The 48801-nt window shown below is 65.6% G+C and carries 40 protein-coding genes (1 of these 40 cut by a window edge); 23 read left to right on the top strand and 17 right to left on the bottom strand.

Annotation, left to right across the window (positions count from 1 at the left end):
- The first annotated feature begins 479 nt into the window (after window positions 1–479).
- Both RAD10_RS36780 and RAD10_RS36775 read left to right on the top strand, forming a co-directional pair.
- The gene (locus RAD10_RS36780; RefSeq protein WP_461621277.1) at window positions 480–1634 is read left to right on the top strand and encodes an MFS transporter; all 1155 of its coding nucleotides are present in this window, start codon (window positions 480–482) and stop codon (window positions 1632–1634) included.
- A gap of 152 nt (window positions 1635–1786) precedes the next feature.
- Window positions 1787–4633, top strand: coding sequence for an ATP-binding protein (locus RAD10_RS36775; protein ID WP_461621276.1), 2847 nt, complete (start codon window positions 1787–1789; stop codon window positions 4631–4633).
- A 17-nt stretch (window positions 4634–4650) separates the two neighbouring features.
- Here RAD10_RS36775 and msrA read toward each other — a convergent pair whose 3' ends face one another.
- The 7 genes from msrA to RAD10_RS36740 all read right to left on the bottom strand — a co-directional run bounded on the left by msrA (window position 4651) and on the right by RAD10_RS36740 (window position 10131).
- The gene (gene msrA / locus RAD10_RS36770) at window positions 4651–5166 is read right to left on the bottom strand and encodes a peptide-methionine (S)-S-oxide reductase MsrA (protein ID WP_461621275.1); all 516 of its coding nucleotides are present in this window, start codon (window positions 5164–5166) and stop codon (window positions 4651–4653) included.
- A gap of 28 nt (window positions 5167–5194) precedes the next feature.
- On the bottom strand, window positions 5195–5650 hold the full coding sequence (locus RAD10_RS36765) for a cupin domain-containing protein (protein WP_461621274.1): 456 nt from the start codon (window positions 5648–5650) through the stop codon (window positions 5195–5197).
- A gap of 21 nt (window positions 5651–5671) precedes the next feature.
- On the bottom strand, window positions 5672–6094 hold the full coding sequence (locus tag RAD10_RS36760; protein ID WP_461621273.1) for an OsmC family protein: 423 nt from the start codon (window positions 6092–6094) through the stop codon (window positions 5672–5674).
- Window positions 6095–6204: 110 nt separating this feature from the next.
- Window positions 6205–7053 carry an enoyl-CoA hydratase/isomerase family protein gene (locus tag RAD10_RS36755; RefSeq protein ID WP_461621272.1) on the bottom strand — a complete coding sequence of 283 codons (849 nt, stop codon included), beginning with the start codon at window positions 7051–7053 and terminating at the stop codon, window positions 6205–6207.
- 31 nt (window positions 7054–7084) lie between these two features.
- On the bottom strand, window positions 7085–8398 hold the full coding sequence (locus RAD10_RS36750) for an epoxide hydrolase family protein (RefSeq protein ID WP_461621271.1): 1314 nt from the start codon (window positions 8396–8398) through the stop codon (window positions 7085–7087).
- A 243-nt stretch (window positions 8399–8641) separates the two neighbouring features.
- Window positions 8642–9331, bottom strand: a complete 690-nt coding sequence (locus RAD10_RS36745) for a VOC family protein (RefSeq protein ID WP_461621270.1) — start codon at window positions 9329–9331, stop codon at window positions 8642–8644.
- Between the two features lie 128 nt (window positions 9332–9459).
- Window positions 9460–10131: a sensor histidine kinase gene (locus tag RAD10_RS36740; protein ID WP_461621269.1), complete on the bottom strand. Its 672-nt coding sequence runs from the start codon at window positions 10129–10131 to the stop codon at window positions 9460–9462.
- Window positions 10132–10457: 326 nt separating this feature from the next.
- On the opposite strand from RAD10_RS36740, the gene RAD10_RS36735 reads away from it, so the two are divergent.
- The 4 genes from RAD10_RS36735 (at window position 10458) to RAD10_RS36720 (ending at window position 16087) form a co-directional block, all read left to right on the top strand.
- Complete coding sequence (locus RAD10_RS36735; protein WP_461621268.1) at window positions 10458–13331, top strand: ATP-binding protein; 2874 nt, start codon at window positions 10458–10460, stop codon at window positions 13329–13331.
- Window positions 13332–13446: 115 nt separating this feature from the next.
- Entirely contained in the window at window positions 13447–14154 is a 708-nt protein-coding gene (locus RAD10_RS36730) for a hypothetical protein (RefSeq protein WP_461621267.1), read from the top strand.
- Window positions 14155–14331: 177 nt separating this feature from the next.
- Window positions 14332–15033 (top strand): type 1 glutamine amidotransferase domain-containing protein, encoded by a 702-nt coding sequence (locus RAD10_RS36725; protein WP_461621266.1) that lies wholly within the window; start codon window positions 14332–14334, stop codon window positions 15031–15033.
- Between the two features lie 97 nt (window positions 15034–15130).
- A complete protein-coding gene (locus tag RAD10_RS36720) occupies window positions 15131–16087 on the top strand; it encodes an alpha/beta fold hydrolase (RefSeq protein WP_461621265.1) in 957 nt (318 codons plus the stop codon).
- Window positions 16088–16138: 51 nt separating this feature from the next.
- Here RAD10_RS36720 and RAD10_RS36715 read toward each other — a convergent pair whose 3' ends face one another.
- Window positions 16139–19015, bottom strand: coding sequence for an ATP-binding protein (locus tag RAD10_RS36715; RefSeq protein ID WP_461621264.1), 2877 nt, complete (start codon window positions 19013–19015; stop codon window positions 16139–16141).
- A gap of 355 nt (window positions 19016–19370) precedes the next feature.
- Between RAD10_RS36715 and RAD10_RS36710 the strand changes: the two genes are divergently transcribed.
- A complete protein-coding gene (locus tag RAD10_RS36710; RefSeq protein ID WP_461621263.1) occupies window positions 19371–20357 on the top strand; it encodes a helix-turn-helix domain-containing protein in 987 nt (328 codons plus the stop codon).
- Window positions 20358–20380: 23 nt separating this feature from the next.
- On the opposite strand, the gene RAD10_RS36705 is transcribed toward RAD10_RS36710, so the two are convergent.
- The 6 genes from RAD10_RS36705 to RAD10_RS36680 all read right to left on the bottom strand — a co-directional run bounded on the left by RAD10_RS36705 (window position 20381) and on the right by RAD10_RS36680 (window position 29182).
- Window positions 20381–22702 carry a molybdopterin guanine dinucleotide-containing S/N-oxide reductase gene (locus RAD10_RS36705; protein WP_461621262.1) on the bottom strand — a complete coding sequence of 774 codons (2322 nt, stop codon included), beginning with the start codon at window positions 22700–22702 and terminating at the stop codon, window positions 20381–20383.
- A gap of 158 nt (window positions 22703–22860) precedes the next feature.
- On the bottom strand, window positions 22861–25740 hold the full coding sequence (locus RAD10_RS36700; RefSeq protein WP_461621261.1) for an ATP-binding protein: 2880 nt from the start codon (window positions 25738–25740) through the stop codon (window positions 22861–22863).
- Between the two features lie 146 nt (window positions 25741–25886).
- Window positions 25887–26309, bottom strand: a complete 423-nt coding sequence (locus tag RAD10_RS36695; protein ID WP_461621260.1) for a putative quinol monooxygenase — start codon at window positions 26307–26309, stop codon at window positions 25887–25889.
- A 93-nt stretch (window positions 26310–26402) separates the two neighbouring features.
- Window positions 26403–27257, bottom strand: a complete 855-nt coding sequence (locus RAD10_RS36690) for a VOC family protein (protein WP_461621259.1) — start codon at window positions 27255–27257, stop codon at window positions 26403–26405.
- A gap of 93 nt (window positions 27258–27350) precedes the next feature.
- The gene (locus RAD10_RS36685) at window positions 27351–28364 is read right to left on the bottom strand and encodes an aldo/keto reductase (RefSeq protein WP_461621258.1); all 1014 of its coding nucleotides are present in this window, start codon (window positions 28362–28364) and stop codon (window positions 27351–27353) included.
- Window positions 28365–28420: 56 nt separating this feature from the next.
- Window positions 28421–29182 (bottom strand): alpha/beta fold hydrolase, encoded by a 762-nt coding sequence (locus RAD10_RS36680; RefSeq protein WP_461621257.1) that lies wholly within the window; start codon window positions 29180–29182, stop codon window positions 28421–28423.
- A 337-nt stretch (window positions 29183–29519) separates the two neighbouring features.
- Between RAD10_RS36680 and RAD10_RS36675 the strand changes: the two genes are divergently transcribed.
- From RAD10_RS36675 to RAD10_RS36660, 4 genes are all read left to right on the top strand, one after another.
- On the top strand, window positions 29520–30452 hold the full coding sequence (locus tag RAD10_RS36675) for a helix-turn-helix domain-containing protein (RefSeq protein WP_461621281.1): 933 nt from the start codon (window positions 29520–29522) through the stop codon (window positions 30450–30452).
- An 81-nt stretch (window positions 30453–30533) separates the two neighbouring features.
- Window positions 30534–30998, top strand: a complete 465-nt coding sequence (locus tag RAD10_RS36670) for a (2Fe-2S)-binding protein (protein ID WP_461621256.1) — start codon at window positions 30534–30536, stop codon at window positions 30996–30998.
- Window position 30999: 1 nt separating this feature from the next.
- Window positions 31000–33255, top strand: coding sequence for a xanthine dehydrogenase family protein molybdopterin-binding subunit (locus RAD10_RS36665; RefSeq protein WP_461621255.1), 2256 nt, complete (start codon window positions 31000–31002; stop codon window positions 33253–33255).
- A gap of 8 nt (window positions 33256–33263) precedes the next feature.
- Window positions 33264–33896: a hypothetical protein gene (locus RAD10_RS36660; protein ID WP_461621254.1), complete on the top strand. Its 633-nt coding sequence runs from the start codon at window positions 33264–33266 to the stop codon at window positions 33894–33896.
- 98 nt (window positions 33897–33994) lie between these two features.
- Here the strand turns inward: RAD10_RS36660 and RAD10_RS36655 are convergent, their stop codons facing one another.
- Together RAD10_RS36655 and RAD10_RS36650 are read right to left on the bottom strand one after the other, a co-directional pair.
- The gene (locus RAD10_RS36655; protein ID WP_461621253.1) at window positions 33995–34306 is read right to left on the bottom strand and encodes a hypothetical protein; all 312 of its coding nucleotides are present in this window, start codon (window positions 34304–34306) and stop codon (window positions 33995–33997) included.
- On the bottom strand, window positions 34303–34497 hold the full coding sequence (locus RAD10_RS36650) for a hypothetical protein (protein WP_038949649.1): 195 nt from the start codon (window positions 34495–34497) through the stop codon (window positions 34303–34305). Before RAD10_RS36650 ends, RAD10_RS36655 begins: the two co-directional genes overlap by 4 nt.
- Before the next feature lie 87 nt (window positions 34498–34584).
- On the opposite strand from RAD10_RS36650, the gene RAD10_RS36645 reads away from it, so the two are divergent.
- The gene (locus tag RAD10_RS36645) at window positions 34585–35100 is read left to right on the top strand and encodes a YciE/YciF ferroxidase family protein (RefSeq protein WP_128916127.1); all 516 of its coding nucleotides are present in this window, start codon (window positions 34585–34587) and stop codon (window positions 35098–35100) included.
- Window positions 35101–35182: 82 nt separating this feature from the next.
- Here the strand turns inward: RAD10_RS36645 and RAD10_RS36640 are convergent, their stop codons facing one another.
- Complete coding sequence (locus tag RAD10_RS36640; RefSeq protein ID WP_461621252.1) at window positions 35183–36040, bottom strand: SDR family oxidoreductase; 858 nt, start codon at window positions 36038–36040, stop codon at window positions 35183–35185.
- 232 nt (window positions 36041–36272) lie between these two features.
- Here RAD10_RS36640 and RAD10_RS36635 point away from each other — a divergent pair, with 232 nt between their 5' ends.
- The 11 genes from RAD10_RS36635 to RAD10_RS36585 form a co-directional block, all read left to right on the top strand.
- Window positions 36273–37523 (top strand): ABC transporter substrate-binding protein, encoded by a 1251-nt coding sequence (locus RAD10_RS36635; RefSeq protein ID WP_461621251.1) that lies wholly within the window; start codon window positions 36273–36275, stop codon window positions 37521–37523.
- Window positions 37524–37647: 124 nt separating this feature from the next.
- Window positions 37648–38475, top strand: a complete 828-nt coding sequence (locus RAD10_RS36630; RefSeq protein WP_018318060.1) for a helix-turn-helix transcriptional regulator — start codon at window positions 37648–37650, stop codon at window positions 38473–38475.
- Between the two features lie 195 nt (window positions 38476–38670).
- Window positions 38671–39681, top strand: coding sequence for a branched-chain amino acid ABC transporter permease (locus tag RAD10_RS36625; RefSeq protein ID WP_461621250.1), 1011 nt, complete (start codon window positions 38671–38673; stop codon window positions 39679–39681).
- Window position 39682: 1 nt separating this feature from the next.
- Window positions 39683–40765: a branched-chain amino acid ABC transporter permease gene (locus RAD10_RS36620; RefSeq protein WP_461621249.1), complete on the top strand. Its 1083-nt coding sequence runs from the start codon at window positions 39683–39685 to the stop codon at window positions 40763–40765.
- Complete coding sequence (locus RAD10_RS36615; RefSeq protein ID WP_461621248.1) at window positions 40758–41540, top strand: ABC transporter ATP-binding protein; 783 nt, start codon at window positions 40758–40760, stop codon at window positions 41538–41540. The genes RAD10_RS36620 and RAD10_RS36615 overlap by 8 nt, the downstream gene beginning before the upstream one ends.
- A complete protein-coding gene (locus RAD10_RS36610; protein ID WP_461621247.1) occupies window positions 41533–43743 on the top strand; it encodes a Tm-1-like ATP-binding domain-containing protein in 2211 nt (736 codons plus the stop codon). Before RAD10_RS36615 ends, RAD10_RS36610 begins: the two co-directional genes overlap by 8 nt.
- 3 nt (window positions 43744–43746) lie before the next feature.
- Complete coding sequence (locus RAD10_RS36605; RefSeq protein ID WP_028143764.1) at window positions 43747–44580, top strand: phosphoenolpyruvate hydrolase family protein; 834 nt, start codon at window positions 43747–43749, stop codon at window positions 44578–44580.
- 26 nt (window positions 44581–44606) lie between these two features.
- A complete protein-coding gene (locus RAD10_RS36600; RefSeq protein ID WP_461621246.1) occupies window positions 44607–47522 on the top strand; it encodes a flotillin family protein in 2916 nt (971 codons plus the stop codon).
- A 9-nt stretch (window positions 47523–47531) separates the two neighbouring features.
- Window positions 47532–47969: an SRPBCC family protein gene (locus RAD10_RS36595; protein ID WP_011086163.1), complete on the top strand. Its 438-nt coding sequence runs from the start codon at window positions 47532–47534 to the stop codon at window positions 47967–47969.
- A gap of 3 nt (window positions 47970–47972) precedes the next feature.
- Window positions 47973–48416 carry an SRPBCC family protein gene (locus RAD10_RS36590; protein WP_461621245.1) on the top strand — a complete coding sequence of 148 codons (444 nt, stop codon included), beginning with the start codon at window positions 47973–47975 and terminating at the stop codon, window positions 48414–48416.
- Window positions 48417–48418: 2 nt separating this feature from the next.
- Window positions 48419–48801: the start of an FAD binding domain-containing protein gene (locus tag RAD10_RS36585; RefSeq protein ID WP_461621244.1), read on the top strand. 436 nt of this gene lie beyond the right edge of the window; 383 of the gene's 819 nt are visible here — the first part of the coding sequence; the start codon lies at window positions 48419–48421; its stop codon lies beyond the right edge, outside the window.

The following is a 48801-nucleotide window of genomic DNA, read 5'->3' as shown; positions in this document are numbered from 1 at the left end:
AGCCGGAAACTTACAGACGAGACGAAGCCTGGCAGCGCCGTCGTCCGCACGCGGTTACGGGCTCACAGGGACTACCCGCCCTGCCCGCGCCTCTCGTGCCGACGCTGCCGCGTCCACCGCAAGCCCGGCTCGCGACAGTGACGACCACATAGTCGCCCCTCTTGGGTGAGCCGGGATGCGCGACACATACGCCGAAACCGAATTTCGGTAAAGTGGAATATTTTTGGCGAAGCGGATTGACAGAGGGCGACACAGCCCTCCCCCGCTCCGTCGCCCTTCGAGGCTCGCCGTAGAGGCGAGCGTCCTCAGGGTGACGGAGATGGAAGCTGCCCGGTTGGTTGCGAATCTGCACCGGTTCCAACGATCGAACGCAACGACCGAAGCCCCCTGCGGCCGCGGCACCTCATGCACGCCACAGACATAAAGTCGCGACAATCGTCGGGCTTGTCGATCGCCCTGCCTGCTTTCCCGGAGTTCCCATGTCTTCCGCCGACCGGCCTGCGACGCGCCTTGCGACCCGGCTTGCCTTTCTCGTCGCGGGTTTCGGCATCTCGTGCTGGGCGCCGCTGGTGCCGTTCGCGAAGACGCGGCTTGGCGTCGATGACGGCGTGCTCGGACTGCTCCTGCTCAGCCTCGGCATCGGCTCGGTCATCGCGATGCTGGTGACCGGAATCGTGAGCGCGCGCTACGGCAGCAGGCCGATCATCATTGCCGGCGGGTTCGGTCTGGCGCTGGTCCTGCCCCTGCTCGCCATTGCGGCTTCGCCCGCAACGCTGGCGCTGGCGCTGTTCGCATTCGGCGCCGCGCTCGGCTCGATCGACGTCGCCATGAACATCCACGCCGTGGAGGTGGAGCGCGCCGCGCACCGCCCGCTGATGTCAGGTTTCCACGCCCTGTTCAGCATCGGCGGCTTTGCCGGATCCGCGCTGATGACGGCGCTGCTCTCGCTGCAATTCGGAACGCTCGCCTGCACGCTGATCTGCTCCGTCCTGATGCTGATCGCGATGGTTGCGACCTCGCCGCGCCTGCTCCGCTCCGTGCAGGTGCAGGAGGGCCCGCTGTTCGTGCTGCCGCACGGATCGGTGCTGCTGCTCGCGCTGCTCGGCGCCATCACCTTCCTGGTCGAAGGTGCGATGCTGGATTGGGGCGCGCTGCTCGTCATCGGAGCGGGCCTCGTCACCGAGGCGCAAGGCGGCGCCGGCTATATCGTGTTCTCGATCGCGATGACTGCGGGCCGGCTCGGCGGCGACGCCGTCGTTGCGCGGATCGGCGACCGCGCGACATTGCTCTGGGGCAGCCTCATCGCGATCGCCGGTTTCGTGGTCCTGCTGACGGCGCCCATTGCAGCGGTCGCCATCGGCGGCTTCCTGCTGATCGGGCTCGGCGCGTCGAATCTCGTGCCGGTGCTGTTCCGCCGGGCGGCGCGGCAGACGGTGATGCCCACAGGGCTTGCGGTCGCGGCGATCACGACCGCGGGCTACGCAGGAATCCTGATCGGCCCCGCCGGCGTCGGCTTCGTCGCACGGTTTGGCGGATTGCCCATGGCGTTCTGGCTGCTGGCTGCGCTGATGGGTCTGGTGACGCTGTCGGCACACATCGTCACAAAGGCCCCGGTTAAGACCACGGCGACCTAACCCCTTCCATTTCCAGCATGATTCAGGCGGGGCGGAAGCCGACCCAGCGCAGGTCTGCCAGCCATGCTGCTTTCGGCCAGTTTACTGGACGCCTCGTTCTGCTAGACCAGAACAAAATACCTTTTGACTCCCGTTGCGGGGGGCAATGGCACGTGCCAGCTCACAATAACAACCAAGACTCGGCCATTTCATTCGGGCCATTTCGGCTGTTTCCCAAGTCCCGACTCCTGGAAAAGGAAGGGGAGCCGCTTCACGTCGGCGGCCGCGCGCTCGATATTCTCATCCTGCTTGCCGAGCGCCCCGGAGAAGTCGTCGACAAGAGAGAACTGGTCAAGCGCATCTGGGCCGAGGTGAATGTCGACGAGGGCAGTCTGCGCTTCCATGTCGCAGCGTTGCGCAAGGTGCTCGGCGATACCGGCAAATCGGCCCGTTATGTCCTCAATGTACCCGGCCGTGGCTATTGCTTTGTCGCCCCGTTCGCTCAAGCGCCCTCGCAGGTCGCGCCAGCCGCCGCCGAAATCATTCCTCCCCGCTCCCTGCCCGCCCAGCTTGCGAAGCTGGTCGGACGCGAGGAGGTCATCGAGAAGATTTCGAACGGCCTGACGCTCTATCGCTTCATGACCCTGGTCGGCCCGGGCGGCATCGGCAAGACCGCCGTCGCCGTCACGGTCGGGCATCGGCGCTCGGCGGATTTCGACGGCCGCGTCTTCTTCGTCGATTTCGGTCCGCTGCGGGATGCCAGCCATGTCCCAACCAGCATCGCCGCCGTCCTCGGACTGACCGTCAGCGCGGAGGATCCGACGCCGGCCATTCTGACATTTCTGAAGACCGGACCGGCCCTGCTGATCTTCGACAGCTGCGAGCATGTGCTGGATACCCTGGCGCCTCTCGTTGAGCGCATCGTTCGCGAAGCGCCGCAGCTTCGGGTCCTCGCCACCAGCCGCGAGTCGTTCCGGAGCGAAGGCGAGCGGATCTTCCGGCTGTTTCCGCTGGATTGTCCGCCCGAGCGCGAGGGCCTCGACGTCGCCGAGGTTCTCGCCTATCCCGCGGCCCAGCTCTTCGTCGAGCGCATCGCGCAGAGCTCCGGGCCGTTCCAGCTCAGCGCGGAGGAGGCGCCGCTTGTCGCCAGCATCTGCCGGCGGCTCGACGGCATTGCGCTGGCGATCGAACTCGCTGCGGGCCGTGTCAATGCGTATGGCATCGCCGGCACCGCCTCCCTGCTCGACAGCCGCTTCTCGCTGCAATGGCGGGGACGGCGCACGGCTGTCCCGCGGCACCAGACGCTCGCCGCCGCCCTCGACTGGAGCTACGACCTGCTGCCTCCGGCGGAGAGCGCCACCTTGCGACGATTGTCGGTGTTCGCAGGTCCGTTCGCGCCGGAGGCGGCCGCCGCGGTCGCGGCCGGCGACGGCCTCAGCACCTCGGAGACGCTGGAGGCGATCGACAGCCTGGTCACCAAATCGCTGATCTCGCCATCCGGCTCGCGGGCGCTGCGCTATCGCCTGCTCGACACCACGCGCACCTACGCGCTCGGGAAACTGAACGAGCTCGGCGAAGCCAGGCAGTTCGCGCGGCGTCATGCGGAGCACTTTCGCGATTTCTTCGAGCGCGCGGGGGCGGACACGTCGACGCCGCTGCCCGAATGGCTCAGCACCTATGGTGGGGAGCTCGACAATGTGCGCGCGGCGCTGGACTGGGCCTTCGCGCCCGACGGCGACACCAGGCTCGGCATTGCACTGACGGCGGCAGCGGTCACCCTGTGGGTGCGTCTGTCGCTGTTCGCCGAATGCCGCGAGCGCAGCAGAACGGCACTGGCGGCGCTTGGAGACGACGGCGACAACGACCGCATCCGCATGCAGCTCCTGTCGGCACTCGGCTGGTCGCTGATGTACGGCGAGGGCCGCGCGCGCGAGGCGCGCCCGATCCTCGAGACGACGCTCGAGCTGGCTGAGAGCCTCGACGACAAGGATTTTCGGCTGCGCGCGCTCTGGGGCCTGTGCATCGACCAGTTCAACAACGGGCAGTTCGGCAAGGCCCGCGCGCTCGCCGAGCGCTTTGCGAACGCGGCTGCGAATTCGCCCGACAGCACCGATCTCATGCTGGGCGACCGCCTGATGGCTGTCGCGTTGCATTATCTCGGGGACCAGGACGACGCGCGGCAGCGTATCGACCGCGTGAACGCCTCGCTGCATGTGCTGGTGGAGAAGCCGAAAATCTTTCCGCTCGATCTCAGGATATCGACGCAATATTTCCGGGCCCGCATCCTGTGGCTTCAGGGCCTCGCCGATCAGGCCCGGGCGCTCGCCGCCAAGAACATCGAGGAAGGCCGCGCCAACGGCCATGCGCTGACCTTCTGCAGCGTGCTGGGACAGGCCGCCTGCCCGATCGCGTTCTGGTCCGGCGATTTCGATGCCGCCGAGCACCACGGCGCCGAACTGCTCGAACACACCGAGCGCCACGGAATCCGGCTGTGGGGCCTATGGGCACGCGCCTTCAACGCCGCGGTCGTGGCCAGGCGCGGCGACATCGCCACCGGCCTGCCGCTTTTGCGCGAGGAGCTCAACCGCGCCGGCGATGCGCGCTTTCTGCCGCGCTTTCTCCCGCTGCTCGGCGAGCTCGCCGCGTGCTTCCTCCAAGCCGACCAGGTCGACCGTGGCCTCGACGTGATCGAAGACGTCCTGACCCGTTGCAACGACCGGCAGGAGCGCTGGTATCTGCCGGAGCTGCTCCGCATCAAGGGAGAATTGATGCTCAGAAGCGCGCGGCATTCGGAGCAGGCCGAGGCGTACTTTCGCGAGGCCATCGACATTGCCGTCGAGCAGGGCGCGCGCTTCTGGGAGCTCCGCTGCGCGACCAGCCTCGCGCGGGCCATGATCGGAGCCGGCCGGGGCGCGGAAGCTCGGGCGCTTCTCGACAATGTCTGCGGGACGTTTGCCGAAGGCTCCGACATCGCCGACATGCGCATGGCCCGCGATCTGATCGCGCGATCGCGGACCTGACGGCGCGGCGTCTTGATCTAGCCTCCGACGGCAGCAGCGCGGCGCGGCAGCTTCCAGCCGGGCCGGATGAAGTGGCAGGTGTAGCCGTCAGGATAACGTTCGAGATAGTCCTGATGCTCGGGCTCGGCCTCCCAGAACTCTCCTGCGGGCGCGAGCTCGGTCACCACCTTGCCGGGCCACAGGCCGGACGCCTCGACGTCGGCAATGGTGTCTTCGGCGATCTTCTTCTGCTCGTCGCTCGCATAGAAGATCGCGGAGCGATAGCTGGTGCCCCGATCATTGCCCTGGCGATCGAGCGTGGTGGGATCGTGGATCTGGAAGAAGAACTCGAGCATGGTCCGGTAGCTGGTCTTGGCGGGATCGAACATGATCTCGATCGCCTCGGCGTGGCCTTCGTGGTTGCGGTAGGTCGCGTTTTTCACCTTGCCGCCGGTGTAGCCGACGCGTGTGGAGATCACGCCTGGTTGCTTGCGGATCAGATCCTGCATGCCCCAGAAGCAGCCTCCGGCCAAAACTGCGCGTTCCGTCGTCATTTGATGCTCCTTGGTTTCGTCGAGATGCTTACCTTTGCTCTGCAACTGCACGCAAGCGCGGGTCATCCTTGTCGTCGTGATATTCGAGGCCCAGCGGCCCGATCGCGCTCACCTGCGTGACGTACTCGCCGGACTTCGCCCAATGGAAATGCCAGGTCTCGCCGGGCAGCACGATAACACTCCCCGGCGGATAGGCGCTGACTTTATCGCCGTCAAAACTCTCGCCGAGCCCGATGTAGAACACACCCGACATGACCGTGTAGATGCGATCCTCCGGATGCTTGTGCGGCATCAGCCTGGTGCCGCCGGGCACCTTGACCCGGACCACGTAAGGTCCGGGCTCGGCGGGATGTCCGACCATGACAGCCAACCGCGCGCCCGGCGGGAATGCCGGAAAGGGCTGCCATGCGATATCCTCGGGCAGGATCGCCCGGAACCTGTCCTCATCCGGCTGATGTTGGCGAGACGGATTTTGGCGAGACATGGCAGCACTCCCTGCGTTCAGTCAGCCCAGCTTGGCGTCGAGCGTGATCGCGGCGTTGAGCACCTTCGACACCGGGCAGTTCTTCTCGGCCTCGCCGGCGATCTTGGCAAAACCTGCGTCGTCGAGGTTCGGCACCTTGGCACGCAAGGTCAGCGCGGACTTGCTGATCTTGAAGCCCTTGCCTTCGGGCTCGAGGGTCACGGCGGCTTCGGTCGAGAGCTCGTCCGGCGTGAAACCTGCCATCTGAAGCCCGAAGGCCAGCGCCATCGTAAAACAGCCGGCATGGGCCGCAGCGATCAACTCCTCGGGATTGGTGCCCTTCTCGTTCTCGAAGCGGGTCTTGAACGAATAGGGCGTCTCGGCCAGCACGCCGGACTCGCTCGTCAGATGGCCGGTGCCGTCGCGGCCGGTGCCCTTCCATACTGCCTTCGCTTTGCGGATCATCTCAATTCTCCTCGCTTGTTTTTGCGCACCGGCGCTCTGTACCGGTGGAAGGCGGCATCGGCGTGACCGCCTGCCGCCGCTCCAACCGGCCGCGCGTCGCAACGGTTCCGTTAGCTGCCGATTTGACCAACGTGGAAGCCGAGCCGGTTCTCGACGTCCCCGGAGCGGTGGAAACCGCGCGTCATCAGCGCCTTGATCCTGGTCTGGCTCGCGGGGCGACCGAGCGAGGCCAGGAAGGCGTCCCACTCCGGCTTGATTTCGGCGTCCGGCGGCAGGCTTGCGACATCGACAAGACGCTTGGTCTCGGCGATCGCCTCCTTGTCGAACGAGGCGATGCGCATCGCGAGTGCCTCGACGAAACCATCGAGCTCGTCATCCGGCAACGACCGGTTGACGTAACCGTAGCGTTCGGCGAGATCGCCATGGATGTCGTCGGCGCCGAGCAGCACTTCGAGCGCACGGCCGCGGCCCATCAGGCGCGGCAGCCGCGCCATCGGCCCGCCACCGGGCACGAGGCCCGCGCCGACCTCCCATTGCGACAGGATCGCTTTCTCGCGGCTGGCAAAACGCATGTCGCTCGCGAGCGCGAGCTCGCTGCCGACGCCGGTCGCGCGGCCCCGGATCGCGGCAATGGAGACGACCGGCGCGCGGCTGAGGCGCACCAGCATGTCTGGCAGCGCCTCGAGCCCGGTCGGCCCGCGCGGGACACGAAGCGACTCTTCCAGCGGCGCGAGGAAGTCGTAATGGGTGATGAAGAAGCCTTCGACGGCACTGTCGAACACCACGACCTTCACGTCCGGATCGGTCTCGATCCTGGTGACGATGTCGCCCAGCACCGGCAGCTGCTTCGGGCCGAAAATATTCACCGGCGGCATGTCGAAAGTGACACGCCAGTAGGACGGCAGGCGGCGCTCGAGGTGGATCTGTTCGGTCGTGAAGGCGGGTTCGGGACGGTTCATTGCTTGCACTCCTGATGTATGGGTTCGCATCTCAGATCGATTGCCGCAGCGGACGGAACGCGGTGCGCACTTCCGCGGAGAACAGCGCCGGCTGCTCCCAGGCCGCGAAGTGTCCGCCCTTGTCGAGGCGGTTGTAGTGCATCAGCTTCGGGTAGGCCCTCTCGGCCCAGCTGCGCGGCGCAGCGTAGATCTCGTCGGGAAAGACGCTGACGGCGACCGGGATCTTGACGTGCTTGGGCGCGAAGAACACCAGCTTGTTCTCCCAGTACAGCCGCGCCGAGGAGACCGCGGTGTTGGTGAGCCAATAGAGCGTGATGTTGTCGACCACATCGTCGCGCGACAGCCCTTCCGTCCGGCCATCGAACACGCGCGCGATCATCGCGGCGCTGCGCGCATCGTGATCGAGCATCCAGGACGCGAGGCCCGCGGGCGAATCCACGAGGCCATTGAGCGTCTGCGGCCGATTCGACATCTCGATCGCGTAGCCGAGACCGTGCTTGTAGAAATCATCGAGCTGGTCGTAGGCAAGGCGCTCCTCAGCCGAAAGGTTCTCCGGGCGCGTTCCGCCGGGTTGAAGTGCCTTGGCGATGTCGTCGGGAACGGTCGCGGGCATGTTGGTGTGGATGCCGAGCAATTCCGGCGGCGCGATCAGCGCCATCTGCTCCGTCACGGCATTGCCCCAATCGCCGCCTTGCGCGACATAGCGGCTGTAGCCGAGCCGGTTCATCAGCACGATCCAGGCCCGCGCGATGCGCTGGGGATCCCAGCCGAGCACCGTCGGCTTGCCCGAGAAACCGTGGCCGGGGAGCGAGGGAATCACAAGGTCGAACGCGTCCGCGGCGCTGGCGCCGTGCGCGGTCGGATCGGTGAGCGGACCGACGATCTTCATCTGCTCGATGATCGAACCGGGCCAGCCATGCGTGACGATCATCGGCAGTGCATTCTCGTGCCGCGAGCGGACGTGAATGAAGTGAATGTCGACGCCGTCGATTTCGGTGACGAACTGCGGCAAGGCGTTCAACCGCGCTTCCGACTTGCGCCAGTCGTAGTCGCTCTGCCAGTAGCGCACGAGCTGTTGCACCGTCGTCAGCTGCACGCCCTGCGACTGATCAGTGACGATCTCGCGATCCGGCCAGCGCGTTGCAGCCAGGCGCCGGCGCAGGTCGAGCAGATCCCGCTCGGGCACACTGATCTGGAAGGGCCGGATGGCACCGCCTGCGGCAGCCTTGACCGGATGCAGCGGCAACAGGCTCGATACACTGGCGGCAACCGCGGTCATCGCGGCCTGGCTCAGCAATTGACGGCGGTCGGGATTGAGACTTTCAGCTCGTGCTTGCGCGGTCATGTTGGATCTCCCTTGCTTTGGTCGGCGACGCTGACCGAGTTCGAAATCAACGCGTTGGTTGGCGTGCAGAGAGATTGGCGCAAGCGCCGGCAATTTGCTCGTTATGGAGTGTTAGCCTGCGTTAGCCGTTGCGAGTCCGCGCACTGCAAGAGCGCGATGACATCCGCGCAATGCGACACGGCGCGCGACGACCAGGTCATCGCGCGCCGTGTCGGAAGATCGGGAGATACTTTTCGTTGCAGCTCAAGTCGGCAGCGGCTGGCCGGCCTGCTCGCGGACGATGTAGTCGGCGTACCAGTCCGGCCAGTTGTCGTCGTGTCCGCCGGTCCGCGTCTCATGCTCGCCATGGGCCAGCGCCGCGCGACGCAGCGCAGCGGCCAGATCGGTCGCTGAGGCGAATGTCGTGCCGTCGCCTGCGATGCGTCCGGGCAATCGTGTCGTGACTTCCTGGAACAGCCAGCCATTGCCGTCGGGATCGCTGAACGCGGCGAATGAAGCATAACTGCCGCGCTTCGGGTCAGCACCACTGACTCGAACGCTGCCGAACAGATAGGGCTCGTCAGGCCCGGCATGAACGTCACCGGCACCGTGGAATGCCTCGCTGACTTCGACACCGCGGTCGAGCAGGTCCTGTCGTGCCGCCTCGAGATCGGAGACGACCAGATACAGGCCTCGCGCCGAGCCCGGCGCTGCCGCCGTGACGTTCGTGCCGAAGATCACCGAACAGGCCGAGCCCGGCGGCGTGAACTGGATCACGCGCCAGTCGTCGCCTGACGTGAAATCGGCGTCCAGTCGCCAGCCGAGGCGCGTGTAGAACGCCTTGGCGCGGTCGACATCGGACACCGGGATCACGAGGACCTCGAGCTTCAGATCAACTCCACGAGAGTTCGAGGGCTTGGTTTCAGCTTCGCGATTGATCTCGATCACAGCCATGTCCAACTCCTGTTTCAAGCCGCGGGTCCGGGATCGACACCCGCTCTCAACGTCAGGACTATCGCGCAAACAACAGACCTTTGCCCGTTATGGAGTGTTAGGGTCCGCTAGCCGTTGTGAGGGACGGGTCACGCCGCAGCGATCGGCATCACGATGGTGACCCGGGTGCCGCCCTCCCCCGCTTCGCCCTGCAGCCGCGCATGGATGCTGCGTGCGAGCCCTTCGAGAATCCGGCTACCGGTGCCCTGAAGCGGACCGGTCGCACCGATGCCGTTGTCGGCCACCGTGCAGAGCCAGGCGCCGTCGCGCCGGGCCATGCCGATGCGGATCAACGCACCATTCTTGTTCGGGAAAGCATGCTTTGCCGCATTCGTGACCAGCTCCGTCAGCATCAGCGCGAGCCGATGACACTGCGCCGCCGGCAACGAGCCGCTTTCGATCGCAGCCTCGCAGCGGATACCTGCCGGTTCCAGCACAGCCTCGGAGATCGCCTCGCACAGGCTTTCGAAGAATGCCGCTGCGGAGACGAACGGCAGATCGTCATGATCGGACAGAAGTTGATAGAGCCTGCCGAAGGCGACGATGCGCCGCTCGAGCCGGTCCACCGCCAGCGACATATCGCCCCTGCCCGCGCGCGTGAAATCGCGACGGACTGACGCACCCAGCAGGGTCAGCGTGTTCTTCATGCGATGGTGGGATTCCCGCAGCACGAGCTCCCAATCGCGCGACTGATCATCGAGACCAGGTACAAATTGAGAGCGAACGACATGGTCGTTCGGCCGAGCGCCGATCGCGGACATGATAGCCTCCCGTTGAAAATTGCGTCTAATGCGAAGGCCATACTGGATGCTGTTCGCGTGCTTTGCTCGTTAGACGTTGCAAGATTCTGTTATGATCACCGTCGCGACGACCGAGATCCAGATCCGCCATCGCGGTCCAGCGCATTGCCGAGTTGTCCCGATCGCTCGCTGGACCACTCGCGTTTAAGTTAGATTTGCGACGCTCCTCGCGTGATCGGCGATTGCGATGATGCCACGCGATTTCGCCACTTTCGGCCAGTTTACTGGACGTCTCGTTCTGTTAGACCAAGACTGCACTTCAGCATTTTCACTGGAATTATTGGCCCGTGCCGGACACTAACGAGCAAGATTCGGTCATTGCCTTCGGACCATTCCGCTTGTTCGCGAAGTCGCGGCTGCTCGAGAAGGACGGTGTCCCGCTTCACCTCGGCGGCCGTGCGCTCGACATCCTCATTTTTCTCGCCGAGCGTGCGGGTGAGGTCGTTGACAAGCGGGAGCTGATCAAGCGCATCTGGGCCGACGTGAATGTCGACGAAGGCAGCCTGCGTTTCCACATCACGACGTTGCGCAAGGCTTTGAACGACAAGGCTTTGAACGACAAGGCCTTGAACGATGCCGGCGAAGGCTCCCGCTACGTGATCAACGTCCCCGGACGCGGCTATTGCTTCGCGGCCCCGCTGCTCCGGGCTGCGCCTTCGGAGAGCCGGACCAGCCTGCCCGCCGCTTCGCCCCGCTCGCTGCCCGCGCCGCTCGCGAAGATGATCGGGCGGGACGATGCGGTCGAGAAGATTTCCGACGAGCTTGCCCAGCATCGCTTCGTCACAATCGTCGGCCCGGGCGGGATCGGCAAGACGTCGGTCGCACTTGCCGTCGCGCATCGCGAGCTCGCGGCCTTCGATGACCAGGTGTGTTTCGTCGATTTCGGCGCGCTGACGGATGTTCGGCTCGCTCCCGGCACGATTGCGGCCGCGCTGGGCCTGACCGTCAATGCCGACGATCCCGTGCCGAGCCTGCTGACGGTCCTGCGCAGCCGGCGCATGCTGCTGGTGTTCGACAGTTGCGAGCATATCCTCGACGAGCTAGCCCCGCTGGCCGAGCGCATCGTCCGCGAGGCGCCGAAGCTGCATATTCTGGCCACCAGCCGCGAGTCCTTTCGCACCGAAGGTGAGCGCGTCCACCGGCTGTTTCCGCTGGATTGCCCGCCACAGCGCGAAGGCCTCGGCATTGCCGACATCCTTGCCTATCCCGCAAGCCAGCTCTTCGTGGAACGCATTGCCGAGAGCCTGAGCGAGTTCGAGCTCACCGAGGAGGATGCGCCGCTCGTTGCAGAGATCTGCCGGCGGCTGGACGGCATCGCCCTGGCGATCGAGCTCGCGGCCGGACGTGTGAACGCTTATGGCATTGCCGGGACCGCATCACTGCTGGACAGCCGCTTCTCGCTGCTGTGGCGGGGACGGCGCACCGCGATTCCGCGGCACCAGACGCTGAGCGCAGCGCTTGCCTGGAGCTACGATTTGCTGCCGCCGGCCGAGAGCGCGACCCTGCGCGGCTTGTCGGTGTTCGTCGGGCCGTTCACGCTGGAAGCCGCGCTTGCGGTCGCGTCCTGCCAGGGCATCAGCGAGGGCGAAGGCGTGGAAGCCATTTCGAACCTGCTCTCCAAATCCCTGATCGCGACCTCGCCGGCGGAGCGGCGGCTGCGCTATCGCCTGCTCGACACCACCCGCGCCTTCATGGCGGACAAGCTCATCGAGAATGGCGAAGCGGACCGCGTCGCGCGCGCCCACGCCGAATATTTCCGCGATTTCCTGCGCGACATTGCCCTCAAATCCACGGGCATGCAGAGCGCGGGCGGCTTCCTTCCCTATGCCGACCATTTGCCCAATGTCAGGGCTGCGCTGACCTTCAGCTTTTCGGACGGCGGCGACCGGACGATCGGCGTAGATCTGGCGGCCTCGGCCGCGCAGTTCTTCCTCGAACTGACATTGCTGACGGAATGCTACCGATGGACCCAGCAGGCGCTGGCGTCCCTCGATACGAGCGCCGTGGACAGCCGGCAGGAGATGACCCTGCAGGCCGCGCTCGGCGTCTCCGTGATGTTCACGCAGGGCAACACGGAAGCGGTCCGGTCGGCCTTCACGCGCAGTCTCGAGCTTGCCCGGCAGCTCGATGACCTGCACTGGCAGCTCTGGCTGCTGCGCGGATTACACATCTACCTGACCAGGGTCGGAGATTTTCACGGCGCACTCGACACCAGCGAACAGGGCGAGGGCGTTGCGCGCAAACTGAATGATTCCGCCGCCACGCTGAACGTGGATTGGATGCGCGGCGTCGCGCATCATTTGATCGGCAACCAGGACAAGGCGGTTCGGTTCTGCGAAAGCGCGATGGTGCACAATCCGGGCTCGCAACGGCTGAATATCGGGCATCTCGGCTATGACGACCGCATCGTCGCGCTGGTTGCGCTGGCGCGCGGGCTCTGGCTCACGGGCCGGCCGGAGCGAGCGGTCGAGGTGGCCAGATACACCGTTCGCGAGGCCGAGTTGCTCGAGCAGCCGCTCACCCTCGGCATCTCGCTGATCTGGACGATCTACGTGTTCCTCTGGGTCGGCGACTGGGCCAGTGCCGAAATCCTGATCGAGCGGCTGATCGACCATTCCGCACGACACTTCCTCGGCCCCTACCACGCGGTCGGCATCGGCCAGAAGGGCGAGTTGCTGCTGCGCCGCGGCGACGTCGCGGCCGGGATCGAGCACCTCCGCCGCAGTCAGGCGACGTTGTACGCGACACGGCACCGCATCATGACGACTGTGTTCGCGACGGCGCTCGCCGAGGGTCTCGCCTCCCAGAACCAGCCCGACGAGGCCTTGCAGACGATCAACGAGGCGATCGCCCAGATTCCCGATCACGGCGAATCCTTCGACATGCCGGAGATGCTCAGGATCAAGGGTGACATTCTCGCCAGATCGGGCAACGCCGCGGAGGCCGAGAGCATTTTGCGCAAGTCGCTCGATCTATCCCGGCGTCAATCCGCGGTCGGCTGGGAGCTTCGCGGGGCGATCAGCCTCGGCCGCATCTGGGAGCGCGCCGGCAAGGCCGCTGACGCTAGCGCTTTGCTCACCCCCCTCGTTGCGCGCTACCAGGAGGGCTTCCAGACCCGCGATCTGATCGCTGCCAGGGAGCTGCTGGGCACCCTGAATTGAGAGTATCTTCAACGAGATACTGCCATGCTGCCCGCTCGCAACTCCTAACAACTTCTAACACGCCAAGCCGCATGCGCCCCGCCATGGTGGAGACACTGCATGGATGTGGCGGGACATGGCGCTTCTTGACGATGTAATCGATGCCAGCGGCGGAATGGCCCGCTGGAACAGCTTGAACCGGTTCACGCTCCACCTTTCCGTTGGCGGGACGCTGTTCTCCAGCGCCGGCCATGCCCGGGAATTCAAGGACGTGACCGCGGAAGGCTCGACCCGGACGCAATCGGTGCGCTTCACCGGCATCACCGGGGGTGAGCACTCCGGCTCCTTTCAACCGGATGCGATCACGATCGAGAGCCTGGATGGTGAGGTCCTGCGGTCCTGGCGTGACCCTAGCCTTGCATTTTCCGAGGTCGATCCACCAGCGCTCGCGGACGAGCTGCATCTCGTCTTCTTCTGCGGCGTCGCGATCTGGAGTTACCTGACGATTCCATTCCTGCTTGCCCACCCCGATGTCGTGATCGAGGAGCTGTCGCCCTGGCAGGAGAATGCCGAAACCTGGCGGCGGCTGCGGGCACGGTTCCCGGCTCACCTGATGACGCTCGCGCCCGAGCAGATCTTCTATTTCGACGAGAGCGCCCTGCAGCGGCGGACAGATCACGATCTCTTCGGGATGAAGGTCGCACACTCCTCCTGGGCCCATGACAGCTTCGGCGGCATCGTGGTGCCGACACTTCGGCGCGCACAGACATTGCGGCCCGATGGAACCGTGATTGCCAAGCCGGTGCTGATGGACGTCGAGATCTTCGACGCCGTCTTCGAATAGCGGCGACACGGCTGATATCGCCGCTCTCAACGTCTAACAATACATAACGAGCCAACAGCCCGCCATGAGCGCAGATTGGGTTTGCGAGCAACGAACCACGTGCTCGAACGAAACCCAGGCGACGCAGCCACGCGCGTGGAATGCGTCAGCATAGCGAACGCACTCAGGGAGACAGTCATGAAGGTACTGATGGTTCTCACGTCCCACGATCAGCTCGGCAACACCGGACGCAAGACGGGCTTCTGGCTCGAAGAGCTTGCAGCCCCCTACTACATCTTCAGGGATTCCGGTGCGGAGGTCACGCTGGCCTCGCCCAAGGGCGGCCGCCCGCCGCTCGATCCCAAGAGCAACGAGCCCGAATTCCGCACCGACCTGACGGTGCGCTTCGAGCAGGATGCGGCCGCAGAAGCGCAGCTCGACAAGACCCTTCGCCTCGACAGCGTCAGGCAGGAGGATTTCGACACGCTGTTCTATCCCGGCGGCCACGGTCCGATGTGGGACCTCGCCGAAGACCCGAACTCCATCAAGCTCATCGAGTCCTTCTTTGCCGCAGGCAAGCATGTAGGGATCGTCTGTCATTCCCCCGCCGCGCTGCGCCACGTCAAGACGCGGGACGGCAAGCCGCTGGTGCAGGGCAAGGAGGTGACCGGCTTCACCAACGGCGAGGAGGAGGCAGTCGGCCTCACCAAGGTGGTGCCGTTCCTGGTCGAGGACGAGATGCTCCGCCTCGGCGCCACCTTCTCGAAGAAGGCCAACTGGACGCCTCACGTCGTCAGCGACGGCCTGCTGATCACGGGCCAGAACCCGCACTCGTCGGGTCCGGCCGCGCAGGCGCTGCTGGCTGCTCTCGCGGGCAAGCCGATGGCGAAGGCTTCGTAATCCCAGCTGCGGCCATGGCTCGGGAGACGCCTGCGATGCGCCTCCCGACGCCGCAGCACTTTCCACAAATCCTCACGCTACGTGCAAGAGCAATGACATGAGCATTCCAGCCGCACTCGCCCTCTCCGCCGCAATGGCCTGCGCCGTCGTACAAGCCTCGGCACAGGAATTGCGATCCAGCCGCCGCTCGATCAGCTATCACACCATCGATATCCGCGGTCTCAAGACCTTCTATCGCGAGGCCGGCTCCCCCGACGCCCCGACCGTGCTGCTGCTGCACGGCTTTCCGTCCTCGTCGCGGATGTGGGAGCCCTTGCTGCCGCTGCTCGCCGACAAATATCACGTGATCGCACCGGACTATCCCGGCTTCGGCAACAGCAGCGCGCCGCCGCCGTCCGATTTCACCTATACGTTCGACAACATCGCAGGCGTGATCGGGGAGCTCACGACCAAGCTCGGTCTCGGCAACTACGTCCTGTTCATGCAGGACTATGGCGGCCCGGTCGGCTTCCGCATGGCGCTGGCGCATCCCGAACGTGTCCGCGGGATCATCATCCAGAATGCCGTGTCGCACGAGCAGGGCTTGAGCCCGCTCTGGGAGGCGCGTCGCAGATATTGGGCCGATCCGGCCCACGAGCTCGAGGCGCTCAAGGCCAATTTCACCTCGCTGGCGGCGACGCGCCAGCGGCATCTCGGCTCCAGCCCGCACCCCGAACGTTACGACCCCGATACCTGGACCGACGAATACGCCTTCCTGACGCGTCCGGGACAGGCCGAGATCCAGACCACGCTGTTCCTGGATTACCGGACCAACGTCGCCTCCTATCCGAAATGGCAGGAATGGTTGCGCAAGACCCAGCCGCCGACGCTGGTGGTCTGGGGCAAATACGATCCGTCCTTCGCGGTCGCCGGCGCGTCGGCCTATCGCGACGACGTTCGGGATGCGGAGGTTCACATCCTGGAAGCGGGCCACTTCGCGCTGGATGAAGCCACCGACGAAATCGCTGCGCTCGTTCGCGGCTTCCTTGCGCGACTGGACGGGCACAAGGGCTGACAGCAACCGCGCGCCGGATCGCTGCGGAGGCGCCGCCGCTGTTCGGCTTGATCAGGCGGAAGGCGGATTCAGCATAAGCCGAGCATCCCTGAGATCGGCGGTCTCAAACCCTTCGGTGAACCGCGCATACGTCTTGGCGAGCTGTTCGCGCGGACCTCGTACACCCTGCCGCTCGCGCAGCCGCGCCAGCGACATCTCGGTGCGGAGCCGCCAGGACAGCGCGCCCTGTTGCTCGGCGAGCTCTGCCGATGCGACAAGGCTTGCTTCGGCCGTGTCGAGGTTTCCGCTCTGCAACTCGAGCTCTCCGCGCAGACGCAGCAGCTCCGGCATGTCGAAGGCGCCGCCTTCCTGCTCGACGCGGTCGATGGTTTCGTGCAGGACCTGAGCGCCTTCCGCCAAGCGCCCCAACGAGACCAGCCCAGAAGACAGATCCGCGGCGAACGCCGACATATAGAGCTCGTAGCGATCCGCGTGCAGACGTGGAAGCGCGCTCCGCAACAGGTCGATACCGCCAGTCACCTCGCCGTGGGCGATCATGGTCTGCGCCCGAAACCCGGTCGCAACGGCCTCATAGGGGACGAGCCCGTGCATGCTCGCATGCGTCGCCAGGCGAGCGCTCATGGTCTCGACGGCGGACCAGTCGCCAACCCAACCGAACACCGAGGCGGACCAGCACAGCGCGATACAATGCATGACCACGTCGCGCGGCGCTGATGCGCCGACGAGCGGGAGGACGCATTCGAGCGCGCGATCGGGATAGCCGCGCAACCATAACACGCGCGCGAGCGGAATTTGCGGCGTACGCGAATAGGCGAAATGTCCGGGTTGCGTGCCCCGCAGCACGGCGTCGTCGCGCATGCCCTCGTCGAGATGAGCCTGCGCCTCGGCCTGGTCGCCGGCAAGGTGATAGGACACGCCGAGAAGCGCCTTGCTGCCGGCAATGCCCGCGGTATCGCCGATCAGGCGCGCGATCCGCTCGGCGTGACGCGCAGTCGGCACCAGATGCCGGTAGCCACCGGTCCGGCGGTAGAACATGTTCAGTCGCGACAGCAGCCTGAATGTGTTGGCATGATCGCCGAGCGCTTGCGCGATCTCCAACCCGCGCCTGAGCGCCGCTTCCGCCTGCTCGCTGTTGCGCTCGGTGAACATGAAGGCGTGACCCAGCGTCGACTGAAGCTCGAGCTCCCATCGGCTGCCACGATCGGCGTCGTCGAGCATTGCGAGCGCACGATCGGACCAGATGCGCGCCTCGTTCAGCAAATTGAGCTCGACGAACAGCCCTGTGCAACTCCCGGCAAGCGGCACGCGCAAATCGGCGCCGTCATCATTGGCGTAGCTCCATGCCAGCGCCGCGCGGGCATCGGCAAGCAGGCCCACCCGCTCCTGCGAGCGGGACACCTGGCCGCTGCCGCCCTGCGCCGTCAGCCCGGCTTCAAGCGTGCGTTGAACATAACAAGCGTGACGGCGCGCGATGACGTCGGCCTCGCCGCAATCCGCCAGCTTCTGCATGGCATAGGCACGGGTGGCATCCAGCAGGCGATAGTGCCGCGATGCGCCGTCCGGCTGTGAGGACACCAGAGACTTGGCCACGAGTTGCTCCAGCGCGTCGATGACGCGTTCCTCCCGCGTTGCCTCCTCGGCCGCCACCGCTATCGCGCCCCTCAGGGTGAAGTGACCTGCGAAGACCGCGAGCCGCTGGAACACGATGCGCTCATTCTCGCCGATCAGGCCGAAACTCCAGTCGAGCGTGGCGCCGAGCGTCTGCTGCCGCGGCGGCGCCGTTCGTCGCCCGCGCCATTCGAGCTGCAGGCGGCTGTCGAGCAGCGCCGCCATCTCGCGCAGCCCGTAGAGACCGACGCGCGCGGCGGCAAGTTCGATCGCGAGCGCGATGCCATCGAGCTTGCCGCAGATCTGCACCAGGACTTCCGCATCCTCGTCAGTGAGATCGTCGCGATGCCCCGCCGCATTGGCGCGGTCGACGAACAGGCGCGCCGCCGGATAATTCAGCAGCTCGCCGGCGCTGAGCCGTGTGCCTTGCGGCGGGCCGGGCAGCGGAGCAAGTTCGAAAATCTGCTCGCCAGCCACCAGCAGCGACTCGCGGCTGGTGGCGAGGATGGCGACGCCGGGCGCCTCGCGGTGAATGTCTTCCGCGAGACGTGCGACTGCGTCGATGACGTGCTCACAGCTGTCGAGAACGAGAAGCAGCCGCCGCCCGCGCAGGAAATTGACGATGCTGTCACTCGGATCGTTGTGATGCACGACGAGGCCCAGCGCGGCGGCAACCGTGCTCGCTACCAACGCGGCATCCTTGAGCGGACCGAATTCGAGGAAGTGGACGTTGCCCTCGAACCTGTCGCACAGGTCATGCGCGAGCGCGACCGCAATGGTGGTCTTGCCGATGCCGCCTGGCCCGCGCAGCGTGACGAAACGATCGCGGAGCAAGCGCGGCGCCAGCTCGGCCACGATTTCGTCCCGCCCGACCATCCGATCCAGGCGATGCGGCAGAGACGGCGTCGCCTTTTCGGCCGGCCGCGACTTGAGCGCAGGCGGCTCCGCGCGTGGGCCGCGCTGCACCGGCGCGACGAAGCAATAACCCCGGCTCGGGATGTTGGTGATATAGCGTATGCCGTCCTTGCCGTCGCCGAGCACCTTGCGCAGCTCCGCGACATGAACCCGCAGGCTGATCTCCTCGACGGAGAGTCCGGACCACGCGTAGCCGAGAATCTCGTTCTTTGGCACCACCTCGCCGGCACGGCTGACGAGCAGGCGCAAAATATCCATCGCGCGGCTGCCGAGCTTGACCGGCACGCCGTTCTTCTCCAGCAGCCGCGACCGCAGCGAAAACGGCCCGAATGAGACAGCATCGAGGTCAAGGATCGTTCCGGCGCCGCCGCTTTGGCGGCCATGTCCTGCCGAGAGGTCGGTCACATCTTGCTCATCTTGACGACTGCTTCCTCGAAACGCGCAGGGACTATACCCGGCACCGATGCGAGGTCCAGCGAAGGGCCTGCGCGGATCTCACATCGCCGCGTCGATCGCCACGCGATGCTCCGTGAGGTCCCCTCAAACAGGGGCAGCCGGGCAAATATCCGACAAATTGAACATAATCAAAGGTCTGCGGCGGGCTGTCGCACCTGGTGCACACGCACAAAATCTAACAGATCCTAATCACCACTAACGGGCGTCCTGGCCAGCTCACGCCTATCCTCCGAGCATGGAAAGCATTGGGTTTGCGCGTTTGCCGGTCGTTGCAAACCGCGGCAAAGCCAGGAGAGGACGAGCGATGTCGAACAATTTGCACGCGGCCCATGCCTGGATCGATTTTCCGGCCGGCTCGCGGGATCACGAGGTTCTTCGCCCGACACAGGTGATCGCCCGGGAGAGCCAATGGCGTCAGATCGATCGCACTCCGGACGGCGCGATCGAGGATATCACGATCTCGCGATGGGAGGACTCGCGGAGCAACTCGTCACACGAAACGACGACGCCGGACGATCGCTATTTCATCGGCATCGCCCTGAAAACCACGCGCGCGAAGCTGACACGGGACCGCCAGATCATTTTCGACGGCACCATGCCTGCGGGGACGCTCTATGTCACCGCTCCCTCGAAATCTCTCGGCGTGCAATTCCAGTCGCCATGTGCCTTCCTGCACGTCCACATCTCCACGGATCATCTTCCGGCCCATGTCGTTGCGACTGACGGCCTCAATGATCTCGTGCTGCTCCGCGATCCGCTCGCCGCCGAGCTTGCCAAGGCGCTGATCGAGCAGAATGATGCCAAAGACCGGCGTTTCACGCAGTGCATCGGCCGGACCCTGGCGATGCATCTCACCCGGATCGAGTTGCCGCGCGTCAGGGTCAACGCCTTGCCGAAATGGCGGCTGCGGCGTGTCGAGCAATATGTCGCCGATCATTTCCACCGCGGCATAAGCCTGTCCGAGCTTGCCAATGTCGCCGGCCTGTCCCGGATGCACTTTGCGGCACAATTCCGCGCCGCGACCGGTTACCGTCCCCGCGAATATCTGCTCAATCACCGGACCGAGCAGGCGAAGACGCTGCTTGCAAGCACCGAGCGGCCATTGGCGGAGATCGCGCTTGCCGTGGGCTTCAGCACGCAGGCGCATTTCTCGACCGTGTTCAAGCGCATCAGCGGCGAGTCACCGGCACGCTGGCGCCTCGCCAGCAGGGGCGAGCGGCTCGAGGTCGAAGCGCCGCCGCGGCGGCGTCCTTCCCCGCAGATCGGCTGGATCGCCAGCGCCGCGGCGTAGTGCTGCGTCAGGGCACGCGAGGGCTACACCGGATCGAACGCGCGGATCGGCGGCAGATTTCCGGTGAACTTCTCCACCTCGACGACCGTCAACTGCCCCGTGCAGCCTTGCGCGAACGACGAGGTCCCGATGTCGCGGGTGATCACGTTCGGATTGCCATGAACGCAGAGCGGTGCCTCGTCTTCGGGATCCATCGGATCGTACCAGGCGCCGGTCGGAAGCTGCACCACGCCGGGCGCGATGCCGTCGGTGACGTGGACCGCGGCGAGGCACGCACCGCGATCGTTGAACAGGCGGATGATGTCGCCGTCCTTGATGCCGCGTGCATCAGCATCGCGCGGGTTCATCCGCGCGACCTCGCGGCCGCGATGTTTGGCCGCAATCGAGTGCCCGCCGAAATCGAGCTGGCTGTGCAGGCGCGTCACCGGCTGGTTGGCGACGAGGAAGCACGGCGCCCCGGGCTTGGGCATGTCGGTCTTGTCGAGCCAGACCGGATGTCCCGGACAATCCGCATCACCATGGCCGGCGATCTTCTGCGAGAAAATCTCGATGCGCCCGCTCGGCGTCGGCAGCGCGTGATTGACGGGATCCTCACGGAAGCGGCGCAACCGGCCGCCATCATCGGGCTGCTGCGGCACGACTAGGCTGCCGCGCGCCCAGAACTCGTCGAAGTGAGGGGCTTCCAGGCCGCGCTTGGCGAGCGAGGCGCGGGTCGGCTCGTAGAGATGCTCGAGCCATTGCCGCGAGGTACGGCCCTCGGTGAAGGGTTCGCGGGCCCCCAACCGGTCGGCGAGATCGGCAAAGATGTCGTAGTCGTCGCGCGAAAGCCCGAACGGCTCGGCGATCTGGTGCATGGCCACCATGAGGGGGTCGTTGCTGGAATAGCCGATGTCCTCGCGCTCGAGCGTCATCGTCGACGGCAGCACGATGTCGGCATGACGGGCGGTGGCCGTCCAGGCAAGCTCATGCACGACGAACGTGTCGAGTTTCGCAAAAGCCTTGCGCAGGCGGTTGATATCCTGGTGATGATGGAAGGGATTGCCGCCGGCCCAGTAGACCATGCGGATGTCCGGATAGGTTCGCGTCTCGCCATTGTAGCGATAGGTGCTGCCCGGCTTGAGCAGCATGTCGGCGATGCGCGCCACCGGAATGAAATCGGCGACGCCGTTGCGGCCCTGCCCCAGCGTCGGCCCCGGCACGTCGTTGACGCGGCGGCCATAATAGCCGATCGCCCCGAGCGAATAGGCATAGCCGCCGCCGGGAAGGCCGATCTGGCCGAGCGCTGCAGCCAGAACCATACCCATCCACACCGGCTGCTCGCCATGCTCGGCGCGCTGCAGCGAATGCGAGACGGTGATCAGTGCGCGCTTTCCGGCGAGCCGGCGCGCCAGCTTGCGGATCGTCTCCGCCTCGACGCCTGAGATCGCGGCCGCCCATTCGGCATGCTTTGCCTGCCCGTCGCTCTCGCCGGTGAGGTAGCGCAGGAAGACCGGCCATCCCTCGGTGTAGCGATCGAGGAAGGCCTGGTCGTGCAGGCCTTCGCTGACCAGCGTGTGGACGAGGCCGAGCATCAAGGCGGTGTCGGTGCTCGGCACGCAGGTCATCCACTCCGCACCCGCCTCGACGGGCAGGTCTTCGCGAAGCGGGCTGACCAGGATGAACTCGCAGCCGCGCTTGCGGGCCGCCGCCATGGCGCCGCGCTCGACATGCTTGCTGATCGAGCCGCCGGCCACCATGGAGTTCTTCAGCGCCATGCCGCCGAAGGCCAGCACGATGTCGGTGTGATCGGCGATCTGCTCCCAGGTGACGTTGCGCTTGGTGATGTCCTCATAGCCGGCGAGGATTTGCGGCAGCAGCACCGAGGACGCGCCGGAGGAATAGGAGTTGACCGAGCGCACATAGCCGCCCATCGCGATGTTGAGGAAGCGATGCACCTGGCTCTGGGCGTGATGAAAGCGGCCGGCGCTCGACCAGCCATAGGAACCGCCGAACACGGCGCCAGGCCCGCGGGTATCGCGGATGCGCGACAGCTCGTCGCCGAGGAGGTCAAGCGCCTTCTCCCAGCTCACGGAGACGAATTCGTCGCGGCCGCGGCGGTCGTCGGGGCCCGGCCCCCGCTCGAGCCAGCCGCGGCGGATCGCCGGCTGGGAAATGCGGGCCTGATGGCGCAGCGCGCCGGGAAAATTGTCGATGATGCCGTTCGGATCGGGGTCGCCCGCATAGGCCCTGACCTCCAGCCCGGCCGCGCCCTGACGCGCGGAAAACACCCCCCAATGCGAGGTGTGCGGCTTGAAGCCATCCGACAGGTCGAGACCGGGATCGGGGAAGCCAATCGTATCGTCCATCGTCTGATCCTTGTTCCGGCGTCGGCCTGCAATCGGGGTGGTAATATACCGATCCAATCCGGACGTCGTCGAGATCAGCGTTGACGGAAACGCTGGGCTGCCCCGCGGTGCCAGCCTTGCACTGGCCTCTGTGCTGACCCTTGCGTCAACCGCGACGGCTAGGCGCTGGCTCGCACGCGTTGCAGCAGGCGCGCGGCGGCGACCAGATCCTGCGTTTCAAAGCCTTCGGTGAATTCGCCGTAAAGGGGAGCCAGCAATCGGACGGCTTTCGGCCTGCGGCCCGTTGTGATCCAGTGCGCGGCAAGATCGGTGGCGATCCGCAACTCGAAGGTCACCGCCCCGATGGCACGCGCTTCGACGAGCGCCTGCTGGAGCCGCTTTTCGGCGCGCAGTGGCTCCCCTTCCTGCAGCAGAACCGATGCCTCGACCCGCTGAAGTTCCGAGCGGCACCAGCGCTCGCCCTGACGCTCCTGATGGTCGATCGCCCGCGTGATGGCCGCGCGCGCCTCCGCGATTCGCCCCTGCCGCAGATTGGCGCGGGCGAGGACCGCCAGATAGCTGCCGATCCGCATCAGAAAGCGGCATTCGATCAGCTCGTCGATCGCGGCTCGAATATCCTCTACCGCCTGCCGATCGCCATGCAGATCGCGAAGGCAGGCGGAGAAATAGCGCTCGACCGGAACCCAGCGCGAGATGCGCTCCCGTTCCAGATTGCGCCGCAGCCGCGCCGTATAGGTCTCGAGCGCGGTCAGGTTTCCGGTCTCGAGCGAGACAGGGAGCGCGGCGAGCCCGAGCGCATTCGACTGGGATACCCAATGACCGCTGCGATCCGCGGCGTCGACGGCGTCGCGGGCGAGCCTTGCCGCATACTCGGCCTGCCCTTGCATCCACGCAACGAAGGGCAAATTGAAGCGGACGGTGATGAACCGATAGACCTCGTTCGCATCCTTGCGCAAACGTCCCGAGGCCAGCGAATAGGTCGCCGCGAGGCGATCGAGCACCGGGCGGCTCTTGCTCAATTCGCCGGCAAAGGCACGGGCCCAGGCCAGTGCCCGATCGGCTTCGGACGTTGCCGTCAAGTCGCGGTCCCGGTCGGCGAGCGCCGTGGCCTCCTCGAGATAGGTGATGGCGCGCGGGACCTGGCCGATCTGCAGCAGGTAAAAGGCAAACCCCACCAGCGCGCGCTGCTGATACTCGACGTTGCCCGAGCGCTTGGCAAACGCGATCGCATCGAGCCAGGCAACCTCGTTTTCGTTCGACATCTTGCGTGCGTAGAACAGGCTCCATCCGAGGGCACAGGCGAGCTTTGCCTTCGACAGATCGTCGCACTCGACGATCTTGGCCAATGCCAGCGCCTCCTTCAGCCGCGCTTGCGCCTCCGACAGGATGGACGTTTCCGACCACAAGGTGATCGCCGCGACCGTAAGCCGGAGCCCGAGGACAGGGTCTCCCGCCTCGCCGAACGCCCATGACAGAGCAGCCCTCAAATCCGCGATACGGCCAAGGTAGCGATGCGTCCAATCAGCAGGCTCGCGCCAGTTCCATTCCTCCTCGGACTGTTCGAACAGGGCGAGGACGCGTAGCGCATGACGGTGCAGGGCATGGTCGCAGGCGGGATCGGCCTGGCGCCGCTCGGCCGCGTAGCGCCGTGTGCTGTCGAGCAGTCGATAGCGAAGGCCCGGTCCCCTCGCCTGCGCGCTTACAAGCGATTTGGCGACGAGACTGCCGAGGCCGGTGACGACGTCGACCGGAGTGAGCCCGGCGGCCTCCGCCACGAAAGCCGCGTCCTCGACCTCGAACGCGTCGCTGAACACCGACAGCAATCCGAACAGCACGGCTTCCTTCTGCGACAGCAGCCTGAAGCTCCAGTCGATCGTCGCCATGAGGGTTTCGTGACGCGGCGATGCGCCCTCGGCGCCGGGGGCGCGAAAACCCAGGTTCTGATCGAGCAGCGCCACCAATTCGCAAGGACTGAATGTGCCGATCTGGGCCGCCGCCAATTCGATCGCCAGCGGAAGACCGTCGAGCGAATGGCAGATCGAGGCGACGGCCTCGCAATCGCCATCGATGAACTGGTAGTCCGACCATTCGGCGGCGCGGCGGACGAACAGCTGGACCGCCGGAAACCTGACGGCCTGATCGACCGTCAAGTCGAGACCGGACCTCGGTGAGGGCAGCGAACCAAGCCGCACGACGTGTTCGGTGGCCGTCCCAAGCGGTTCGCGGCTCGTGGCCAGCAGCCTGGACGGCGAGGTGTCCGCCAGAAACCTGCCGGCAAAGATCGTGGCAGCCGGCAGCACATGCTCGCAATTGTCGAGAATGAGCAGCATCTGCCGTGGTCGCAGATAATCGAGGACCGCAGCCAGGCTGTTGTCCGGATTGCCCCTGATGCCCAGTGCCGTGACCAGCGCCGCGCCGAACAGCGTCGGGTCGGAAATCGTGGCGAGGTCGACGAAGCAGGCGCCGTCCCGGCATTGTGGCGCGAAGACCCGTGCTGCCGCAGCGGCGACCGTCGTCTTGCCGACCCCGCCCGGGCCGGCCAGGGTGACGTGCCTCGTATTGGTCAACACATCGGCAATGTCGGCGATGTCGGCTTCGCGACCGACGATCCCCCGCAACAAGGGCGGCCCGGAAAAGGCGACCGGCCGCTCGAGTGTCAGATCGTCCTCGATCTCGCCAATGCTGGTTTGCACCTGCGCGATGAACTTGTAGCCACGGCGCGCCACGGTCGCGATGTAGACCGGCTCGATCTGGGTATCACCCAGCGAGCGGCGCAAGCTCCACATGTTGACCTTGAGATTGCTGTCGTGGAGGAACGTGCCCGGCCAGGCGGCCGCCATCAGCTCATCCTTGCTGACGAGCTCGCCGCCACGCTGCACCAGCAGCTGCAAGAGTTCGAATGCGCGCCCACCCAGTTTGACGGGGCGCCCGTCGAGCAGGAGCAGCTGGCGGCGGGGAATCAGCCGAAACGGCCCGAACGAGAATGTGAGTTCCTGTCGGCCTGCGCCCCGCTGCAGTGTCTCGGTGACAGCCCGCATTGACCATTGCCAGTCGATCGAAGAGATCGCCTGCAATTATCATGCACTGCGAAAGTGTTGAATAGCGCCCTTTTGAATTAGCACGATTGCGGCGGGCATTTCGCCGCAGGCCGTTTCGCGAGGACACCATGTCTGCGGAACTCCGATTATTTCTTGGGCACGTCGAGGATCGCCATCCGCATGACCTCGACGCCACCTTCGGCAAGCTCCGGAAGCTTGGCGAACCATTCCTGGACGTAAGGTGTGGCGTTATGCGCGTCGAAATCGAGCTGGCTCGCGAAAACCTCGTAGAAGATGAAGTGGCCGGGCTTGGCGCGATCCTCCTGGAGAAAATAGACCAGGTTCTTGGGATCACTGCGGACCTTGGCAATCAGCGGCAGGGTGGCCGCGCGCAGCACATCCTCCTTCCCAGGCTTCGCTCGCACCTGCGCCACGACCGAATAGGCGCCCTCCGGGATCTCCTGGTAGCGCACGCGCGGCGCTTCCTGAGCGACAGCCGAGGACGCCGCCATGGATAGCGAGACCGCGAGCAGCAGGACAGCCGGCGACTGACGGACGAGGATTGGCATGATGATTTCCTTCACATTATGGTCGTGAACGCTTCACTGGACGAGCAGGCTGTCGGCACAGATCCGGCGGCCCGTCGCCCGGGGACTTGCGGATCAGCGCGTGACTGTCTGCTGCCGTTTCGCCAGGGCCTCGCTAAAACGCTTCTTGACGGGGCCGAGCGCCTTGACGAACTCGAGTTGCTCGCCTTCGGGACCCTTGCAATAGATCAGCTCCCAGCCGTTCGAGGGCTCCTCGGTCACTCGGTTGGTGTTGGCGCTCTGGGGCGCGGCTTTGCGGGCAGCCTCGGTCGTGACCCGGACCGTGCGGTTTGCCCTCACCTGCGTCATGCCGCGGCGCGCGGATTCGGCTTCGAGATCGGCGATGAATTTGTTGAAATCGACGTCGTCGCGAACATAGAAGCAGATGTGCATCATGCGCGGAAAGGCGGGGCTCATGTGCTCCACCGGTTCGGCAAAGCTCTTCGAGCTGCCCATGGGCTGATCGGCCTCGCGATACTGCAGCAGCTCGAGCACCATGTTGTCGAACTGGATGAAGCGGACATCGAGCCTCTGCGCTCCGCTGCGCAGATCCGGGACGCCGATCGTCCGTGGATTGACCCCGCGCGCATTCGCCTCGATTTCCTGGTCGGCCAGCAGCGTGTTCTGCACCCCGTCGCCCTGGAAGTCGCCATGACGGAACACCTCGGTGCCGCCCAGCACCCCCGTGTAGAACTCGTAGGCCCGCTCCATGTTCTGGACCGTCAGCCCGAAGTGCTGGACACCCTGGAGCCGCGCCCCCAACGGCGCCTCGTTGCGCTCGGCTGACGACATGCTGTCGGCGCCCCCTGTCGCCGCCGTCGCATCAGTTGCCGTAGCGCCGGCCACCAGGCCCGTGACCACGGCTGCTCCGGCAGTCCGAAGCATGGTGCGGCGGCCCATGTCGGCGGCGTTGTGTGCTTGATCTGTCATTTCTTTCTCCTTGGTCGTTGGTTGACCTGGCGTGTGCCATCCGTCGGTCGAGGACTCGCTCGACCGGATGAACCTGCTGCGCCCTCAAGCGGCTCAATCGGCCGCGGGAAGCGGAGTTGCGGGGTTGACGAGTCCCGCCGAGCGGAGCTCGCGCCAGAAATCGGCGGGTATGGCTTCCTCGACGGCGGCGCGATCTTCGGCGATGCGGCTCGGGCGGCTCGCACCTGGGATGACGGCAGCAACGACTGGGTTTGCCAGCGCGAACTGCAAGCCGGCCGCCTTCATGCTGATGCCATAGCGATCTGCGATTGCCTTGATCCGCGCCACCTTGCCGAGAATCTCCGGCGGCGCCGGCGCATATTCGAAATTCGGCCCGCCGACGAGCGCGCCCGAACTGTAGGGGCCGCCGACGATGATCGCGAGCTCATGTTCCGCAACCATCGGCATCACCCGCTGCAGCGCGCGGGCATGGTCGAGAAGCGTGTAGCGGCCCGCGAGCAGGAAGCCGTCGGGGCGAGGGTCTTCGAGCGCGAGCAGCAACTCGACCGGTTCGACCCGGTTGACGCCGAGCCCCCAGGCCTTGATCACGCCCTCGTCGCGCAACCGGTCAAGCGTCCTGAACGCACCCTTGCGAGCGCTTTCGAACACCGCCAGCCACTCGTCGCCGTAGAAATCCTGCGCGACATCATGCACGAAGACGATATCGACATGGTCGGTGCCCAGCCGTTTCAGGCTGTCATCGATCGAGCGCAACGTGGCATCGCCGGAATAGTCGTTCACGATTCTGTTCGGGCGTCCATGTTTGAAGACGCCGGCCTTTTCGCCGAGCGCGCGGGCATCGGCATCCTCGGTTTCGTCGAGGATGAGGCGGCCGACCTTGGTGCTGATCACATAATCGCCACGCGGCCGGGCGGCGAGCGCGGCCCCCATACGAATCTCCGCGAGCCCTGCGCCATAGAAGGGCGCAGTGTCGAAATATCGGATGCCGTCGTCCCAGGCCGCGTTCACCGTCGCGAGCGCTTCCTGCTCCGGGATATCGCGAAACATGTTGCCGAGCGGCGCCGCGCCGAAGCCGAGCTTGCCCGGCAGAATATCCTTGAGGGCCATAGCGCATGTCCTTTGTGAGTGGCCGGAGAAGCCATCCGTACGCGGCGCGACAAATTTCAGTCGGCCGCGGATGGGTCTGCGCTTCTTATGAAGGCCGCAACCTCGCGCGGATGCGACAGCATCACTGCATGACTGCTCTTCAGCTCCGTCATTTTCGCGCCCGCCCGCCGGGCCATGGTGCGCTGTGCCGTCGGTGGGATCATGTGATCCTCGCTCGTCACCATGTAATGGGTCGGCTTCGTCTTCCAGGCGACACGACCGACCTTGGTCTGCACCGCCTGCAATCCCCAAGGGAGCTGCGCAGCTCCCATGAAACGCGTCGTGGCCACGTCGACATCGGCCGCGAACGAGGTGGGGAATTTATCGCTGTCCACGAGGAGATAGTTGCCTTCGGCGACCAGCGGCGCCTTGTGCTCGCCGGCCGGCGCCGGCGCTTCCGCCAGCGCGCTGACCGACTCCCCGGCGTCGGGAGCAAATGCCGCGAGATAGACAAGGCTGCGAACCCTCGGATTGTCGCCCGCCTCGGTGATGACCATTCCGCCATAGGAATGCCCGACGAGGATGACCGGATGCCGCGCCTTGGCGATCACGCGCTCGGTCTCGGCGACGTCGTCGCGGAGCGTGATGGTCGGGTTCTGGACGACGAGCACCTCATAGCCGGCATCCGAGAGGATGTTGTAGGTGTCCTTCCAGCCCGAACCATCGACGAATGCGCCGTGGACAAGGACGATGGAGACGGGCCTCTCTGCCGCGACCGCCGTGGCGACCTGGGCAGTCGCAATCGACATTGCGACAAGTGCTGAGACATATGACTTCATATCAGGCTCCGATCCTCGATACGGCGAAATCGCGTTCGATGAGCCATCATGAGACCGCGCCGGCATTGCGGTATTTCCGTTTCCTGCGCGATGACAGACGCATCTTGCTCATCCGGCCGCAAGATCAGCTTTCGAAGCCCGTCAAGCACATGACCAAGTCTTTGCGTTGCTTGCCTTTTACCTCTTTTAACCGTGCCGCCTCTGGACTTCGCTCTCGCCGCTTGTGAGAAATTCCCATCGGCGTGGCAGCGGCCGGGCTGCAACTCTCCACCGGATGGAATGATCGCTCGCTTGCGATACGGGGCCGGGATTCGCCGCAGCAGAAGCGGAGGTCATGATGGCGCTCGTCACGCATGGAGATCAGAAATATCAGAACAGCGAGAAGCTCGCGGAGACCAGCAACTGGTCCGCGCTGAGCATCGAACATCGCAAATTCGAGGCGGGACGCCAGCAAACGCCCGTTCCCATTTGCACCGAGCTCGTCATGCTCGTGTCAGGCGGCGGAATGGTGTGCCGGGCCGGCAATGGCGAAGTCCAGAAGAGCCTCGCCCGGCCGGGCATGAGCTACCTCGTGCCGGTCGGAACGCAGGAGAGCCATCTCGAACTTTCGGACCGGATGGAATGTCTGCATCTCTATCTGCCTCCGGCACTGCTGGACCAGAGTGCCCTCGCCGACTTCGACATCGATCCGGCAAAGGTCGAGATCGCCTATGCTCACGGTCTGGCAGACCAGGTGCTCTTCCACATCTGCTCGCCGCTGCGTGACCTGCTCCATCGTCCCCGCCAGCGGACCGATGCGCTGTTCGTGGAAGGAATCCAGGTCGCGCTCGCGGCTCATCTTCTCGGACATTATACGATCGACCGCTGGCGCCCGCCGGAAAAGTCGCCCTCGCTCGATCCACGACGGCTGCAGCGCGTGCTGGATTATATCGAGGCCTCTCTCGGCCTCGACATCAGGCTCGAGGAGCTGGCGGCGCAGGCCTGCCTCAGCCCCTATCATTTTTCCCGGCTGTTTCGCGAAGCGACCGGACTGTCGCCGCACCGCTACGTCACCGATCGCCGCGTCCAGGCTGCCCGGCAGGAGCTCGCGCGCAACCATTTGACCCTGGTCGAGATCGCGCTTGAGTTCGGTTTCGGCTCGCAAGCCAATTTCACGCGCGTGTTCCGCAAGGCCGCCAGTCTCACGCCGGGACAGTATCGCGAACTGTGCTGCGGCCAGCCCGACATGAAAGCCGATCGCGCCGATCCATTCCGCAGGGATTGCGCATGATGCCGCAGGATTCGGAAATACTGCGCCTCGCCATGAGGCGATGCTGCCGTGCCGACCAGATCCGCCAGAGGACATATTGACATGATCGAGCTCACAGTGGACGGGATCAAGCGCCAGGTTGACGTCGTTCCCGAGATGCCGTTGCTCTGGGTGTTGCGCGACGAGCTCGGCATCACGAGTCCCAAATATGGCTGCGGGGTCGCGCAATGCGGTGCCTGCACCGTCCACATCGACGGAAAGGCCGTCAGGTCCTGCCAGTCGCATATCGGCGAGATCGCCGGCAAGGCCGTCGTCACGCTCGAAGGGTTGGGCAACAAGGACCAGCACCCGGTGTTGCAGGCCTGGATCGAACATCAGGTCCCGCAATGCGGCTACTGCCAGACCGGGCAGATCATGCAGGCGATTTCGTTGCTCTCAAAGATCCCCAAACCGACGGACGAGCAGATCAATCAGGTGATGTCGGGCAATCTCTGCCGCTGCGGCACCTATCCGCGCATTCGCGCGGCGATCCATGCGGCGGCGGCCAAGAAGATGGCGGAGAAGTGAGATGGGCCACATGCAGAGCCTTTCGCGTCGCGCCTTCGTTTTCGGCTCCGCCGCGCTCGCCGGCGGCATCGCCTTCGGTGCCTACACCAATGCCGAAGCCGCGGCGCCGGCTGCCGATGGCAATCCGTTGGCTGCCGGCCTCGGGCCGAACTCCGTGACCTTCAATCCCTGGGTCGAGATCAGTCCGGACAAGATCACGCTCATCGCCCAGCACGCCGACATCGGTCAGGGCGTGGGTTCAGTGCAACCGATCATGATCGCCGAGGAGATGGACCTCGATCCCGGGCAGTTCGAAATCCGGTTCGCAGAGCCCAGTCGCGCCTATTTCAACACCGGGTTCAAGGAAGAACTGGCCCCGTTCCTCGCCTCGGATCAGAGCCCCGCGGCCGAAGCGGGTCGCGCCGCGGCGCTCGAAGGTCTTCGGAAGTCGGGCCTGCAGATGACGGGCGGCTCGAGTACGATCCCCGACACCTATGAGAAGCTGCGCATGGCCGGCGCGGTCGCGCGCGAGACGTTGAAGGCCGCGGCCGCCAAACGTTCGGGCGTCGCGGTTGCCGACATCCGCACCCAATCCGGGCACGTGATCCTCCCCGACGGCAAGAAAATTCCCTACGTCGAGCTCGCGGCAGACGCTGCCGAGATTCCCCCGGTGCTCGATGCGCAGACGCGCGATCCCTCCACCTGGCGCATGATTGGCAAGCCAATGATGCGCCTTGATGTGCGCGCCAAGGTTCTGGGCGAGTTGAGGTTCGGCATCGACATGAAGATGGAGGGCATGCTGTACGCCTCCGTCAAGCTGAACCCCAACAAGGGGCAGCCGCTGAAATCATATGACGCGGGCAAGGCGCAATCGATGCCGGGGGTCAAGAAGATCCTCGAAATCAAGAATGGCGTTGCGGTGATTGCCACGAACAGCTGGTACGCGATGAAGGCAGTCGACGCCATCGCGTGCGAGTGGGCGCCCTCGGCCTATCCCGCCGAGCAGGCCGACCATTGGAAGGTTCTGGAATCCTCGTTCAAGCCGGAGTTCCTGGGCAAGGAATGGCGCAAGGTCGGCGATGTCGAAGCTGGCTTGAAGACGGGAACGCGCATCGAGGCCGAGTATCGCGCGCCCTATGTCGCGCATCAGCCGCTCGAGCCGCTCAACGGGATCGGCCTCGTCACCGACAAGGGGGTGGAGATCTGGGTCGGCCACCAGAGCCCTCAATTCGTGCAGTATGTCGCGGCGACCGCGATCGGCCTGAAGCCGGAACAGGTCACCTTCCACAATCAGTGGACCGGTGGAAGTTTTGGCCACCGCCTCGAATACGAGAACGTCCGTGTGCTTGCCGAGATCGCGAACCAGATGCGCGGCACGCCGATCAAGCTGGTGTTCTCGCGCGAGGAGGATTTCCTTCAGGACATTCCGCGGCAGATTGCGATCGCCCGGCACAGCGGGAGCATCGACAAGGGCAAGATCGTCGCGGCCGATCTGCAATTGGCCTCGACGGCGCCGCTCAAGGGGCTGCTCGAACGTTCGGGCGCCCCCTCGAAGGATCCCGACGCTCAATTGGCGGCCGGCCTCTGGAACGTCTATTACGACATCCCCAATTTCCGGGCCACGACTTACGAGGCGCAAGGATTGTCTCCGAGCACGACGTGGCGGTCGGTGGGCGCCTCCACCGCCGGCTTCTTCACCGAAAGCTTCATTGACGAATTGATCCATGCGGCGGGCCTCGATCCGATGAAAGCGCGGATCGAGATGTGTGCCGTGCCGACCTACCGCAAGCTGCTGGAGACGGTCGCCGAGATGTCGGATTGGAAGGGACCGCTCGGCAACGGCAGAGGCCGGGGTGTCGCGTTCGTCGAATCTTTTGGGACGCCGGCGGCCGAAGTCGTCGAGGTGACGGCGACGGACCGAGGCATCAGGATCGACAAGGTCTGGGTCGCCGTCGATGTCGGCAAGGTCATCGATCCCGTCAACTTCGAGAACCAGGTGCAAGGCGGCGTGGTCTGGGGGCTCGGCCATGCGATCAATTGCGAGCTCACTTACGCAAAGGGCGCGGTGCAGCAGACCAATTACAACCACCACGAAGCCATGCGGATCTACCAATGTCCCGTCATCGAGGTCCGCGGGCTCGAGAACGATCCCAAAGTGAGAGGTGTCGGCGAGCCACCCGTTCCACCCGCCGCTCCCGCGCTCGCCAATGCGATCTTCGCCGCAACCGGAAAGCGCATCCGCGAAATGCCGTTCAACAAGTTCGTCGATTTCGTGTGAGGCAAGCCATGAACAGGTCTCTGATCGCCGTCGTGCTCGCGGCCTCATCAATCGCCGCCCTCACCGGGATCGTCGCGGCCAAGGACGAGGCCGCCAGGGATACGCTGCCGACCGGCAGCCTCAGCCGTGCCGAGGGACTGGCGGCCTGGAAGCGGATCGAAGCGGTGGTGACGCATCCGCGTTGTGCCAACTGCCACGTCGATGCCAAGGCGATCCCGATATGGACGCCGGCGGGCGAAACCAAGCCGCGCGCGCACGGCATGAACATCCACGGCGGAGCGAGCCGCATCGGCACGGAGGCGATCCCGTGCTCGACCTGTCACATGACTTCCACCCAGGCGAACGAGCCGGCCCCGGCGCCGCCGCGCGCCGGCATCGATTGGCAGCTCGCCCCGGTGGCCTTCATCTGGTTCGGCAAGAGCGGCGCGGAGATTTGCGCGCAAATGAAGGATCCCAAGCGCAATGGCGGTCGCGATGCCGCCGGCCTCGTCGACCATTTGCGGCACGACGCTTCGTTGAACGGTTTCATTCCTCGTGGCTGGGCACCGGGAGCCGGCCGCTCGACGCCGCCCGGCACCTTCGAGGACCACGTCAAGGACATGGCCATGTGGGGGGCGGCGGGGCAACCTTGTCCGAACTGACGGCTTCGTTGCTTGCCGCATTGATGACGCCAGCGTGATGACGCAGGAGGAGCGCTATAAATAGTGGCGCCGGCCAAGGCTCGGCATCACTCTCGACATCACTCGCCTGCGCAGCAATCCACCAACAGCTGCCAGATCCGCTGCGCCTCGCGTCTCTCGTGGCTCTCCGTCACCTTCTCGGCGCCGGACTGACCATAGCCGGCGATGGCGCGCGCTTCACGCGGCACGATCCACCGTTCCGAGATCGGGTCGTACCATTTTCCGATGTTCATCTCAGTCACGGCGATCGACTCACAAATTTTCCAACATTCGAGCGATGCGCCTCCTGCGGCCTCATGCGAACCATTCGGCGGCGCGTCGCTCCATTTACCAATCAGCGGCGCGTACGATCGTTCCACCGGCTGCATCATCCCGGCCGGGCCGGATGAAGCGTACGCGGGTGCCGCTCGTGCAGCAGCCGCGCGAGCTCCTCGCGCTCGGTCTCGCGTCCCTTCATGGCGGTTTCGAACAGCGCTTCCTGGATGTCGCGAGGCATGTCGCCCCACACGTCCATCGCCGCGCGGCCGAGCAGGCCCGCAAGATGATCAATTCCGTCGCTCATTCGGCCCTCCTGGTCTGCACACAGGAATGGAACAGCTGCGGCCGCGCAGCGTTCCAGTGTCATCATTGTGAAAAGGAGGCGTCTTTTATGGGATTCTTCACCAAGGACATCAAATCGATGGAAGACCTGCTGCTGCACGGGCTGCAGGACATCTATTACGCGGAGCAGCAGATTTTGAAGGCGCTGCCCAAGATGATCGACAAGGCGACCAACAGGGATCTCGCCGCCGGCCTGAAGGCTCATCTGGACGAGACCAACAAGCAGGTCGAACGGCTCAACAAGGTGTTCGCGAAGCTCGGCAAGGAGCCCAGCGGCACGCAGTGTCCGGCCATCGACGGCCTGATCGAGGAAGCCGACGCGACCGCCGGCGAGATCGAGGACAAGGCCGTGCTCGATGCCGCGATCGTGGCCAACGCGCAGGCCGTCGAGCACTACGAGATGTGCCGCTACGGCACGCTGATCGCCTGGGCGGAAGAGCTCGGCCACGACGACATCGTGCGCTTCCTCACGACCAATTTGAACGAAGAGAAGGCGGCCAACACCAAGCTGAACACGGTGGCGCTCCGCAAGGGCGTCAACGCCAAGGCGTCCAACGCCGCCTGATCGATCTGCTGACCAGGACGTGGCGGCCCGGCCTCCGGCGCCGCCACGGTTCACGTGCTCACAACGCGACGAGGCGCATTCGTCAGATGAACGGCTTCCCGCCGGTGACGGCCAACGTGGCCCCCGAGGTGTAGCTCGAGAGCGGATCGGCCAGCATGACATAGGCGGTCGCGAGCTCGGCCGGCTGGCCGGCGCGCTGCATCGGGACCTGCTTGCCGAAATTCTTGACCCTTTCCTCCGACATCGTCGACGGGATCAGCGGCGTCCAGATCGGACCCGGAGCCACGGCGTTGACCCGAATGCCTTTCTCGGCCAGCATCTGCGCCAGCCCACCCGTGAAATTCTGGATGGCGCCCTTGGTCGTGGCGTAAGCCAGCAAGGTCGGGTTGGGCATGTCCGAGTTCACCGACGCCGTGTTGATGATCGCAGCGCCCGGCCGCATGTGAGGCACGGCGGCCTTGGTCAGATAGAACATGGCGTGGATGTTGGTCTCGAACGTGCGCTGCCACTCCTCGTCGCTGATATCCCCGATGTCCTTGAACGTGGCCTGGTGGGCGGCATTGTTGACGAGGATATCGATCCCGCCGAGCTCCTCGACGGTGCGACGCACGATGGACCGGCAGTGCTCGGGATTGCTGATGTCGCCGGGAATCAGGATCGCCTTGCGTCCCGCTTGCTCCACCAGCGCCTTGGCCTCGGCTGCATCCTCGTCCTCGTTCAAATAGGAGATGACGATGTCGGCGCCTTCTCGCGCATAGGCGATCGCGACCGCGCGGCCGATGCCGCTGTCACCACCGGTGATGAGCGCCTTCTTTCCGGCCAGACGCCCGGCGCCCTTATAACTCTCCTCGCCATGATCGGGACGTGGATTCATCGCACGCGTCGAACCAGGCATCGGCTGCTGTTGCGAAGGATAAGGCGGCTTGGGGTATTCGATCATGGACAGCTCCAGCAATTTGCTCCGCTAACGGAGCCCCGCCGGAAGCGTTCCTGTGACCGCCTGTTGCACCGCGGAACCATTGCGCCGCACCATTCAAAAATGAGACTGCCCGTCAAACCAAAGGAGGCGCCGACGCATGCACCGCGTCCGACTTCGGTTAGCTTTCCCATCAAAGCCGCGGGCCTTTCGAGAGCCACGCGGCGACAAAAGACGACACACAGGGAGGAGCACAATGTCGAAATGCAGTGTGGGACTGCTCGCGCTGAGCAGCTTTTTTCTTTCAAGCGCAGCGATCGCCCAGGAGAAGATCAAGGTGGGCGTGACCGCGACCCTCGAAGGCACCTACACGGTGCTCGGCGAGGACGGCATGCGCGGCCACCAGACAGCCCTCAACGTCCTCGGCAAGAAGGTCGGCGACAAGGAGCTCGAATTCATCGTCGCCTCGACCGACGCAACGCCGGACAGCGCGGTGCGCGCCGTGCGCAAGCTGATCGAGCAGGACAAGGTGCAGATCCTGCTCTCGCCGCTCTCCGGCGACGAGGGCATCGCGGTGAAGAACTTCGCAAAAACCCACCCCGAGCTGACCTTCATCAACGCGGCCTCCGGCGCGCAGGAAACGACCTATGTCGATCCCGCCCCGAACTTCTTCCGCTACAACATGGACGGCGCGCAGTGGCAGGTCGGCCTCGGCAAATACGCCTTTGAGGAAAAGAAGTATCGCAAGATCGCGACCGTCGGCGAGGACTATTCCTTCATCTACACGCAGGTGTTCGGCCTCGTGCTCGAGTTCTGCGGCGCCGGCGGACAGGTCACCAACCGGCAATGGGTGCCGCTCGGCACCAAGGATTTCGCCTCGGTGATCGCCGCACTGCCCGACGATGTCGACGCGATCTATCTCGGCCTCGGCGGCGCCGACGCCGTCAACTTCCTCAACCAGTACCAGCAGGCCGGCGGCAAGGCGCATCTGATGGGCGGTTCCATCATGATCGACCAGACCATCCTGTCGTCCAAGGGCAACGCCAAGAACGCCCTAGTCGGCACCATCGCGGCGAGCGGCCAGGCCGACACGTGGGAGGACCCGGGCTGGCAGAAATTCGTGAAGGCCTATCAGGACGCCTTCCCGCCGAACAAGCGCTTCCCGAGTCCCTCGCTGCTCGCCACCAACTATTATGGCTCGACCATGGCGCTGATCCTGGCGCTGCGTCAGGTCAATGGCGATCTCTCCAACAACCAGGCCAAGTACAAGGAAGCCCTCGCCAAAATCGAGATCGATGCGCCGAACGGCAAGATCAAGCTCGACTCCAACCGGCAGGCGATCGGCACCAACTTCGTCACCGAAGTCGTCGATGATGGTAAGGGCGCGCTGTTCAGCAAGGTCGTGAAGGTGATCCCGAACGTGAACCAGACGCTCGGCTACGACCCGACCGTATTCTCCAAGATCGGGCTGCCGAGCCGCACCGTGCCGGAATGTAAGAAGTACTGACGCATCACCTCCGCGATGCACAACCCGGGGAGCGACTTGCTGACGCGGTCGCTCTCCGCTCTTGCAATCTCGTCGGCGTTGTTGAACGCTGAGCGAAAAGACAAGAACATTCGGGAGGGAAGGCATGAGCCGTGCGCTCGCCGTCTTCCACGGCCGGTTCGGCCGGGCGACGGTTTATCAGTTGAACCGCCCTTTCAATATCCACGCCCATCGTGAAGGTCACCTGATCTTCCATGTTGGCGGCATGCCCGCATGCATCGACGTCTCCGACGGCCACCACGATCTCAACGAGACGTCCGTCGTCGCGGTCAATCCCTGGGAGCCGCATAATTTCCTGCCCGCCGATCTCGACGGCGGCGCGATCTTCTTCGTGCTCTACGTCAATGCCGAATGGTTTGCCCCCGATGCATCCGGCACCCATCGGATGCGTTTCGGCCGCACCCAGTTCCGGCGCACGCCGGCCCTCGACAAGCACATCAGGCGGACAGCCGCGCTCGTGTGCGGCGCACCATCTCTGTCCAGCCTGGATTCCGAGCTGCGGCGGCTGATCGACATCTGCTACGACGAAAGCTGGCAGCAGGCCGAGATCGCGCGCGATCCACGCGCAAACGGCTCCGTCACCGATTTCCGCGTGCGCAAATGCATCAAGATGATGTCGGAGAGCCCCGGCGCCGAGATCGAGCTCGATACGATCGCGCGGGAATCAGGTCTGTCGCGACCGCATTTCTACCGGCTGTTCCGCGTCCAGACCGGCGTGACGCCTAACCTTTATCTCAACACGCTGATCATGGAACATGCGCTCGAAGCGCTGGTGGCAAGCGAGACGCCGATCGCCGATATCGGCTTCGATCTCGGCTTCTCCTCGCAGAGCGGCTTCACCCGCTTCTTCGCCGCCAATGTGGGGATGGCCCCGACCGATTATCGTCGCGCGGCCAAGATTTTGCGCGCCTGAGCGAGGGCCACGAAAAGATACTCACGATCAAACGTCGCCCCCGCAGCCTCGCTAGGATGCGGGCAACGCGATCCCGAAAGAGGGTCGCGACCGACGGGAGCGCGCGTTCATGGTGAGGCTAGCAGCTGCTGCAAGCCTGTCTGACCTGCATTCGGTGGACCTCCGGCGCGGGGCCCGGACAGGCGGGTGGCGCCCATGAGCCGCTTCGTCGAACGCCATCCGGCCTGGGCGCTGATCTCGATCATTGCCATTGCCGTCGGGCTGTGGCTGGTCTTCGCGGTCTGGCCGCCGGGCCTGGAAGAGGCCATCGGCCGCAAGCGCGTCTTCCTCAACGCGGTCTTCAACGGCATCACGCTCGGGGGACTCTACTTCCTCGTCGCCAGCGGCTTCACGCTGATCTTCGGCCTGATGCGCAACGTCAACCTCGCGCACGGCTCGCTCTATCTGTTCGGCGGCTATGTCGGCTACGCCATCAGCACGGCGACCGACTCCTGGCTGCTCAGCTTCATCGTCGCCTTCATCCTCACCGCCCTGGTCGGCGTCCTGCTCCAGTTGATCGTGTTCCGCCGGATGGAGGGACAGGATCTCAGGCAGACCATGGTGACGATCGGGCTTTCGATCGTGTTCGCCGATCTCATGCTGTGGGCCTGCGGCGGCGACTTCTACCAGATCCAGACGCCGAACTGGCTGATCGGCCCCATCGAGCTGCCGCTTGTCACGGCGATCAAATCCTCGGGCGAGCCGGTCTATCTCCGATATCCCCTGGTGCGGCTGGTGATCTTCGCCGCCTCCGTCGTGATCGGCGTGGCGATGTGGCTCGCGCTCAATCGCACCCGCGCCGGCATGATCATCCGCGCCGGCGTCGACGACCGCGATATCCTCGCCGCGACCGGGGTGCGCATCCAGCTCGTCTTCGTGGCGGTGTTCGCGCTCGGCGCAGGCCTTGCGGGCATTGCCGGCGTCGTCGGCGGCACCTTCCAGTCGTTATCCCCGGGCGAGGACATCCGCTTCCTGCTCGCCTCCCTCGTCGTCGTGATCGTCGGCGGCATGGGCTCGATCCCCGGCGCGGCGCTCGGCGCGCTGATCATCGGCCTCGCCGAGCAGCTCGGCTCTGTTTACATCCCGACCTATGCCATCGTCGTGACCTTCCTGATCATGGTGCTGGTGCTGGCGATCCGGCCGCAAGGCCTGTTGGCGAGGCGCTGACATGTCGCTCGCCCACGATGCCCGCGTTGCCGTTCGTCCTGCCGATGTTGCGCAGCGCCCGGCGCGGACATGGCCGGAGATCAACAATCCCGCCGCCTGGATCGTCGCGATCATTCTCCTGATCATGCCGTTGATCGCGAGCGGCTTCTTCCTGATCGAGATCTTCGCGACCACGCTGATCCTCGGCACCATGGCGCTCAGCCTGATGTTCCTTGCCGGCTATGGCGGCATGGTCAGCCTGATGCAGCTCACCATCGCGGGCTTCTCGGCCTACATGGTCGCCGTGTTCGGGGTCAGCGGCAACGCCAATATCAGCCTGGGCTGGCCGTGGTGGCTCGCGGTCCCCATGGCGCTGGCGCTGGCGACCGCTTTCGGCACGCTCGGCGGCGCGCTCGCGGTGCGCACCGAAGGCATCTACACCATCATGATCACGCTCGCGATCGGCGCTGCCTTCTATTATTTCACCAACCAGAACTGGGCGATCTTCAACGGCCATACCGGTATCAACACCGTGGCGACGCCGCACTTCTGGGGCGTGAACTGGCGCGCCGACATTCCCTTCTATTACGTCGTGCTCGCGGTCGCCGCGCTCTGCTATTTCGCCGTCGAATATCTCTCGCGCGCCCCGTTCGGCCTCGCCCTTCAGGGCGTCCGCGACAATCCCAGGCGCATGGCGGCGCTCGGCTTCAACGTCAATGCGCACCGCGTCGCCGCCTATGCCTTCGCCTCCTTCGTGGCCGCGCTCGCCGGCGTCCTCCAGGTCTGGAACTACCGCCAGATCTCGCCGGGCTCGGTCAGCGTCGGCGCCTGCATCGACGTGCTGATCATCGCTGTCGTCGGCGGCATCACGCGGCCGATCGGTCCCTTCATCGGCGCGCTGATCTTCGTGCTGCTGCGCACCTTCGCGCTCGACCTCCTGGTCAGGCTCGGCCTCGACGGCAACCGCTTCCGCCTGCTGATCGGGCTCGGATTCCTCGCCATCGTGTTCTGGTCCTCGGACGGCGTCATCGGCCTGTGGCAGCGCTGGCGCCAGAGCCGGCGACCGGCTGCAAATCGACCGGGCGGAGGACGCGGCCATGGATAGCGTCGCGCAACGCCTCTCGGCCGTCGGCGCCGGCGCCGCGCTGGAGCTGCGCGGCGTGACGCGGTTGTTCGGCGCGCTCGCGGCGCTGACCGACGTCACCATCACCGTCCGCCCCGGCGAACGGCGCGCCGTGCTCGGCTCCAACGGCGCCGGCAAGACCACGCTGTTCAACTGCATCACCGGCGACTTCGCGCCCTCCTCCGGCACCATCCGCTTCTTCGGCGAGGACGTCACGCATTTCCCGCCCTATGAACGCATCCGCCGCGGGCTGCGCCGGACCTACCAGATCTCGGCGCTGTTTCCCGGCCTCACCGTGCAGGACAATGTCTATCTCGCCTGCCGCGGCGTCTCGCGCGGACGGTTCTCGTTGCTGCGGCCGGGACAGAACGATGCCCTGATGCACGCGGCCGACAATCTCGTCCAGGCCGTGCATCTTTCCGCGGTGAAGGACCAGCGCGTGGCGGAGCTCGCGCACGGCCAGCAGCGCCAGCTCGAGATCGCGCTCGCGCTCGCCGGCGCCCCGCGCTTCGTCCTGTTCGACGAGCCGGCCGCGGGCCTGTCCCCCACCGAGCGGGCCGAGCTGATCGAGATCCTGACCTCGCTGCCGGCGCATATCGGCTACATCATCATCGAGCATGACATGGACGTTGCCTTGCGCGTCGTCGAGAGCGTCACGATGATGCACAACGGCCGCATCTTCAAGGAGGGCCTGCCGGAAGAGATCCAGTCCGACCCCGAGGTGCAGGAGCTTTATCTCGGAGGCGGCCATGAATGAGGCCCGCCGCTCCGCCGCCGCGCTCGAGGTCCGCGGGCTCGACGTCTATTACGGGCACTCGCACGCCCTGCAGGGCGTCGACCTCACGCTGGAGAGCGGCGTGTTCTCCGTCGTCGGCCGCAACGGCATGGGGAAGACCACGCTGTGCAAGGCGATCATGGGGCTGGTCGGCGTCAGCGGCGGGTCGATCCGGGTCCGCGGCGAGGACATCACGCGGCGGCCCTCCGCCCAGATCGCCCGGCTCGGCGTCGGCTACGTGCCGCAGGGCCGCCGTCTGTGGCGCTCGCTCAGCGTCGACGAGCATTTGCGGCTGGCCGGCGGCATGCGCTCCGGCGCCTGGACGGTCGAGCGCATCTACGACACCTTCCCGCGCCTCGCCGAGCGCAAAGATCACGGCGGTGGCCAGCTCTCGGGCGGCGAGCAGCAGATGCTGGCGATCTCGCGCGCGCTGCTCACCAATCCGCATCTGTTGATCATGGACGAGCCGACCGAGGGGCTTGCGCCCGTCATCGTGGCGCAGGTCGAGGAGATGCTGCTGCGGCTCGGTGAGGACGGCGACATGTCCGTGCTCGTGATCGAGCAGAATATCGGCGTGGCCACCGCGGTCTCGCGCAACGTCGCGATCATGGTCAATGGCCGCATCAATCGCATCATCGACTCCGCGCGGCTCGCCGCCGACCGCGAGCTCCAGCAACGCCTGCTCGGCGTCGGGCTCCACGCCGAGCTCGAGCCGGATCTCGACATCCCCGCATCCGGCCCGGACACAAAACCGGTGCCGGCGCCGCGCCGCGACGGGCCGATCCGCATCTACGTCTCCAACCCAACGCTGCCGACGCGATGGTCGCCGCCGGTGCCGATCGCCCGCATCGAGGCCGCAGCCCGCACGCTCTCGACGCAAGTCGCGCGGCTCGACGAGACGGCGCGGCGCAAGCGCGAGCCGATGGTGGCGCAGACCGCCGGCCCGCCCGTCGTGCTGGTCGTCGGCACGCTCGACACCAAGGGCCAGGAGCTACGCTTCATCCGCGACATCATCGCCGAAACCGGCCTGCGTACGCGGCTGGTTGACGTCTCGACCAGCGGCAAGCATTCCAGCTGCGATGTCTCCGCGCAGGAGATCGCCCTGAACCACGGCCGCGGCGGTGCCGCGGTATTCGGTCCCGACCGCGGCGCGGCCGTGACCGCGATGGCCGACGCGTTCGCCAGCTGGCTGCGGCGCCAGGGCAATGTCGCCGGCGTGATCTCGGCCGGCGGCTCGGGCGCGGCGTCGCTGGTTGCCCCCGGCATGCGCGCGCTTCCGGTCGGGGTGCCGAAGCTGATCATCTCCTCCGTCGCCTCCGGCGATGTCGGGCCCTATGTCGGCCCGGCCGACATCACCATGATGCACTCGGTCACCGACGTGCAGGGCTTGAACTCGATCTCGCGCGCGGTGCTGGCCAACGGCGCCCATGCGCTCGCCGGCATGGTCAAGGCGCGGCTGGATGCACGGGCCGCGACGGCGCGGGAGGCCGGCGGCCTGCCTGCGGTCGGCATCACCATGTTCGGCGTGACGACGCCGGCGGTGCAGAAGATCGCCGCCGATCTGCGCCATGATTTCGAGTGCCTGGTCTTCCATGCCACCGGCGTCGGCGGCCGTTCCATGGAGAAACTCGTCGAGTCCGGCCAGCTCGCCGGCGTCATCGACCTCACCACGACGGAGGTCTGCGATCTCCTGATGGGCGGTGTGTTTCCGGCAACCGAGGATCGCTTCGGTGCGATCATCCGCACGCGCGTCCCCTATGTCGGCTCGGTCGGCGCACTCGACATGGTCAATTTCGGCGCGCCCGACACCATTCCCGAGCGCTACCGCGGCCGCAAGTTCCACGTCCACAATCCGCAAGTGACGTTGATGCGGACGAGCGTGGAAGAAAACGAGCGCATCGGCCACTGGATCGGCGAGCGCCTCAACCAGATGGACGGCCCGGTGCGCTTCTTCCTGCCCGAGGGCGGCGTCTCCGGGCTCGATGCGCGGGGCCAGCCGTTCTGGGATCCGGACGCCGATGCCGCGCTGTTCCGGACGCTGGAGCGCACCGTGCGGCAGACCGCCAATCGCCAGCTCATCCGCACGCCCAAGAACATCAACGATCCCGACTTCGCCGCCGCCATCGTCGGTGCGTTCCGGACCCTGTTCGGCCGCACCGGCACGCGGCGGAGACTAGCGAGGTGAGCGATGCCAAGGTTTGAACGCGCAGCACTTCTGAGGCGGTTCCGCGAGATGGCGAAGCGCGGCGAGCCGATCGTCGGCGGCGGCGCCGGCACCGGCCTGTCGGCCAAATGCGAGGAGGCCGGCGGCGTCGATCTCATCGTGATCTACAATTCCGGACGCTACCGCATGGCCGGACGCGGCTCGCTCGCGGGCCTGATGGCTTACGGCGATGCCAACGCCATCGTGCTGGAGATGGCCGGCGAAGTGCTGCCCGTAGTCACCCGGACGCCGGTGCTCGCGGGCGTCAACGGCACCGATCCGTTCCGCGACATGGACGCGTTTCTCGACCAGCTGAAGGCGCTCGGATTTGCCGGCGTGCAGAACTTTCCGACCGTCGGCCTGATCGACGGCACGTTCCGCGCCAATCTCGAAGAGACCGGCATGTCCTACGCGCTCGAGATCGACATGATCGCCAAGGCGCACGACAAGGACATGCTGACCACGCCCTACGTGTTCAGCGAGAAGGAGGCCGCCGCGATGGCGATCGCCGGCGCCGACATCGTCGTCTGCCACATGGGGCTGACGACCGGCGGGTCGATCGGCGCGCAGACCGCATTGAAGCTGAAGGACTGTCCGGCGCAGATCGACACCTGGGCCTCCGCCGCGCTCAGCGTCAATCCCGACATCCTGGTGCTGGCGCATGGCGGCCCGATCGCGGATCCCGCCGACGCCGATTTCATCATGAAGAACACCCGCCATTGCCACGGCTTCTACGGGGCCTCCTCGATGGAGCGGCTGCCCGTGGAGCGGGCGCTGACGGAGCAGGTACGTCAATTCAAGGCGATCGGCGCGCGATAACGCCTGAAGGTTCGAGGGAGGAAAAGATGTCGGGGATGTTGGTCGGTGAATTGATCCTCTGGCTGATCGTCGCGGTCGTCGTGATCGTGGTTGGCGTCTATATCGTGAACTGGCTCTACCATCGCTCCTCCAAGGAGACCTCGTTCGTCCGGACCGGTTTTCTCGGCGAACGCGTGGTGATCAATGGCGGCGCCTTCGTGCTGCCGTTCATCCACGATTACACGCCCGTCAACATGAACGTGCTGCCGATGGGCATCGTCCGCTCCAGGCAGGATGCCGTGATCACCCGCGACCGCATGCGCGTGGACATCGAGGCCGATTTCTATGTCCGGGTGCAGCCGACCCGCGAAGCGGTCTCGATCGCGGCGGCGACGCTCGGCCGCCGCACCATGGAGCCGGGGCAGCTGCATGCGCTGCTCGCCGGCAAGTTCATCTCCGCGATCCGTTCGGTCGCCTCCGAGATGACCATGGAGGAGATGCACGAGCGGCGCGGCGACTATGTCGTGCGCGTCAAGACCAACGCGGCGGAGGCCCTCGCCCAGAACGGCCTCGAGCTAGAATCGGTCGCCATCACCGATCTCGACCAGACCGATCTCGAATTCTTCAACCCCTCGAACCGGTTCGACGCCGAAGGCCTGACCCAGCTGATGCAGGACATCGAGGCCAAGCGGAAGCTGCGCAATGACATCGAGCAGGACTCGATGATCAAGATCCGCGCGCGCAATCTGGAGGCCGAGCGGCAGGCGCTGGAGATCGAGCGCGAGAGCGAGACCGCGCGCCTGGAACAGGAACGCGACATCGAGATGCGCCGTGCGCTTCAGCGCACGGAAGTCGCCCGCGAGCGGGCGCTGCGCGAAACCGAGGCCGAGCAGGCGCAGATCTCCGCCCGCGAAGCCATCGAGCGCGCCCGCATCGCCAACGACCAAGCGATCGCGGAGGCCCGCATCGCCTCCGAGCGCGAGACCCGCCAGAAGGAGATCGAACGGACCCGAACCATCGAGGAAAAGGAGCTGCTGGCACGCGAGGAGATCGAGAAGACGAGGATCGCCAACCAGCGCTCGATCGACACCACGCGGATCGCATCCGAACGCGACGTGCGCCAGCGCGAGATCGAGCGGATGCGGACCGTCGAGGAGGCCGAGATCGCGGCGCGCGAAGCGATCGAGAAGGCGCGGATCCAGCAGGATCGCGTCGTCACCGACGCCCGCATCGCCAACGAGGAGGAAACCAGGCGCCGCGAGATCGAGCGCACGCGCGCCGTCGACGAGGCCGAGATCGCCGCCCGCGAGGCGACCGAGAAGGCCCGCATCGCCCAGACGCTGATCGTCAATGTCGAGCGTATCTCTTCCGACGAGCGCACCCGCGCGCTGGAGATCCAGCAGGTGCGCACCATCCAGGAGGCCGAGATTGAGGCGCAGCGCGCGGTCGAGGCTGCCCGCATCGCCCGGGAGCGGACGCTGTCCGCCGAGCGCATCGCCGCCGAGCAGAACACGCGGCAGCTGGAGATCGAACGCAACCAGACACTCGACGTCGCCGGCATCGCCGCGCGCGAGACCACGGAGGCCAGCCGGATCGCCCAGGAGGAGCGCGTGCGCTCGCTGGAGATCGCCCGCAACCGCGCCGTCGAGGAGGCCGACATCGCCTCGCGCGAGGCGATCGAGGCAGCCCGCATCGCCCAGGAGAAGGCGGTCGCGGCCGAGCGCATCCAGGCCGAGCGCGACACCCGCTCGCTCGAAATCGAGCGCACCGGCGTGCTGGAGGCGGCTGAGCTGAAGCGGCGCGACGCCACCGAGCGCCAGCGCATCACGGTCGATCTGGCGCTCGAGGCCGAGCGCATCAATTCCTCCAAGAAGCGCGAGGTGCTCAACATCGAGCAGAAGAAGGCGATCGAAATCGCCGACGAGGACCGCGTCATCGCGCTGTCGACCAAGAAGTCCGAGCGGATCGATGCCGACCGCCAGGTCCGGCAGGCCGAGATCGTCGCGCGCAAGGAGGTCGAGACCACCGACGTCTCGCGCGAGCAGGCGCTGGAAGCCGCCCGCATCGAGCGCCGCCGCTCGATCGAGCAGCTCGAGGTCGCCCGCGTCCAGTCGCTGCAGGAGGCCGAGATCGCCTCTCGCGAGGAGGTCGAGCGTGCGCGCATCGCATCCGACCGTGGCCTCGACGAAGCCCGTGTCGGCCGCGAGCGCGAGCTGCGCAAGCTCGAGGTCAACCGCGAGAAGGAGGTCGAGACCGTCCTGATGGAGAAGGCCATCGCCATCCATCTGAAATCTCTGGAAGAGTCCGCCGCCAAGGCGTCGGCCGAGGAAGCGCGGATGCGCGCGACCGAGGCCACCGAGCGCGTCATCACCGCGCGCGAGAGCGAGATCGCCAAGCGGCGCAAGACGGTCGAGGTGCTGATCGCCGAGAAGCAGGCCGAGGAGACCCGGATCGCTGCGGAAGCCGAGCGCGTGCGCGCCGCCGTCGAGGCGGAAGCGCAGCGGATGCTCAATGAGGCCGAGAACGTGCTGACCGACCAGGCGCGCTACTCGCTGTTCCGCCGCAAGCTGCTCGACCGGATCGAGGGCATCGTCCGCGAGAGCGTCAAGCCGATGGAGAAGATCGAGGGCATCCGCATTCTCCAGGTCGATGGCCTCAACGGCAACGGCCACGGCGGCAATGGCGGCCGCAGCGCCACCGACGAAGTCATCGACTCCGCCCTGCGCTATCGCGTCCAGGCGCCGTTGATCGACTCGATCCTGTCGGACATCGGCGTCGAAGGCGGCAGTCTCTCCAAAATGCCGGGCCTGATCCGCGAAGCCCGTGACATGCAGGGGATCAAGGAGTCCGCGCGCAAGAGCGGCGGAGGCGGAGGTGGCGGCGACAAGCCGGCGGCGTCGCCGGCCCCCTCGGCCGAAGGTGGCGAGCCGCCGGCCGAGCGCGGGCCAAGGAAGAAGAGCTGAGGTCGCACCATGGCTCGCGTCTACGTCTCCACCGTCGTCAATGCCCGCAACGACCGCGTCTGGGCGCGGGTGCGCGATTTCAACGGCTTGCCGAACTGGCATCCGGCCATCGCCGAAAGCCGTATCGAGGGCGGCGAGCCCTCGGACAAGATCGGTTGTGTGCGAGATTTTCGCCTGCGCAACGGCGACCGCATCCGCGAGAAGCTGCTCGGCCTCTCCGACTACGACATGTTCTGCACCTATTCGATCCTGGAATCTCCGATGGGTGTCGAGAACTACGTCGCAACCCTGCGGCTGACCCCCGTCACCGACGGCGATCAGACCTTCATGGAATGGACCGCCGAATTCGACTGCGCGCCGGAGCGGGAGACCGAACTCGTGAACAATATCGGGGGCGGCGTGTTCCAGGGCGGGTTTGATGCGCTCAAGCGAGTGTTCGGAGGCTAAACTGTGCCGCATATCGTCAAAAGCACGATCCTGGACGCACCGACCGATGCGGTGTGGACCGTGCTGCGCGATTTCAACGGGCACGATCGTTGGCACCCGGTTGTCGCGACGTCCTCGATCGAGCGCGCACAGTCCTCCGTCAAGATCGGCTGCATCAGGCGGTTCAAGCTCAACGACGGCTCCGAGTTGCGCGAGCAATTGCTGGCGCTGTCGGACCTGGAACAGTCCTTCAGCTATTGCCTGCTCGATACGCCGGTGCCGATGTTCAACTACGTCGCCCATGTCCGGTTGCTGCCGGTCACCGACGGCGACCGCACCTTCTGGCACTGGGAATCCCGCTTCACCACCAAGCCGGAGGATCGCGACCGCATCACCCACATGGTCGCAGAAGACATTTACCAGGCCGGGTTCGACGCAATCCGCCGGCATCTGAGGGAGGCCGCATAGTCATGGCCGTGACAGTCAAGACGTTTGCAAGCGCCAGCGAGGCGGCGGGGGCATTGTCCTCGGACCGCACCGCCCGCTATCTCGGCGGCGGCACGCTGGTGATGCGGGAATTGAACGAGGGCGATGTCGCGATCTCGACGGTGGTCCGCGCCCAGGACCAGGCGCTGACCCGGATCGAGGCCTCGGGGCCGCGCATCACGCTCGGCGCCGGCGTCACTTTCGCGCGCGTCCTTGCGGAACGGGACCTCGCCTTCCTGCACGCGCCCGCCCGTTCGATCGGCGGTCCCGCCGTGCGCAACATGGGCACGGTCGGCGGCAATCTCTTCGCGCCCAGTCCTTACGGTGATTTCACCGTGGCGCTGCTGGCGCTCGATGCCACCGTCGC

This window comes from Bradyrhizobium sp. 23AC, from assembly GCF_054863025.1.
The sequence above is the reverse complement of the archived record's forward strand: the minus strand, read 5'-3'. Positions and strand labels throughout refer to the sequence as shown.

What these genes read in the sequence shown, in the direction of transcription:
- RAD10_RS36700 (WP_461621261.1), bottom strand. Translation starts at nt 25,740, where the DNA reads ATGCGGGCTGTCACCGAGACACTGCAGCGGGGCGCAGGCCGACAGGAA.
- RAD10_RS36750 (WP_461621271.1), bottom strand. Translation starts at nt 8,398, where the DNA reads ATGACCGCGCAAGCACGAGCTGAAAGTCTCAATCCCGACCGCCGTCAA.
- RAD10_RS36595 (WP_011086163.1), top strand. Translation starts at nt 47,532, where the DNA reads ATGGCTCGCGTCTACGTCTCCACCGTCGTCAATGCCCGCAACGACCGC.
- RAD10_RS36685 (WP_461621258.1), bottom strand. Translation starts at nt 28,364, where the DNA reads ATGGCCCTCAAGGATATTCTGCCGGGCAAGCTCGGCTTCGGCGCGGCG.
- RAD10_RS36670 (WP_461621256.1), top strand. Translation starts at nt 30,534, where the DNA reads ATGATCGAGCTCACAGTGGACGGGATCAAGCGCCAGGTTGACGTCGTT.
- RAD10_RS36755 (WP_461621272.1), bottom strand. Translation starts at nt 7,053, where the DNA reads ATGAACCGTCCCGAACCCGCCTTCACGACCGAACAGATCCACCTCGAG.
- RAD10_RS36625 (WP_461621250.1), top strand. Translation starts at nt 38,671, where the DNA reads ATGAGCCGCTTCGTCGAACGCCATCCGGCCTGGGCGCTGATCTCGATC.
- RAD10_RS36665 (WP_461621255.1), top strand. Translation starts at nt 31,000, where the DNA reads ATGGGCCACATGCAGAGCCTTTCGCGTCGCGCCTTCGTTTTCGGCTCC.
- RAD10_RS36660 (WP_461621254.1), top strand. Translation starts at nt 33,264, where the DNA reads ATGAACAGGTCTCTGATCGCCGTCGTGCTCGCGGCCTCATCAATCGCC.
- RAD10_RS36695 (WP_461621260.1), bottom strand. Translation starts at nt 26,309, where the DNA reads ATGCCAATCCTCGTCCGTCAGTCGCCGGCTGTCCTGCTGCTCGCGGTC.
- RAD10_RS36655 (WP_461621253.1), bottom strand. Translation starts at nt 34,306, where the DNA reads ATGATGCAGCCGGTGGAACGATCGTACGCGCCGCTGATTGGTAAATGG.
- RAD10_RS36620 (WP_461621249.1), top strand. Translation starts at nt 39,683, where the DNA reads ATGTCGCTCGCCCACGATGCCCGCGTTGCCGTTCGTCCTGCCGATGTT.
- RAD10_RS36605 (WP_028143764.1), top strand. Translation starts at nt 43,747, where the DNA reads ATGCCAAGGTTTGAACGCGCAGCACTTCTGAGGCGGTTCCGCGAGATG.
- RAD10_RS36635 (WP_461621251.1), top strand. Translation starts at nt 36,273, where the DNA reads ATGTCGAAATGCAGTGTGGGACTGCTCGCGCTGAGCAGCTTTTTTCTT.
- RAD10_RS36615 (WP_461621248.1), top strand. Translation starts at nt 40,758, where the DNA reads ATGGATAGCGTCGCGCAACGCCTCTCGGCCGTCGGCGCCGGCGCCGCG.
- RAD10_RS36630 (WP_018318060.1), top strand. Translation starts at nt 37,648, where the DNA reads ATGAGCCGTGCGCTCGCCGTCTTCCACGGCCGGTTCGGCCGGGCGACG.
- RAD10_RS36725 (WP_461621266.1), top strand. Translation starts at nt 14,332, where the DNA reads ATGAAGGTACTGATGGTTCTCACGTCCCACGATCAGCTCGGCAACACC.
- RAD10_RS36690 (WP_461621259.1), bottom strand. Translation starts at nt 27,257, where the DNA reads ATGACAGATCAAGCACACAACGCCGCCGACATGGGCCGCCGCACCATG.
- RAD10_RS36675 (WP_461621281.1), top strand. Translation starts at nt 29,520, where the DNA reads ATGGCGCTCGTCACGCATGGAGATCAGAAATATCAGAACAGCGAGAAG.
- RAD10_RS36645 (WP_128916127.1), top strand. Translation starts at nt 34,585, where the DNA reads ATGGGATTCTTCACCAAGGACATCAAATCGATGGAAGACCTGCTGCTG.
- RAD10_RS36650 (WP_038949649.1), bottom strand. Translation starts at nt 34,497, where the DNA reads ATGAGCGACGGAATTGATCATCTTGCGGGCCTGCTCGGCCGCGCGGCG.
- RAD10_RS36600 (WP_461621246.1), top strand. Translation starts at nt 44,607, where the DNA reads ATGTCGGGGATGTTGGTCGGTGAATTGATCCTCTGGCTGATCGTCGCG.
- RAD10_RS36720 (WP_461621265.1), top strand. Translation starts at nt 15,131, where the DNA reads ATGAGCATTCCAGCCGCACTCGCCCTCTCCGCCGCAATGGCCTGCGCC.
- RAD10_RS36765 (WP_461621274.1), bottom strand. Translation starts at nt 5,650, where the DNA reads ATGTCTCGCCAAAATCCGTCTCGCCAACATCAGCCGGATGAGGACAGG.
- RAD10_RS36610 (WP_461621247.1), top strand. Translation starts at nt 41,533, where the DNA reads ATGAATGAGGCCCGCCGCTCCGCCGCCGCGCTCGAGGTCCGCGGGCTC.
- RAD10_RS36745 (WP_461621270.1), bottom strand. Translation starts at nt 9,331, where the DNA reads ATGGCTGTGATCGAGATCAATCGCGAAGCTGAAACCAAGCCCTCGAAC.
- RAD10_RS36730 (WP_461621267.1), top strand. Translation starts at nt 13,447, where the DNA reads ATGGCGCTTCTTGACGATGTAATCGATGCCAGCGGCGGAATGGCCCGC.
- RAD10_RS36710 (WP_461621263.1), top strand. Translation starts at nt 19,371, where the DNA reads ATGTCGAACAATTTGCACGCGGCCCATGCCTGGATCGATTTTCCGGCC.
- RAD10_RS36780 (WP_461621277.1), top strand. Translation starts at nt 480, where the DNA reads ATGTCTTCCGCCGACCGGCCTGCGACGCGCCTTGCGACCCGGCTTGCC.
- RAD10_RS36740 (WP_461621269.1), bottom strand. Translation starts at nt 10,131, where the DNA reads ATGTCCGCGATCGGCGCTCGGCCGAACGACCATGTCGTTCGCTCTCAA.
- msrA (WP_461621275.1), bottom strand. Translation starts at nt 5,166, where the DNA reads ATGACGACGGAACGCGCAGTTTTGGCCGGAGGCTGCTTCTGGGGCATG.
- RAD10_RS36640 (WP_461621252.1), bottom strand. Translation starts at nt 36,040, where the DNA reads ATGATCGAATACCCCAAGCCGCCTTATCCTTCGCAACAGCAGCCGATG.
- RAD10_RS36680 (WP_461621257.1), bottom strand. Translation starts at nt 29,182, where the DNA reads ATGAAGTCATATGTCTCAGCACTTGTCGCAATGTCGATTGCGACTGCC.
- RAD10_RS36760 (WP_461621273.1), bottom strand. Translation starts at nt 6,094, where the DNA reads ATGATCCGCAAAGCGAAGGCAGTATGGAAGGGCACCGGCCGCGACGGC.
- RAD10_RS36705 (WP_461621262.1), bottom strand. Translation starts at nt 22,702, where the DNA reads ATGGACGATACGATTGGCTTCCCCGATCCCGGTCTCGACCTGTCGGAT.